Here is a 57,671-nt window from a genome sequence, read left to right as displayed (position 1 = left end):
GAATATCCTGCTGAATGTTTTGTCTGTATGGTGATTGTTTTGTATGATAAGGGCAGGAAACCAGACAATATTTCCCGGGAAATTTAATTATTCGACAGGAGGAAATGACATGAATCATGAAAAGTGGCTGAAGCATACAGTGGAAATGGCAACAGAAAATGTTTCAAATGGCGGTGGTCCGTTTGCAGCTGTCATCGTAAAAGATGGTGTGATTATCGGGTCTGGGACCAATCTGGTAGAATCCGCTTGTGATCCTTCTGCCCATGCGGAGCTGCTGGCAATTAAAGAAGCCTGTGCGAAATTACAGTCGCTGGATCTGTCTGACTGTGTATTGTACGCAAGCGGCGAACCTTGTCCCATGTGTCTCGGAGCTGCTTATTGGGCAACCGTGGGCAAAATATTGTATGCCTGCAGCAAGCAGGATGCTTATGAGGAAACAGGATTTACAAACCCTGTGCAGGCTTTCTTTCCCGACCAGGAACTACAGCCCGAAGAGCGCTTTATTCCATTCATTCAGCAGAAAACTGCGGATGCATTGCAACCGTTCCTGGCATGGCAGAAACGGTTGTCCAACTGAGCTTGGGTATTTCCTGAAAGCTCTGAATAGTGTAGGATGAAAGTAGATATTCAGGAGTGAAATATATCCTGCTGAGAAAATAAAGGCGGAGGGATCGTATGGTTATTGAATTATTGAAATCTCACTCTTCAGTTCGGCGCTACAAAGACGAACCGATCACACGGGAGACCGTAACAGAATTGATTCGGGCAGGACAGCATGCAGCAAGCTCACATTTCGTGCAGGCTTGTTCAGTGCTCTATGTAACAAATACAGAAAAACGAGGACAGCTGGCAGAGCTTTCGAAGAACCGCCGTCAATTTTATACAGGCGGTGCCGTGCTTGTTTTTTGCATGGATTATAACCGCCTGTCGCATGCCGCGCGTCTGCACGGCAGAGAAATTGATTATTCTGCAGCTGAAAATGTCCTGGTCGGTGCAATTGATGTCGGTCTGTTCGCTCAGAACGTCGCAATCGCCTCTGAATCAAAAGGCTACGGCATCTGCTATATCGGCGGTGTTCGAAATGCGATTGAAGAAATTGCAGAAGTGCTTGAACTGCCAAAAGGTGTCGTTCCTTTATTCGGCATGTCCATCGGTGTGCCGAATGAATCCAACGGTGTTAAACCGAGACTGCCGGTAGAAGCGGTCTTGCACGAAAACACGTATAATGAAGAAAAATATGATGATCTGCTGCCTGCTTACGATGAGATTATGAAGGAATATTATGCTGGCCGCGATTCCAACCAGCGCGAAGCCACGTGGACTGCAGAAATGGCGGATTTCCTGGAGAAACCGCACCGTCTTCACATTAAAGGCTTTTTGGAGAAGCAAGGCTTTCTCTTTAACTGAACGCAGACAGACAGGAGTGTCAGAACATGTCAGTAGATGAAGTACTCGAACTGCTGCAAAAACGCATGACAGACGGTACTTTCATTCGGGGTACGATCAGTCAGCCCCGCTTGAAATCGAATGAAACGAAACGCATCAAAATGAAGCCTCTTGAACTGAAAGGCGAATTTTATATCCAATTTGAATATCAGCATGAGCGGATTCTGAAGCATGAGAATGTGCCGCTCGATAGTATCGCTGGCCCTCTGCAGAAGGCTCTTGAAGAATACAAGCAGTTCCACATTGAGCTGACGGATGAAACCATTCAGATCTTGCTGTCGAAGAAAATGAAGGTTTCCATCAAAAGAATTTTTCTGGATACCGAGAAAACAGTGGATTACGCACATAACCGAAAAAAACATTACGCCCTGAACGAAGGAACACCCTATCCATTTCTTGTACGCCTGGGTGTTCAGACACCTGAAGGCAAAGTGAAGAATCAGAAACATGATAAATTCCGGCAGATCAACCGATTTGTCGAACTGATCGACGATACTCTGAGCCATCTTCCGAAAGACCGGCAGATACGCATTTTGGATTTTGGTTCCGGTAAATCCTACTTGACGTTTGCTCTTTATCATTATTTACGGATCGAAAAAGGACTGGACATCCGGGTTACCGGCTTAGATCTGAAGAAAGAAGTCATTGAAGAATGCCAGACGATTGCAGAAGATTTGCAGTATGACCAGCTGGAGTTCCTGGTCGGTGATATCAATGAATATGAAGGCGACACGGCAGTCGATATGGTTGTTACGCTGCATGCGTGCGATGTTGCGACGGACATGGCGCTTGCGAAAGCTGTTACATGGGGCGCTTCGGTAATTTTATCTGTTCCCTGCTGCCAGCATGAATTGTTTTCGCAACTGCAGTCCCCGGCATTCGATGTCATGCTGCAACATGGTCTAGTGAAGGAACGCTTCGCGGCGCTCGCTACCGATTCAATGCGCGCTGAACTGCTGTCGCTTGTCGGCTATGAAGCGCAGCTTGTCGAATTCATTGATATGGAGCATACGCCGAAAAACATTCTGATCCGTGCGTACCGCAACGGCCGCCAGCCCGATCAGGCACAGATCGCACGCTACGCGACTTTCCGCGATATGCTGAACGCCCGCCCGTTTTTAGAGAAAGAACTGCAGCAGCTTGGGTTTCTTTCGGCGGGCAGCGATGAAAATGACTAGGGTGATCGGCTTCTGAAATTATTGGATAACGTTAATGAGTCTATGAGCATGAGACTCGCAGGTATGATCACGGCGGCATGCAGTATGATCACGCAGCCGCTTACTATGATCATGAATCAAGGGGCGATGAGCGGCTGGCGCAAGCGTATGAGCTCTTGGCTGTTTACTATGATCATCCAGCTGTTCCAATGGCCATTACTAATTCGGCAGCTTAATGTCCACATCAAATTTAACGCGTAATACGGAAAAAGGCTGTCCTGATAAAAACTCAGGCAGCCTTTCTATAATTATCGCGGCAAATGTTCAATAATCGCGTCCACTGCCTGTTGAATATGCCGCGGCTCTGTCCCGAGGTTTAAACGGATGAAGCCCTTGGACTTTTCCCCGAACCATTCGCCGTAATCGATGGCCAGTTTGCATGTATCCTGCACGAATTCCTTAACCTGATCCGGCTGAATATACGCACGCAGATCAATCCACAGCAAATACGTACCTTCGAGCGGACTAACGATCAGTTTCGGTGCATGCTCCGCAAATTGTTCCACTGCATAGCGTTCATTCGACTTGATGACGGCGCGCAGCCCGTCCAGCCAGTCTGCACCATGGCGGAATGCGGCTTCAGAAGCAGTCATCCCGAGTAGATTGACTTCTGTCTGGTTGACCGAGTTGACGAAACGGTCGAACTGTTTTCGCAGCTCTTCATTTTCAATAATGATCTGCGACGTCAGCAAACCGGCCAGATTAAATGTTTTGGAAGCAGCCGTCACTGTGACTACTTGCTCAGAAAACTTGCCGTCCGCCACGATTGCAGACGGAATATGCGTGTGCTCGCCAAATGTCATATCATGGTGGATTTCATCCGATACAACGAGGACATCGTATTTTTCACAGATTGCCAGCAGTTTCTCCGCCTCCTGTGCCGTCCAGACGCGCCCCACTGGATTATGCGGTGTACAATGAATAAACAGCTTCACGTCATTGTCTGCAATTTTCTTTTCAAAGTCTTCAAAGTCAATTGTATACTTGCCGTCCGTATTAACCAGTTCACTGTTCACCAGCGTACGCCCGGTATCTTTCACCGCATTGCTGAATGGATAGTAGACAGGCGACAGAATAATGACTGCGTCTTCCGGTTTCGTAAAGGCATTAACGAACCAATAAAGCGCCGTTACGACGCCAGTTGAAAAGCGCATCCACTCTTGCTTCACTTCATAGCCGTGGCGTTTGCGCTCCCAGTTGATGAACGCTTCATAATAGGAATCGGGCACATATGTATAGCCGAACACCCCGTATTCCACTTTCTCTTTGATTGCTTCCACTACCTGCTCAGGCACTTTAAATTCCATATCCGCCACCCAGGCAGCCAATAAATCCGCGCTGCCGAAACGTTCCTCCAGCTTATCCCACTTCAGCGAGTTCGTTCCTTTTCGGTCAATCGCATATCGTTCCAAAAACTCTTCTTTATTCATAATTACATCCTCCTTCATCTTTCCTATTCAACCCTATCTGTCTACTCAGATTGTATCATATGTTCCTTTTTGATTCCCATTCATACTGAGAACAATTATTTTGGGGTATAGTCATACTAGTGGTTTGCTAACTTGTTGGAGGTAATATTAATGAATAAATGGATGGTTTCGCTGAGCTGGGCTGCACTGATTTGCTTTTGCTCTTTTCATTCCGCATATGCACAGACAGCGGCCGCGTCCTACACAGATCTGCCCGGCTCTTACTGGGCGAAAAATGAAATTCTGCAATTGAATGAACTGGATATATTGTCAGGTTCAATGGACATGCAATTCCGTCCGGACGCGCCATTGACAAAAGGGCAAGCTGCGATGGCTTTATCGAAAATCTCCCCGTCGAAACCAGCTGCAGAGTATGCTTGGCTGCAAACAGAACAAAATTCTGATGAGCCAATTACACATAAACAGCTACTGGATGAACTGGCGACTAAGTTTGAGACAGACTTTGCACATCTGATTTCGATCTGGCCTTCCCGCCTCGAACAGGCAGCTATTAACAATATTTCGATTTTCACTATCAACTCTGCAGAGGATATCCTGCGCAAGAGTTCGCCAACGGTTTCAAGGGCTGTTTTCGCTAACGTTCTACACAGACTGCTGCTGGATGCCGGTTATATTAAAGAAGCGAAATCGTATGCAGCATCCACTATAGAAACATCAAAAAATTATATACCGATGAAACATTCTGTTCATTTAGAAGAGGTCCCTTTTTCTTTGCATACTCTCTATTTACGTGCCGAAGAATCGATTCGGTTTAAATCGCAGACGGAAATTGATCATGGTTTTGCACGAGACTATATATATACATATACAGTAGGCAGAAGCGCTGCAGAAATGGAAGTGACTTTCCGAGTGCTGCCTAATCAGGATACCTTTGTATTTTCTAAACTAACGAATCCTTCAGGGTTCCCTCTAACTGTAGATATTCTGCAAGAAGAGAAAGATGTTGCCTATTTTGACCTGTATCGCTATGATCGATATCCACTGCAGCGGGAAAATACAGATTTAACCGATGCTGATATGACTTCCTATCCGACAGGCGTGCTTCGTTTCATTCGAAATGATGGCACAGTGGAAGAGCGAATGGTCGGCCAGTCTTATCTTTCGAAGCAGCTTTCCATGCGTTATGATAACGGCGAGCAAAGCTTTACCCGTGAACTGCTTGATGAACAGGAAGCCCTGTCCTATGCTTCGACGGGTGACTCCCTATTGTCCGTCTATACGCTGCGTTCTAGAGGAAAGGATATTGTGGATCAGTGGTATCTGAATTCCCATCATCAGCTATTTAATTCGAAGAAAAGCATCTATGCCTGGATGAGAGAGACGGGACAGAACCATAAGAAACGCAATAACTGGTATACTGCGGACGGTCCCTATAATAAACTGGCAGACTCCACCGAACCGATGCCGAAGTCCGGGCAAGGATACGGCCGTACGTTGCTAATGCTGAAAGAAGATCGCGCGCTGACGCTTTATCATGAGAAGGAAGAACGTTATTTTGAGGATCTGGTCTATAACGCGTTCGTAAATCTGAAAAGTTTCAAGAAAGACAAAGCGTACTGGGAGACGGAAGTAACGAGCACGTATTTAAAGGATTTATACGGCATACATGCTCCTTTCATCGATACGCGTTTCAATGAACAGATTGCACTGTTTTATTATGATATCGGTCGTGAATTCGAGATTCCAGAAGCTAATGAACCGCTGCGCGACTACGCAGACTTGCTTGTGTCGCAAGAAGACAAAGGCAACATCATTACTGTAAAAACATACGCTTATTATATCGCGGATTACTTCCCAATCAATCAGGAAGTGACGACGCATGCTTCTATGAATCACGCACTTGGCGGAATGAATATTTTGTTGATGGCATATCAGGAATTTCAAGACCCGCGCTATTTGCGGACCGCTCGCCGTATTCAGCAGGCGATCGCTTATCAGCAGGATAACTGGATTCGTGATAACGGCGATATCTGGTATCGTATCTCGCCTGATTTGACGTTTAAAGGGGACGATTACAAGCATCTGACACTCGAAGATCTGATTGATTCCTACCAGCTTTGGCAACAGTTCGATCCTGTATATCTTCCCTACCTGAAACAGCTGATCATTACCAAAGCCACGTTCTTATCGAATGAAAATTTAGGCTATACGCCAAAAATTAAAGATGGTCTGGAACAGATTGGTTTGTCGGAGTATCTTCCCAAAGGCGATGAAGTGACGGACGCATTGTAGACGCGAATATTACTGAAAACAATGGATTTCATTCACGGGCTGTTCATTTTCCTAATAGGCAAAAGAGTGTAAGAAAACAAAAGAGTGTTGCTTTTTATAGGAATTTATTATAGCATGAAAATAATTTAATGCACGTAAGCGACAGAATCATAAGTTATGCTCTTTTTAACTTGTGAGAAACTGGGTGGAACTACGGGTTAAAAAGCACTCGTCCCTTGCTTAGGGATGAGTGCGTTTTTTTGTTTTATATTTATTACTTTAAAGGAGTGTATATCATGAGTGAAATAGGACCACAGAAATTAACCAGATCTATTTAGTTCAGGAATGGGCGCTGTAATTAGCGAATTCACTTTTTAAAACATCGCGCGATTTAATGGGATAAGGAAGGAATAAAAAATTATATGAAGCGTAAAAAGAAAACAATGAAATACATTTTTTATACGGCAATTGTTATTTTAACATTACTCGCAATAGCACTTTTATTTCCCACATGGACATCAAATATAAAGGGTAATAATAGCATTAGCACATTGGAACAAGTAATGATAAATGGAACTGGTCATGAAATTATGATACGCGGAGCTAATAAGAATAATCCTATCGTAATTGTTGTACATGGAGGACCAGGAGCCCCGGAAACACCATATGCTGTTAAATATCAAAATTTATTGGAATCCAATTTTACGGTTGTTAATTACGATCAAAGAGCAAGTGGGAAGTCGTATCACTTTCATGAAGACTATTCCAATCTATCAACAAATTTATTGGTCGATGACCTATTGTTGTTGACAGATTATATATCAGAACGCCTTGGGAAAGAAAAAGTTATCCTTATGGCTCATTCATCAGGAACATACATTGCCATGCAAGCGGCCAATAAATCTCCTGAGAAGTATGAAGCGTATGTGGGGATTGGACAGATGAGCGATACATTAGAAAGTGAGAAAGAAAGTTTAATTTACTGCATTGACCAAGCTGAAAAGGCAGGCAATACTGATGATATAGAATACTTACAAGGGTTAACTGAACAAATTGGCAACGGTGAAATAGTTACCCCAAGGGAATACGTCATGAAATATGGCGGATCTACTAGAAGCATTGATAACCCCGATGGTGATATTATAGGAGCTCTCTTTAGCAGCGAGTATAATTTGTTAGATGTCATTCGCTATAACTATGGAATGGGATACTCTCAAGAGAAGCTGGTAAATCATATGTTAGAAAAATCATTACCAACTATTGTTTCAAAACTTGATATTCCTTTATATTTTGTAATGGGTACATACGATTACATGACTTCATCTAATGCAGCAAAAAAGTATTTCGATACGATTTCAGCCGAAGATAAGCATTTTATTACTTTCGAGAAGTCAGCTCATTATCCACAATTTGAAGAGAAAGAAAAATTTAATGAATGGATGTCAGATACATTTATTAATGAAAATAAATAAGATGCTTTATTCCGTTAACTGGCACAATTTCTAAAGAAACATCTACTTACTAGTCGTCTCAAAAATTTTGAGCAACATAGGAAGAAATCTAAGATACTGCTTGCAAGTGCACATATTCAACAGAGCTTTTATTGTCTGCTGTTACAGGATTTTGTGGATCTAAAAACCGACTGCCAGTAATTTATCACTGGCAGCCGGTTTTATTTGTTTGGCATGTGCAATTAAACAACAGCGATACTGTAGCCGATTATTCTTTCCAGATTCTCTCTGCCAAGCAATTCTACAGTTCTGGCGTTCTCTCTAAAGTCCTTATTCAAAGCTGCGGATGCGGTGTTGATCAACCCGGTGCACGTAGGCGTTTCTACATTCAGCATCCGACCCAGTGATTCTAATAAGACCAACCCCTCAGGTACATCTTCTGTGATGAATCTGGAATCGGCGACGAACGGCCCTTCCGGTGAACTGTTCTCCGCATACGTACGAAACGCCTCTATGGCATCGACAGTCAAATCCACAGAATTACGGAACCGGCACGCTTCTACATATGACAGTCTTTCTGCCCCGATCTTTTCAAGCACATTCATTTTTTCGTTATCAAGACTTTCAACCAAATTCCATACGTGAGGCGTAAATACCTCTTTGTACATCCAATAATCACCCTCGGTATGTTCAATCCGGGGTATGCTCATAATCCCGCCGATCGTATGAACAATCAAATTCGGATTATGAAGAGCCGCTTCTATTATGGACGTCAGATACACAAAATTATATTGAAGTGCGTTCAATTTTTCCTGTATGGTCTTTTCGTCTTTATCTGTAAAGACTGCTACAGGATTTCGCACGTTTTTAAATAATACTTTTACTTTTCCGGGTTCAATAATCCGGCAATCAATCGGCGAACTCTGCGCTTCTGCGATGGTGAAGCTTTTTTCTTTTTCATGCTTCAGAAAATAGGCCGTTGATAAATAACCCGGCTCCAGCAGCACAATTTGATCTTCATTCATGAATGGAATGATGCGCTTGATCACTTCTTCATGAAAATTAGTTTGAATATACATAATGATGATCTCAGCACCGGATATAGCGAGTTCCACATCGGTTGTGACAAGATCTAGGTTCACGCTTGTCTCTTCAGAACCGTCTAAGATTGTTACTTTCCCTTGATTTTTCACTATATATTCAAAGTGTTCATTATGCAGTCCCTTAGATGTTTTCAATAACGTTATTGCATGACCCTTCTTCTTCAAGTCTGCTGCAATTGTCGTACCTCCGTGCCCTGCTCCTACTACTGTGATATTCATAACGTTCCCTCCAATGATTTGATTTAGCACACTAATCAATTCCATGGTTACGGGCCCATTTTATACAAACCTCCGAGAGCGTTCACAAAAAGTCTTCGATCAGGTTTTTAGGGTAACTTTCCTCTCAATAAAATGATAACAAGCCACTGCCAAAGTAGACTACTATCTAAATTTAGTGACTATTATTCATCCTGCTGTATTACTATACCACTAATTACTTTAATTAGCATTTTTCACTACTCGTTATCATTTCCAAAAAATAAAACTGCTAATCCTAACAATCGGATCAGCAGTTTGTTTTATGCAACATACCTATTCTGTCTCTGCAATTCTGCGTTCTGCAAATATTCTCATCGCGTCCTTCATAAACGTTGCAAGTCCCTCGCCAAACTGATCGATATTTTGCGTAAAACGTTCATCCGCCGCATACATTTCACCGAGCCCTTTAAACGCCGCCAATGAATAACTGCCCATTCGGTTCAGCAGAATGAACCATTCTTCAATAACAACCTGCGCTTCATCGGAATCTGCCTTTCCATGCCGAAGTTCTGCCAGTTTGAAATAAATCCGGTTCATGTCATCCTGCATTTCCTTTCCAAACTTACGGTTAGTCTGATTCACTTTCTTCTCTCCCCATCTTGCCTTCGCTTCTTCCTCATATGGATTCTTTCGAAAATCAAATCCCCTGAACTTCTCTTCATTGGTCATCTTGTTTTCCCCTTTCTCTGTTTGAATGGTGCGGTCAATCGTCTGGAGCATAACCTCCAGCTGCATTTTTTTCTTCAACAGCATATCTCGCTGCATTTCCAATGCTTCCAGGCGCTCAAATTCCGGACTTTCCAGCAGTTCCTTTATTTTCTTCAATGAAAAGCCAAGTTCTCGAAAAAATAAGATCTGCTGCAGGCAGGCCAGATTTTCATTCGAATACAGACGATAGCCTGATTCAGTCACTTGGTCAGGTGCAAGCAGTCCAATATCGTCATAATGATGCAGAGTTCGTATACTGATGCCTGTCAGTTCTGACACTTCTTTCACTTTCATCTATCCGCCGCCTCCCTAATCTTCACTATAAGGTCTGACGTTACGTGAGAGTCAATCTTTATTTTAACAGCGAATGAGCCTTCAATTTTGAAGCTTTCCGACAATTGCGTTAGTATAATGCTAGAATCAAGAAATTAATAGGCGAAAGGAGATTTTATATGGCACAATCATTCAAAGCACTTACCGTTGACAAACAGGGGGATGACTTTTCAGTAGAGGTACGCAAACTCTTACTTGATGATCTGCCTGAAGGAGACACGGTCATTCGTGTGCACTATTCAGGCATCAACTATAAAGATAGTCTGGCATCTATACCTGACGGAAATATCGTACAGAACTACCCGATGGTTCCCGGCATTGATCTGGCGGGTGTGGTCGTTTCTTCAACGGATCAACGGTTTAAAGAAGGTGATGAGGTCATTGCGACGAGTTATGAAATCGGCGTCTCACACTTCGGAGGTTACAGCGAATACGCAAGAGTGAAAGCCGACTGGGTTGTGCCTCTTCCCTCAGGTCTTTCATTAAAAGAAGCGATGATTATCGGAACAGCGGGCTTTACAGCAGCACTGTCAGTTCAGCGTTTAGAAGATAATAATCTGTCGCCTGGTAAAGGGAAAGTTCTGGTGACAGGTGCAACCGGCGGAGTAGGAAGCTTTGCGGTTTCGTTTTTATCTAAACTTGGCTATGATGTCGAAGCGAGTACCGGAAAGCAGAATGAACATGCATATTTAGATTCTCTGGGAGCCAAGTCCATTGTATCTCGTGAAGAGGTCTATGACGGTAAAATCCGCGCTCTCGGCAAGCAAAAATGGGCAGCAGCAGTCGATCCGGTCGGCGGTGAGCCGCTTGCTTCGTTATTGAGCCAGATTGAATATGGCGGATCAGTTGCTGTAAGCGGATTGACTGCCGGCACTAAATTACCTACAGCCGTGTTCCCTTTCATTTTACGTGCTGTGAATCTGCTCGGCATTGATTCTGTATACTGCCCGATGGATACGCGTAAAAAGATATGGAATCGGTTAGCAACAGACCTGAAGCTTTCGGATCTGGAACAGCTTGTGCAGCATGAGATTTCATTGGAAGAATTGCCTGATGCATTACCTGCTTTACTGAAAGGCCAAGCACGCGGACGGACCATTGTACAATTAATTTGAGTATTTGAAAGAGCCATCCTTACATTGCAGGATGGCTCTTCTCATACGATTAACGTTCTTCTCCCAATAACTTAATCGTTTCATCATATTCACGTTCAATTTCAGCATTCTTTCTATACGTTGCCAAACTGACGATATACGTCACGATCAAACAAGTAATGAAGCCCGGCACAATTTCATACAATGAATTCGACAGGAATTTAAAACTCCCCCAAATTCCTACTGTAATCGCTCCGGCGACCATACCGCATAGTGCGCCCTGCGGAGTAATCTTCCTCCAATAGAGTGATAACAGAATGACAGGGCCAAATGCACCGCCGAAACCTGCCCAGGCGAATGAAACCAGTTTTAATACCGATTCTTTATTCGGCCACGCAAGAATCACTGCAACCACTGCAACGATCATAACTGCGGCACGTCCTAAAAAGACATATTGCCGGTCTGAAGCGTTCGACTTAAAGACAGCTTTATATAAATCTTCGATCAATGCAGATGACGTCACGATCAATTGAGAAGAAATCGTACTCATCACTGCAGCCAATACTGCCGCCAGCATGATTCCTGCAATCAATGGATGGAAAAACAGTTGGCCGAGAACTATAAATACCGTCTCCGGATCTGCAAGCTCTGCTGCATTTTGCTGGAAATATGCGATTCCCACCAATGCTGTAGCAATTGCACCGATCAAACTTAACAGCATCCAGCCGATTCCGATCCGTCTCGCACTTTTCGTTTCTTTTACCGATTTTATTGCCATGAAACGTACGATAATATGCGGCTGGCCAAAGTATCCCAGTCCCCATGCCAGCGAGGATATAATTCCCAGCAAACCGATGCCCGATGAAAAATTAAACAGCGCAGGGTCTACTTGACGTATACTGTCCGCTGTTGCTGCAAATCCGCCAGTCATGAAAATCCCGGCGGACGGCACTAAGATCAGCGCCAGAAACATGATCAATCCCTGAACGAAGTCTGTATAGCTTACTGCCAAAAAACCACCGAACAGTGTATAGGCAATGACAACTGCTGATACAATCAACAGTCCTGTATGATAGTCCAGCCCGAATGAACTTTGAAAAAATTTCCCTCCGGCGACCATTCCCGATGAAACATAGAAAGTGAAAAACACTAATATGATGATTCCTGAAGCCACACGCAGTAAACGCGATGTGTCCTTTAATCTATTCTCCAGGAAGCTTGGAATCGTTATGGAGTTATTCGATACTTGCGTATACATACGCAGACGCGGTGCCACAAGCAGCCAGTTTAAATAGGCCCCGATTGTTAATCCGATGGCAACCCATGCTTCGACCATGCCGTTCAGATATATTGCACCCGGAAGACCCATTAAAAGCCACCCTGACATGTCGGAAGCTCCGGCACTCAACGCCGTAACTGCAGGTCCCAGTGAACGTCCGCCCAGCATATAGTCTGTCAGATTGGATGTCCGTTTGAACGCGTACCATCCGATAAATAACATAGCTGCCATATACAAGATGATCGAAATGAGCTGATACGCTTGTTCCGTCATACAATCTCCCTCCTTTTTTAAAACAACAGTCCCATTTTACATGATTCGCAAACTTCTTTGAACCATAATCCTGAAGTGTGTATATTGAAACTATTGCTATCGACAATATTCCCCGGGAAATATGAATTTATGACATGATTCTTCCTGCCAATAAGTGCAGGTCAATCCCAGTGTTTTCTTCGGCTCTATAACATTTCTCATTATTTTTTCGAAGGTACTGGCAATGATGAAACCCCGCCGCCCTTTGATTCGTATAAAAGGAAACATAAGGAGGAGATCGAATGTTACACACGACAACGAACACACTGCAAGGCCGGACAATCGAAACATACCACGGAATTGTATCTGGAGAAACCATTATGGGCGCAAATATTGTCCGCGATATCTTTGCTTCCGTCACAGATATTGTAGGCGGAAGAAGTTCAGCATATGAGAGTAAGCTGACAGAAGCCCGTGAAACTGCAATTGAGGAAATGTCAGAAAAAGCGCGGCGCATGGGAGCTAATGCTGTAATCGGAGTAGATTTGGATTTTGAAATGGTGCGTGAAGGTATGATGATGTGCATCGCTACCGGTACGGCTGTGACGTATAGAGAGGGTTTGTAAATATATGAATAAAAGAGAGGATGCAACACCCTCTCTTTTTCTTATTGCTTTTCATTTGGATATAATTCTTCTAAAAATATAACGGATTGCCCGATTAATTCCTTCATCACGTCCACGTCGATATCCTCAACTTTGTTAATATACACACACGCTTTACCGCTCGTGTGCTTGCCGAATCTTTCCAACAACCGTTCACGCTCAGCATCACCCGTTGTGAAATATAAGCTGATCTTCGCCTTTCGCGGTGAGAATCCGACAAGCGGCGCGTCCCCTTCATGACCGGTCTTATATACATAATGATAAGAGCCGAAGCCTATTATACTGGGTCCCCACATCTTTGCTCCATATCCCGTAGTGTCTGTAAAGATATCAAGCAACCGATAGGCATCTTCCCGTTTTTTAGGATTCTCCACACTCTCAATAAATTCAATTACACTATCATCGGTTCGCTTCGTCTTCAATTCATACAACCGGATTCAGCTCCCTTCAACCCAATATCTCAGCCACCCGTCCGACTTGTCCATCTTCCAGCCGCACCTTAATGCCATGCGGATGAAAGCTCGAGTTCGTCAATAAATCTTTGACAATCCCTTCTGTCTTTACTCCGCTGCGCTGGTCTTTCTTTAAAATGACTGCTACACGCAGTCCTGGTTTAATATCTGCTCGATTCTGTCCGTTCATAGGATGATCGCTCCTCTTTTTTATTCAGTGTACCATAGATTATTACTATCCCTGCTGCTGAACCCGTGATTGGTGCGGTTGTAAGGCCGTTTGGCGCGTTTAACTAGCGTTTTGGCGCGGCAACCATAGACTTTTACGCGAATGCAGAAAACCAAGCAAAGTACATCTACTGAATGAAAAGAACAGGCATGATACAATGAAGTCTATCAAACTAGGAGGAGATTTGTATGCGTTTAACAGTATACTTAGCCGGGGAGATACATACGTCGTGGCGGGAGAAAGTCAAACAGCAGGCAGAAAAGCTGCAGCTGCCGGTCGACTTTGTCGGACCGATGGAAGACCACGATCGCTCGGATCATATCGGGGAAGAAATTTTAGGAAAACAACCGGACGCCATTTTTAAAGACGCAGCGGCTTCCAACTTCAATAACTTGCGCACCGAGATTCTTATGAAGAAATCAGACGTCGTCATTGCGCTGTTCGGAGAGCAGTACAAGCAATGGAATACTGCAATGGACGCAAGCGCTGCTGTAGCATACGGCAAGCCGTTAATTTTAATTCGCCAAGAAAATCACCATCATCCGTTGAAAGAATTGTCGCGCAAAGCTCATGTCACCGTAGAATCGGTCGACCAGGCCGTACGTGCGCTACAATATATTTTTGAATAAACACTTCAGGACACAGCCTGCTGTGTTCTTTTTTTCGCAAAATTTTACGAATGAAAACCTGGTTTCTTTTATTCCCAGACGTTAAAAAATAAGCCGTATATTCCGTCTGCCCTAATCCTGCTTCGGATGGTAGAATAGAAGTATAGAAACAGGAAGGGGTAACCGAATGTCGCGAAGAAGAGGTATTCGCCAGCAATATATTAATATCTTTATCGTATCATTGTTAGTGGCTGTAATCGGCATGGGCAGTATGTATATATATGTAAAGAGTTCTTGGGCCGAGCTAGAGGAAAATCAGCAGGAGACTTTTGAAAAGTCCGAATTAGTAGAGCAAATATCCAATTCTGTTCAAGATCTGTTCTTTAGAATCCGCGGATACTATGCTTTTCAAATAGAGGATGAATTGAACGGAGCCTATCAGGCAATTCAGGACATTCATACGTATTCAAGACAATATAAAGCACTTCCCCTCAATGAAGAGGAGCAAAAAATCGTAGAAGAGATTGATGATTTTCTAACCGACTACGAAAATGCGACGCTGCCCAGAGCCATTCAGTACGTGCAGGAAAACGATTATGAAGGGCTGCGCGAACTTGCGAATGGCGGAACGAATTCTTCAGTCAACCGCTTTATCAAATATGCCAATGAATATAATCTCAATGTAAAAGAAATGCTGCAAAAAGACTATCAACAAACAAAAAACCAGACCAACCAATTCTTTTTACTTATTACTTTGCTGGGACTTGCGTTTTTACTGATTCCAATTTTCATGGTATGGAATGTGATGAAACGGGTAATTCGACCTGTCGAGACCATCACACATGCAGCAGATCAATATGAAACGGATGGAAAGATTTTATTTCAGCTGAAAGACAGAGAAGATGAAATAGGTGCTTTATCGCAAGCTCTTCACAAAATGATGCAGCGAATTCAAACGAATGAACAGGAATTGCTGGTCCAGAATGAAGAGTTAATTTCTCAGCAGGATGAATTATTTAATCGCCAGACAAAAATGGAATACGCTTTATCGGAAGCCCGTTTTTCTAAAGTTCGTCTGGAGCGTCATAATGGACTTAGTCATTTATTGTCCTTTTCGCTGGACAAGCAAGAAGTCTGCGATCAAACATCCGAGTACCTGAATACCATCTATCATTCAGATCTCAGTTTATTATGGTTTCCTATAAGTGACACTTTTTCGTTAAAAGGTATGTCCAATGAATTTTTTGAAGAGATAAAACAAGAGCGGATGGATTATCTGAAACTTCGCTTGGAAACAGAACCTTATTTTATCATCAAGCGTGAGGCAGGCTATGAAAAGGGTGTCGCAGAAAATACCACTTTCGTTTACGATTTTGTCACAGGAATATACAATTCCGCAAACCACTTGAGCATCATTGCCGTTCTCTCCCGAATCGGCAAGCCGTTTACTGAGGATGACCAGACGGACTTATATGGTTTATTTAAACGGATTGCAATAGCCGTCGACCGGATCGAACAGCATGAACTGATCAGCCACGAGCGCCAATTGAATCAAAATATTTTAGACAATATCAATGAAGGCATCCGTTTTGTTTCCAATAACAACGAGGAGGATAAATACAATACGGCGCTATTTGAATTGCTGGGTATGGAGCCTAAAGCATGGCCGCGGGAAGAATGGACAGAACACTTCCTTCAGCAGATTAATGAGCCTGAGCAATACCGGGTGTTTTTAGAAGAAGCGCTGGACTCGGATAATCAGGAGATGAACCATAATTCATACATTGTCTCACTTCCTTCAGAACAGTCGCGAGTCATGAATGTTTATAGTGTGCCCATATTGATCAGCGGAGAAAAAGTAGGAACCATTTTCGTTCATCGCGATATTACGCGTGAACATGAAGTAGATCAGATGAAGACTGAATTAGTCTCTACGGTGAGTCACGAACTGCGAACGCCGCTGTCCAGTATTTTAGGTTTCTCTGAGCTATTGCTGAATAAAGAGATGGATGAAAAACGCAAGAAACGATATCTGGAAACAATTCAAAGCGAAGCCAATCGACTGACTTCTCTCATCAATGACTTTTTAGATATCCAGCGAATGGAATCAGGCCGTCAGACATACGCCGTTGAAGATGTATCGATAGCCGAACTGGCAGAACAGACAGTTACGTCCGTGCAGTCTTCTCTGCATTCCATTCAATTACAGGACGTCACCTGTTCTTCCACTGTAGTCGGCGACAGAGAACGGCTGCTTCAAGTATTCAAGAATATAGTAGGCAATGCCATCAAATTTTCTCCAGACGGCGGTAAGATAAGAGTCACGTTGAGAAATCAGAAAGATAGGGTTATCGTCTCCATTTCTGATAAAGGGATTGGAATTCCTCAAAATGATATCAGTCACTTATTCGAGAAATTTTATCGTTTTGATAATAGTTTCAGCAGAAAAATCGGCGGTACAGGTCTTGGTCTATCTATTTGTAAAGAAATCATCAACAATCATAATGGCCAAATTTGGATTGACTCGGAAGAAAACGTTGGTACAACTGTATTCTTCTCACTTCCGCTTAAACAACAACTGCCGAATGAGCCGGTTAATCTTGAATAACCTCTCGTGGTCATAGTGGAGGATGATGTAAGCATCGCTTTATTATCAGATGAAAAGCTGACAAGTAGCGGATTTTCTGTTGTACACCATGGAACTGTGGAGACGGCATTAAAATGTATCCAAAAAATGCAGCCCGCTGCAGTAGTAGTAGATTTAATTCTGCAGGACGGTGAAACAGGCTGGGAGTTAATCGGGCAGATGAAAAAGCTGAAAGATACAGAATCAATTCCCATCATCATCTCTTCCTCTGTGGAAAAGGATCCTCGATTGATGGAAAAATTTCATGTCGATCACTATTTGACGAAACCTTATCCGCTGCATGATTTTTCTGCAACAATCATACAAAATATACACCGTTCGGACGGCAGAATTTTATATCCACAAAGTGATCATCCCGACAAAAAATGAAAAAACGTTCTTTCCAATTTGGAGAGAACGTTTTTTTCTAGCTTCCTGTTAGAAAAATGATTTCAGCAATTCCATTAATTCATTCGGACTAAAAGGTTTTGACACAAAGTAGGCAGCACCTTTTTCCATCGCAGCCTCCTGATCGGCCAACTGTGCTTTTGCTGTGAGCATGACCACTGGGGTTTGAAGATTCATAGGCTGAATTTTCTCCAGCACTTCCAGTCCGGTCATATGCGGCATCATGTAATCAAGAAGGACTGCATCATAGTGATTCTCTTGAATTTTCTTAAGACCCTGCAAACCGTCCTCTGCTTCATCCACGATGAACCCTTCGAACTCTAATGTATCCGTCAGCAACATGCGAAGTATTTCCTCATCATCTACTACCAGCACTTTTTTTCCTGTATGTGACAATTTGGAGGCGCCCCCTTCCTCTTACTCTCTCTTATCAAATAAACGTGTGGCCAGCTTATCAATACGTCCGAGTACCTCAGCCGGCTGAAATGGTTTGATGATATAGTCATCAGCACCCAGCCATAAAGCTGCCTTAATATCATTGGCACTCTTTCTGGCCGTCATCATAGAAACTGTTACATTTGTTTTAGCATGATCACTCTTCAGACGGCTCAACACTTCCAGGCCATCCATTTTCGGCATGACACCATCCAGCAGTACAATGAAGTAGTCATCCGGCGAATACCAGTCATCTTCTAAAAATGCAGGACCGTCAGAATAAGTTTTCACCATAATTTCAATATCTGATGATTTTAATTCCAATAAGGTTTGCTGAAGAATCTGACGAATGAATGAGTCATCATCTACGATTATCACCATTAGCTTTCGTTTGACTGCCAGCTTGCATTGATCATAGACAACTGTTTTATTTCTGCCTTCACGTTTTGCCTGATATAAAGCTTGGTCTGCAGCAGAAACTAACTCCCCGGTATTCCCTTCATACGTTGCGCTTCCTGCTGAAAAGGTAACTTGAAAGGTCTCCTCTCCCGAAGCGAAAGACATAGCATTGAATCTCGAGCGGATGCGTTCCACCGCGTTGACAGTCTCTTCTGCCGGTATATTTGCAAATAACAGAGCAAACTCTTCCCCGCCATAGCGGAACACATAGTCGCCCTCTCTTTTTTCTTCTTTAATGATTTCACCAAATTTACGAAGCACTTCATCTCCTGCTGGATGGCCAAATAAGTCATTCACTTGTTTGAAATGATCCAAGTCCACCATCACTAAAGAGAAAGACCCGTCCAATTGATCAGCATTCTTTGACAGGTTATTGATCGTTTCATCAAAATACCGGCGATTGCCGACCCCTGTCAGACTGTCTGTAATCATGCTGCTGCTAATAGCACGCTGGCGTTGCTGCCGATTGAACAAATAAGGGAAAAAGACATCCATATCAAAGGGTTTTTCAATAAAATCCATCGCACCTCTGCGATAACTCTCAATCTTAAAATCTTTTGTCGCATGTTCACTGGAAATAGCCAATGTCGTATTTTTCTGTCTCGCAGTCTCTGCTATTTGATCCAGAACTTCAAAACCGGTCATGTCAGGGAGTTTGTGATCAATAATAACGATGCTCGGCCGCATAGAATAAAATTGCTCAATACCTCTTTTTCCATTTAGAGAAATGATGACTTGTGCACCGAATTTCTCAAGCAGCTCTTTTAAATACGAAACAAATTCCAAATCATCATCAATAATTAAAATAAATGTTTCTGAGTCCAGACGGTTCACGTACCGATCCGGTAATTGAAATTCTTCTTTCTTTACAGTAATTGAGTCATCAAAATACATGCGAATGCGATTTTTTAAGTTTTCCAATGAGGTAACCGGAATTTTCTGATCATTGGAAGAGGATAAGATCTCCAGCTGAGAGGCACAAAAAAGTGATAACTGATGCAATCCGATAGTTCCAGATGTGCCTTTGAGTTTATGCAGAAAGTAATATAGCTCACGCTCAGTTAAGCTGCCTCTTGTTTCCCACCCATCAAAGATATCCTCTGTTCGCTGTGCTAGCATATCCTGATATTTTTTTTGGCTCATTCTATCTGTTTCCCCCCGTTCATCGGAAGCATCTCCCCAACGATCTCTACTTCAAGTACCACTTTATACAATCATTTATGAAAGAAAGCCGGAAACATGGGTAACCCCTGTGTCCAGCTGCGAAACTATTCGTTTACTCCAAGCCCATTTCCTCAGTCACTATTTGCGAAATACGTTCTGAATAGTCTTCGCACAGTTCCTTTGTTGTCGCTTCTACCATGACTCTGACAAGCGGTTCTGTTCCTGAAGGGCGGACTAAGACACGTCCTTGCCCCGCCATTTCCTTTTCCACTTCATTGATCATGCTGGCAATGCGCAAATTATCCATTACGGCATGTTTGTCAGCCACTCGGATATTTACGAGTTTCTGTGGATATATAGTCATTTCATTGGCTAAGTCAGATAGTTTTTTGCCTGTTTGCTGCATGATGTTCACTAATTGCAAGGCAGTAAGCAAGCCGTCCCCTGTCGTATTATAATCCATGAAAATGATATGGCCGGATTGTTCGCCGCCTAGATTATACTGGCCATTTCGCATTTCTTCCACTACATACCGGTCACCGACAGCCGTCTGTACACTTTTCATTCCAAACTTTTCAAGCGCCTTATAAAAGCCTAAATTACTCATTACAGTTGACACAATAGTATCTGCTTTTAAACGTCCTTTACTATGTAAGTAACGTCCTACAATAAACATGATCTGATCGCCGTCTACTATATTTCCCTTTTCATCTATCGCAATGAGACGATCTCCGTCGCCATCAAAAGCCAGGCCGATAGCTGCATTTTTCTCTACGACCAGTGCAGCCAGCGTTTCAGGATGTGTAGAACCGACTCCATCATTAATATTTAATCCGTTTGGTGAAGCTCCCATTGTCGTTAAGTCTGCATCCAAATCAGCAAATACATGCGTAGCCAATACAGAAGTAGCACCATGTGCACAATCAAGCGCTACATGGATTCCATCAAAGTCTTCATCCACTATTTGTTTCAGATATTGGATATATTTTTGGCCGCCTTCAAAATACTCTGTAATCGTTCCTACCCGTCCGCCAGTCGGCCGCGGCAGCTGATCTTCTTCTTCGTTCAGAAGTTTTTCAAATTCTGCTTCCTGATCATCTGTCAACTTGAATCCATCCGCGCCAAAAAACTTGATTCCATTATCTTCTACCGGATTGTGGGAGGCAGAAATCATGACGCCCGCCTGTGCGTTCATTACTCTTGTGAGGTAGGCAACGCCCGGTGTGCTGATTACGCCCAGTCTCATAACTTCTGCCCCTACCGAAAGGAGTCCTGCGATTAATGCATTTTCTAGCATTTCACCGGAAATACGTGTATCTTTACCGACAAGAACTTCTGCTTTTCCTTCAATATCTCTCGTGAATAAATAGCCGCCAATTCGTCCTAGTTTAAATGCTAATTCAGGCGTCAGCTCGGTATTTGCAACTCCGCGGACTCCATCTGTACCAAAATACTGTGTCATTTTAACTTCTTCCTTTCGATCATATCCTCATTGGATCAAATCTGTTGTTGTCAGGCTTTTGTTTCTACGGATTTTATATCCAGCACGGCATTACGCACTGCCAGCTTCCATGTGATGCCTCTAGGCGCTTCCACCAGTAATGCAGCTGCTTGCCGGCCTTCCGTTTTTACATCTGACGCATCTATATAGATTAAGATATCTGTACGTTTCATTTGTTCAAGTTCTTCTTTTGTGCCTGTCACTTGCAGGGAAACATTGCCGTTAGCCGGCTCCGCAATCGATGCTGTATAGGCAGCGTCAAGATTCCGGATGGAGATGGGCACTTCACTAATTTGCTGGGTGATTTGACTGGGAACTGTTACATTCTCAGGATTACTGTCTTCCGGCGGAGGAGCTGTTTCCTCATCCACCGGCTTGGCAGCAGATTCCTCTGATTTATCCGGCTCATCAGAATCTGCCGGTTCGCCGGCTATTACTACTTGGACTTTTACTTTATTCGGTGTCACTTTGCTGACATCATCCGGCTTTTTAATGGTCACTTCCACTTTACCGGATTTACTGACCTTCGAAAGATCGACTTCTGCAGGTATCTCTTTCACTGCATCCACCGCACTTTTCGGACCGTAGACACGGACAGACTGCTCTTCTAATGTCACACTCTCTACAGTCAGGTCACCGGCCGGCTTCCCTTTACGAATAAGCTTCAACGGTACATCGCGGCTGTATTCCTTCACATCTACCTTCACCGTCACTTCTTCCGGTTCCAATGAAACAGATAATTTATTCAGATCACGGTCAAGCACACGAACACGCGCTTTTTGCTCAAATGATTTATTTATTTTATCATCTCCAGTTACAGAGACTTTGACAAAGCTGATGGCTTCCACAATACTTTTAGCCCCTGTGACATTGATCGAGCCCGGCTGTACATCCATACTTTTCACTTCATAACCTTCCGCCAGCAGCCTGGTGTTCATTTCAGGATCTATGCGGAATGACTGTGTGACTTTTTCTTCGATATTGACATGAACATTTGGCGGTTCAATCCTCACATCCAATTTATCGGAAAGATTCTCTGCCTGTATCCGAACTGTATGTTCACCCAATGTCAGATCCTGCAAGTCTAATTTCAATGTGAAATCTTTCAGCACCTTTGTTGTCTGCACAATATTGGCAGGCCCCTCTATTGTCATGTTGACCATTTCCGGAACACCTGTCACAACCAGGTTTTCCGTATCGTAGTACACCTCTACCGGCACATCCTGAATCAGGGCGAAGACATCATTTGCAGTGTTGCGGTTCGATTGATCTTCCGCCTGCACTGAGAAAAATAGAATAACCGCCAAGAACAGGGCAATCAGACGCAGAAACCAGGGGCTGTCTATGAATTTATCCATTATTTTTCTTCCCCCACTTCCATAGAGAAGTATCCGCTTGACCAGTTTCGCTGCCGAACCATGAAATTCTCAATAACTTTTCGAATTCCTCCATATCTAAATGACGGTTGATATCCCCGTCCGCCGTTAAGCTGACTGCACCCGTTTCCTCAGATACAATAATCGTTACGGCATCTGTCACTTCACTGATGCCGAGTGCTGCACGGTGGCGTGTACCCAGTTCTTTAGAGATGAATGGGCTTTCAGACAACGGCAGGTAGCATGCTGCAGCGGCAATGCGGTTTTTAGTTACAATAACTGCCCCGTCATGCAGCGGCGTGTTAGGAATGAAAATATTGATCAGCAATTCGGATGAAATATGCGAATTCATTGGGATTCCTGTTTCAATATATTCGCTTAAACCTGTTTCTTTCTCAATTGTAATTAAAGCACCGATCCGACGCTTCGCCATATAACTGACCGATTTGCTGAAAGCACTCACTAAGCGATCGCGCTCTTCTTCTTCCTGCATGGCAGTGCGCGCAAACAGCCGGCCTCTTCCCAATTGCTCAAGGGCCCGGCGCAGTTCCGGCTGGAATATAATGATTGCAGCTAAGAAACCCCATCTGAGAACTTCTTCCATTATCCACTGAAGCGTATTTAAACCCAGCCATTCCGTCACATAACGACCGATCAGGATAACAAATATCCCTTTCAGTAACTGAACTGCTTTTGTGCCTTTAATAATAGTAATTAATTTATATAATACGAACCAAACCAGAAGCACATCCACTATATTTTTCAAAATTTCCATTGGTGCTAATGTTGTTACCTGCTCCAAAACCGGCATGTGCTTCCCCTACCTTTTACAAAAGTTCTTATTCATACAGTATAGCATAATTTCCAGCTTACATGCCTACCTTAAGGGTATGCTTCTATTTTTTGGACATTAAAAAAATGATGCCGGAAACCCTGTTCCTGCATCACTTGATAAATGTTTACAACCTCTTATTCAGTTTGCTCTTTATCCCCTTTGGAAGAAGGGATCACATCTCTTGCAACAGACTTTATTTTGTACCAGAGCCAGTCGAATACTTCGTTGATTTCTTCACTGGAACCAGTTATGACAGCGGTGGAAGCCATAAACTTTGAACCGCGTATCACTGTTACATTGCCATCGACTTCTCCCTCAATGCGCAAATCACCGTTCTTCACGACAAGATCGCCTTTGACGGTTTCACCGGCAGGCACCACCACAGTTTCACCTTCCACCACTACGTTCGGCTGTTTGGTAAATGAAAATTGCTGTTCATTTTCAAAACTGGAGAAGAATGATGCACTCATCAGAATCAGGAACAGTGCAGCCGCTGCCATCATAGGATGCTGCCGCAGCCATTTCTTCGGCCCCTTTTTCACATTTTGCTGAGGCAATCTTGCTGTTACTCCGCTTACAAAGCCTGAAGGCGCCTGAACAGTTTCGACACTGCTGAATAAGTTCACTGTCTGTTCCAGCTCTTCCATCATATTTCGGCATTCATCACATGTGCTAATGTGCTCTGTTAAGATTTTTTCTTCTTCATTTGTAATTTCACCATCTAACAACGCATGCATATAATGGACAACATGTTTAGGACATTTTTCCATGAATCCAACCTCCTACATACTCCCCATTTGTTGCCGAAGCGCTTCTCGCCCTCGGTGTACTCTTGTCTTGACAGTCCCTAAAGGCATTTCTAAGATATCAGCGATTTCCTGCAACTGTAGGTCTTCCATATATCGCAAAATAATAATTGTTCGGTATTTATCGGGCAGCCTGTTCACTTCATACTGGATACGTTCCTTCATTTGCATCTTTTCCACTTCTTCTTCCGGAAGTTGCTGATCAGCTGCGATTTGCGAATACATATCTAACCCTTGTGTACCCGGCACTTCTGCGTCTAAATAATAATCCGGTTTCTTCTTGCGGATGCGGTCAATGCACAGATTGGTCGCAATCCGGTATAGCCAAGTGGAAAACTTCCGCTTTTGATCGTACGTTTCCAAATTCACATACGCACGCACAAATGCTTCCTGCGCAATATCTTCTGCCTCTGCCGAGTTATTCAGCATGCGGTAACATACTTGATACAGCCGATGCTGAAAATGAATGACAATTTCTTCAAAGGCTTCCTGATTGCCACCCAGCACTTCTTTTACACGCTTTGTAATCAATTCATCCAATAGGCTTCACCCTCCGCTCTATGCGGCTGTCCCTTTATATACGTTACAGGCTTCATTTGGTTTCACTTTTTCTTTTCTTTTTATGTCCACTACTACAATATCATTTTTCGGTCGGTTGGTGATAGGAAAATCTCCACAAAAAAAATGACCGAAACCAATAAGCTTCAGCCACTCCTGTAATCATAATAATTTTTCACCGAATAATGAACCCATCAATCCCACTGCCACATCTGCTGTTTTATTATATTTGTCGAGGATTGGATTTACTTCAACAAATTCAGCAGAAGTAATTACACCCGCGTCTTCGAGCAGCTCCATCGCCAAGTGACTTTCCCGATAGGTGATACCGCCCGGCACCGGTGTACCAACTCCAGGAGCATAAAGAGGATCGAGCCCGTCTAAATCTAATGAAAGGTGGACACCGTCTACCTGTCGTGATGCCAAGTAGTCCAGCGTTTGCTGTATCACCGCGGTCATGCCATATCGATCAATCTCATGCATTGTGAAAACTTTTACGCCTTTTTCTTTGATCAGCTTTCGTTCGCCCGGATCTAAAGCCCGTGCTCCGATAATAACAATGTTCCGAGGATCAACCTTTGCACCCTCGTGATGTACATTGACTAAATTTTCATGGCCAAGTCCTATACTGACAGCCAACGGCATCCCGTGGATATTGCCGGAAGGGGATGTTTCACTTGTGTTCAGATCTGCATGCGCATCATACCAAATAACTCCTAAATTCTGATAGTGTGCAGCTAAACCGGCAAGCGTCCCAATCGCTATACTGTGATCTCCGCCCAGAACCAGAGGGAACCTTTTTTCTTTTACAATGCGCGAAACAGCTGCGGCCAGTTCTTCCGTCGCTGACGTGACTTCCTGTAAATTCTTCAGACCGGAATCAAAACAATGATTTTCCTGAACTGCGGAAATCGCGATATTTCCTTCATCTGTCACCCGGCATCCTAGATCTTTCAGGCGCTCGGCGGCACCCGCATATCGAATAGCACTCGGACCCATATCTACTCCCCGGCGGCTCTGACCAAAATCCAACGGTACACCGATCATCGAAATATTCAGTTCACGCATCAGCAACTCCTCCTTCAGCTGTCTCTCATCCGGCTCTCCCGTGTCTCTTTCGCTTCCAATAACATAGTCGGTCGTCCAAAATAATACCCCTGTCCTTCTCTGCATCCCAGACGGTACAGCATATCTGACTGTTCCTGCAATTCGATGCCTTCTGCTACTACATTTAACCCCGCTGTATCGGCAAGGGTGACAATCGCCTTTACGATTGCCTGACTGTTTTCATTTTCTAAAATATCCCGCACAAACGCCATATCGATTTTCAATGTATCGGCAGGCAGCTCTTTAATATAACTGAACGTGCTGTACCCTGTCCCAAAATCATCGATTGCAATTGTAATACCGGCACTCCGAAGCTTTTGTATGGAATCTTTCATTCCTTCCATATCCATAAAAGAACTTTCCGTCAACTCCAGCTCTAGCATTTCAGCAGGTACACCGAATTCCTCCATGATCTGAAACACCGAATCTACAAAGCCGTCTTCCTTCATTTGAACAGTCGAAACGTTAACCGCAAACTTGCAAAAAGAATTTTCAGCAAGCTCTTCTGCCGCACGTCTGCAAACTTCTCGTAAAATCCATTCGCCAAGCGGAACAATGATTTTAGTTTCTTCTGCAAGAGGAATAAACTTCATTGGCGGTATAATTCCTAGATCCGGATGTTTCCATCGGACCAGAGCTTCTACTCCCGCGAGTTCACCTGTGCTTAAAATTACTTTAGGCTGATATTCCAAATAAAAATGCTGCTGCTGAACACTTTTCCGCAATTCATTTTCCAATAATATTCGCTCTAACGACATTTTAGAAGTGCCATGCTGATACATCTCACTGTCTCCGCCGCCCCGCATTTTCACTTTACCAAGGGCCAATGTGGCTTTGGTGACCATTTCAGAAGGCTGATTCGCATGCTCGGGATACATGGAAATACCGCAGCTGATCGACAGCGTGTAAGATTGCCGGCCGACTTGAATCGGTTTTTCCAAATATAAACGGATATCTTCTGCATAATTGTAAATATCAGTTTCTTCCGTTAATCCTGTAACGATGAATGCAAACTCATCTCCCGCAATTCGAGCCAGCAAACTTTCCGGACCCGTTTTTTTCTTCAGGCGCTCGCCAACCATCGCCAGCAAGTAGTCCCCCGCTTCATGCCCCAACAAATCATTGGCATAGCGCAACCTGTCAATATTGATGTGAACGAGCGCAAAGACTTGGTTTCGGGTACGCGCCCGCTCAAATGCCAGCGCCAATTGCTCGCGGAAAGAGTTGCGATTCATCAGAGAAGTCAGCTGATCATTGTAAACCAAATAACGAATCTTTTCTTCTGACTTCACCCGTTCTGTTACATCCCGCATAACAATCAGCAACTGATCCTCGTAATCTACCGAACCATGCACTTCGTTCAGCTTAGCCTCCATTATATGGATGCCGCCCTTCACGTCGAGCAATGAAAATTCTAAACTGATCGTATCGCCATTATACTCGCGAAACTGAGACACTTTTTTCTTGGCTTTCTGACGGTCTTTCTTATAAATAAGAGAAAATAATGAACCTTCATACAGACTGTCCAGAGAATATCCCAGCAACTTTCCAAATGAAGGAGATACGTATTTGAATTTCCCATCGCGATCAATAACCGAAATGAAGTCGGAGGCGTTTGTCGTAATGATTTCATAGAGTTCTGCACTTTTACGTATTTCTTCTTCCATTAACTTTCTAGCTGTAATATCGTATCGGATAGATATATACTGATAGGGTTTTCCTTTATTATTTAAAAACGGAACTATAGTTGTATCTACCCAATAAAATGAGCCGTCTTTTTTCCGGTTTCGTATGTCACCGCGCCAAGTCTTTCCGCTTCCAATTGTGGACCACATATCTTTAAAGAAAGAAGAGTCATGATAGCCTGAATTGACAATACGCTGATTAGCGCCAATCAAATCATCCAAAGAATACTGGGAAAGCTTTTCAAAATGTTCATTTGCATATCGGATTGTACCTTGGGAATCAGTAATAGAAACAATCGCTGCCTGCTCTAAAGTATAAGCAATATCCCCAAGGGTTTTTTGTATACCTAATTCACTATCTGGGTCGGCGAACTTTTCCATTCCTTTTAAAAAACGCTGCATATCTATATCACAATCCCTATATTTGTATATTTTCTTTTCCATCTGCAAGAGAAAATACCTATGCGTAATATTATTTATTATACACCATTATCCATTCTCTTCTAGATGTTAAACAAAATTAAATCACAAAAAAACCCTTCATTATTGTGAAATAATAAGGATTCGTCATATTTCTTTTTAATTGTAATATAAGCACTATATCGAAAGGTAAAATGGCTGGGGTAGCTGGATTCGAACCAACGAGTGACGGAGTCAAAGTCCGTTGCCTTACCGCTTGGCTATACCCCAACGTGTTGCTTGGTTATGGTTAAAAAGGTAACAAGTAAAACAAACATGGTGGTGGGGGACGGATTCGAACCGCCGAACCCGGAGGGAGCGGATTTACAGTCCGCCGCGTTTAGCCACTTCGCTACCCCACCGTGTTAAAATTTCGATAAGCTTCGCATTACTGCGTCAGCTGCACTCGCTCAGTCAGTCACGTACTTTTAGGTACGCTCCTTCTTTCTCTCGATTGCTTCCTTGTTCTGCTCGCTTCTCCCAATTTTAACGGGATTGCGATAAGCTTCGCATTACTGCGTCGCTTGCACAGGAAGTGCTGACTTCGATGTTGCCACAGGACGTGGCGTTCTTAATCGAAGATCCTTTAAGTCAGTCACGTACTTTAGGTACGCTCCTTCTTTCTCTCGATTGCTTCCTTGTTCTGCTCGCTCGGGCCTACAGGATGTAGGTCATGCATCCGTTACCGCACGATGCGGTGATTTTAGGATGCCTTCCTTACGATAAGCTTCGCTTTAGAATAAGTTGGTGACCCCTACGGGATTCGAACCCGTGATACCGCCGTGAAAGGGCGGTGTCTTAACCGCTTGACCAAGGGGCCAGAATAAGAATGTTCTCATGGAGCTTCCAGCCGGGCTCGAACCGGCGACCTCTTCCTTACCATGGAAGCACTCTACCTGCTGAGCTATGGAAGCATAAAAATGGCTCCGCAGGTAAGATTCGAACTTACGACCGATCGGTTAACAGCCGATTGCTCTACCACTGAGCTACTGCGGAATAGTTAAATTGTTAGTTATTATCTTTGACGACAAAAATCATTTTATCACGCTTACTAAGTATGTGCAACCTTTTTTATATAATACCTCGAACTTTTTTTATTATATAGCTTACTCATCATATGCGTCAAGACTTTTTCATATAATATTTTATCGGAATCCATGTACAGCCTCCGGCGTTTGTAAACATTTTGGAGGAAGTTAATCATGCCTGCACGATTAACTTCCAGACGCAATCACACCGGGGGGTGATTGATACTTTACTGTCATAAGGAGATCAGTATGCTGAAGAAAATCATCCTAATTTCTATGCTTAGTCTATTATTCATTTTGTACCTGCCCAAAATTACCGCACAGCCTTCTTCTTTAACAGCAGTTTTTCGCCTAGCAGAGCATCCGGCAGTTATCGTAAAAGGTGTTCAAGGCTCAGCCGCCACAATTGATATTTCATTTGGTGAGCAGGAAATTGAAGAGCTTGTGGACCAGCTGTCACAGCCATATCCTCTCCTTTTTATAGATAGTGACTGGGCACTGCGTTTCCCTCATATCGTCGAGAAAATCAAGAAACGTTCTATTCCTGTTGCTTTACTGGGGCAGGAAGGCAGCAAATATGAGGAGAATACTTCATTGTTCATACAGCAGCTCGAGCAGTTTGAAGAGGCTTTCAAAGCCCAGCCGCTATGGTTCCGCACAACCGATGAAGTGTTTCCGCAGTCGCTGCTGCAGGCCGTCAATGAAGCAGAAATCAATGCATTGGGCTCAACTGTGCATTGGAGCGGAGGCGACTTGCCTAAAAAGACTGAAGGTGAGATTATTGCTGTGCCTCATCATCGTGAAGAGCGGGTCCGTCTTAAAGATATTGAGCGTTTATTGGCGAGCAGACCATTTCAATCAGTAGAAGATTTACTGTTCCAGCCTTCTGTTAAAACTAAAAAGCTGCCAAAATAAAACCGATGGGAGATGTGAACTCCCATCGGTTTTATTTGGCTTTAGCCGATTTTTGCAGCTTTACTTTCTTTCGTTCAATGCGTCGCTTGTCCAGCTCTGCTTTGTCAATATCCGACTGCCTGTTATATTTCGGCAAAATGAGCAATTGATAAGCATTTACTGCAAGCAGCGGGAATAAAAGGATCGTGACCCATTCATCTCTGTTGCCAGATTGGACCATCAAAGCCGGCAGCCATTCGAGCGTCGTGATGACGATCATAAAGAACAGCGCGGAAATGAGTGCATGTTTCTTTGTCCACTGTGCTTTGAAATAAGCGGTCACTGCGGATACCGCAACCAATGTGAGAAGCAGGAAGATATACAAGAATGTCTGTCCTGTACTTGCCTGTGATAATTTAAATCGGAATACTACCAGGTCAAACAGCACAACCACGATGATCAACATCTGTACCCAGTTCCATAACGTTAAGGTACGGAACATATTCACACCGAATTGGTGAACTGTCAAATACGCAAAAAAGCCCATTTGTGCCACGACACTCATGGTGAAACCTAAAAAAATCATCCATAGGAACGCGCCGAGAAACTGCCATATTTCGCCTGCCTGTATATATCCAAAAAAGAAGTTCCAACGTACGATTAAGCCGACAATGGCTGTAATCCCACCGCCGATTGCCATAGCTCGCAAGAAAAATTTAACCCAATTTCGTATTGTCACAACACTGTTCCCCTTTTTTTCATGTCCTTAACAGTGTATCAACGATTCTCCAAAAAATCTATTTCATTGAACGAATCATGCATATTCCTTCTGATATTGTGAACAATAAATGAAAATACAAGTGGAAGGTTGATTGGAATGAAAAAAATTGCAGGTCTTCTCCTATTCCTTGTATTCCTGACGGGTTGCAGCGGCGGACAGCAGGCAGGTCCAAGCTATGACGAAATGAAAAAAATGATGACAGACGCGATCCAGACGGAAGACGGAAAAAAAGCGCTGCGTAAGTTAATGACAGATCCGGAGTTCCGTGAGTTGCTAGTGCTAGAACAGCCTGAAGTAAAACAAAGTATCGAAAACGTACTGCTTTCCAAAGAAGGAGAGAATTTTTGGAAAACTGCGTTTGAAGATCCTAAATTTACGGAATCTGTAGCGAAAAGTATGAAAAAGCAGCAGGCCGATATTATGAAAGATTTAATGGGGGATGCATCATTTCAAAAAGAGATGGAGAAGTTTTTCGGTCAGCCCGACATGATGAAGCAAATGGAGAAAGTTATTAACTCGAGCACATTAAAAAAAGAAATGGAGAAAGCAGTGGAAGATACGATTAATAGTCCGCTTATGCAGGCAAAATGGCAGCAGCTCATTATGAAAGCCGGAAAAGGAAGCGAAGCGGAAGGGGAAGATAAAGGCGGCAAGGAAGAGTCCGGCGAAGAAGAGGAAAAAGCAGGCGGTGGGAAATAACTTTCCACTCGCCTGCTATATTATTTACCGCGTTTTTCAATTACTGTATCAGCTACTTGTAAGTAAATTTTTCCGATCGGATGATCTTCTGCATAGACTGACGGCGCAAATTCTGTTTCATTCCAGTCGGGCTGGCCTAATGGAATCTGTCCCAGCAGCTCTGTGCGAAGTTCTTCAGACAAACGTGTACCGCCGCCTTGCCCAAAAACGTACTCTTTCTCACCCGATGATTTTGATTCAAACCATGACATATTCTCTATAACGCCAAGCAGTTCATGATCCGTCTGCAAGGCCATCGCTCCTGCACGCGCCGCGACGAATGCTGCAGTCGGGTGCGGTGTTGTCACGACGATTTCTTTGGAAGCAGGAATCATTTGGTGAATATCAAGTGCAACGTCCCCCGTTCCCGGCGGCAAATCCAGCAATAGATAATCCAGCTCGCCCCATTCAACGTCACGGAAGAATTGATCCAGTACTTTACCCAGCATAGGCCCTCGCCATACAACCGGTGCGTTGTCTTCGACGAAGAAGCCCATGGAAATTACTTTGACACCAAATCTCTCAACCGGCATAATGCGGTCTTCTCTAACTTCCGGCATAGCGGTAATCCCCATCATATCAGGAACACTGAAACCGTAAATATCCGCATCAATCAAACCGACTTTTTTACCGCGTCTTGCCAATGCCACTGCCAAGTTTACAGATACAGTCGATTTACCGACGCCGCCTTTTCCGGATGCAATCGAAATAAATTCGATATTGGACAAAGGAGACAGAATATCCTGCGGCTCTGCTTCTGTTACCGTACCGCGAAATTGCTCAAGCACTTCTTTCGGCAGTTCTTCAAAACGAATTCCGACAGAGTCTGCTCCTGCCTCTTTCAAAACGTCCACTACTTTCGATTGAAGCGCTAATTGCTCACCGGTATTCACTTTCGCAATTGCTACTTTGACACTGACATGCTGCTTTTCAGGTTTAATGGTCACGCCGACAATACCATTAGTTTCTGCCAGTGTTTTATGTAAAAACGGATCTTCCAATGCGCCAATCAATTCACGGACCTGTTGTTCATTAATCACATTCGACACTCCTAACTAAATTCATTCACTCCCCTTTATCATACCATATTCCCAATAGTCTCAACTGTCATTTGCTCACTGTTCATCTGCATGCTCATATTTCACGATGCCGTCGACAATGGCAGCCGCCACTTTTTTCTGATAGGCTCGATCTGCCAGTAACTTTCTTTCTTCGGGATTCGATAAAAATCCGGTTTCCACTAAAACAGCAGGTGACGGCACCTTTTTCAGCAAATAAACGCCCGTTATCTTCATGGCTTCCCTGTCCGTATTTTTCAACTGGTCACGCAACTCGCCTTGAATCGAACTTGCCAGCATTTTTCCGGCCGGATTGCCTCCAGGATGATAGAATACCTGAGAACCGCGCCAGCGTTCTTCCGGAATCGCATTTACATGCACACTGATGAACATATCGGGTTCTAACTCCACTGCCATGCTTTCCCGTAATTTAAGATCTGCAAATTTCCGGCTTCTTGTCGAATTAAACGATTCAGACGGTGCATGTTCAGCAATTGCGTCTCCTTCCTTTTCGCGGGTCATTTTGACAGTTGCCCCTTTTCTTTCAAGTAATTTCTTTACTTCGTGAGAAATACTCAGTGTGATGTCTTTTTCTATAATATCTTCCGCCGAAGCTCCTCCGTCTTCCCCGCCATGACCCGGATCAATCAGAATACTTACACCACCCAGTTCTGCAGGTGTGAAAAAACCCCGGTCAGACGCCTTTACGCCATACCATACCCCGCCCAATGAAAAAAACAACAGCAACCCTGCCACAAGCCACTTTTTCATCTATACACCGCCTTTTTCTTTCACTATACGCTTGGACAGCCGGTGTTATGTATCGGGTCAATTAAATAAAGCCGCAGGAGCACCATTCTGCTCTTGCGGCTTTACATATTTCACGGGCATGTTCGCATTTTTTATTCTGTCTTACCTTCCCAAGTCAGCATGCCGCCCGCCATATTCGTTACATCAAAGCCTTCATCAGCCATGATTTCCTGTGCTCTTCCGCTTCTGCCGCCTGAACGGCATACGAGGATATAAGGTATTTCTTGATCAAGATCATGCATTTCGATGGGAAGATTGCCAAGTGCGATATGCGTTGCCCCCGGGATCTTGCCTTCTGCTACTTCATCATCTTCGCGCACATCAATAATATTTAATTCCTTGCCGCTTTCTAATTGTTCTTGCACTTCTTTTGCTGTCAATTGTTTCAAAGCCATGAGCTGTACCCTCCAAAATATCTAATATACCCTCATTCTATCCCGCCTATTGAACGGTTGTCTATAGATATGAACTGTTCTTACCTACATCAATTCACTCGGCGTATGTCCTCTGTTTTCCCACAGTCTTGTAGTGTTGGCGATTTCGATGACTGCCGGAATATAACGTTCCGCTTTTTCAATCGGCAGCCCGAGACGGCCCAGGAAGTCAGATAGTTCTTTAGTGAATTCTCCCCCGCTCATCTGCAGATCGAGCACGAGCTGCTCCACTTCTTCCTCGATATTGACCGAAGCATCGAAGTCTTCGCGCATCATCTCTTTCAGACGTTCTTGCTGGGGCGTCTGCTGAAAATAAAACTGATCCATATAGGACAATAATTCATTTTTTTCCGGCACATAAAACGGTTTTCCGGCAGCCGCTTGTTCCAGTGCCTTTTTTTCATTGAAAATATGAAGAACTTCCGCTACAAACGTGTCCCGATAGACATGAACAAATCGTTCTTCCAGCTTTTCCTTTACAGGTGGCTCATTGACTAAGGCAACCAGCGCCTCCAATGAAATCCTATTCTCCGTATATGTATGATAGATTTCCAGCACTTTTTCGAACGGCGTCACACCATAAAGGTTCGTACAGGCCGCTATATAATCCAGCAGCAAATTTTCGTCTATATCTTTCATTCAGATCACCCCTTTCAAGTAGTAAATCTTCTTTATCTGTCAATTGTAACAAAATCACCTGCGGAATACAGACAAACCCGCATCTATTTTCAGATGCGGGTTCATTAATTTATTCGCCTGCATGCAACTCTTGGAATTCTACGCTGATCAGCTTGTCTGTTCCCACCGCATATGTCACGTTTACAAGCACGCCGAATTCACGGCTTCCCTCTTTCAGCCACAGTCTGAATTTCTCAACGGCGGCTCCTTTCTCCGATTCACTTCCTATATGCAAGTAGTCCACAACATTCGCCTGAGGATACTTCACCTGCGTCTCCTTAATTGCGAGCCGGGACCATTTTGCATACGTGGGGGCCTCGGATTGTGCAGCAGCTTGGAACGGTACTGAAGCGACAGTAGAAGCACCTGCCAAGATAAGCCCAAAAGCCAAGCATAGATTTCGAATGATGACATACACCTCCTCCCGCTATAGGATGCGTCATTTCTTTTGATTCATTCTAGGTGTCTTCTAGGTGCCTGTGCGCAAAACAATCATGAAAGTTCAAACAATCATGTTTGTTCAAACAATCATGATTGTTTGCTGCACAGGCACCTTTTCTAAAAAAGTTGAAACGAAACGTTCCGCTCTGAAGTCTAATGTATGTCCGGACGAAAGGAGTTCTTATATGTTTCACTCAGACTTATTGAAAAAAGCACAAAAAGGGAATGACCAGGCGTTTCTTGAGCTGATTAATCCTGAAAAAGATAAATTGTACCGAATTGCTTTTACTTATGTGAAAAATGAAAGTGACGCACTTGATGTAGTTCAGGAATCCATTTATAAAGCTTATACTTCTATCAAAAATGTTAAAGAGACTGCCTATTTTTCCACATGGCTGACCAGAATTCTGATTAATACCGCTTTAGATTTCATTAAGAAGAAAAGTAAGGTGGTTCCCATTGAACAGGATTCCCTGGAAAGAGTGGAATCACCACAAAAACCATTTTCCGAAGATAAATTAGATTTATTGGAAGCCATCGAAGAACTAGAGGAGAAATACAAGACTGTGATTGTCTTGCGGTTTTATAAAGATTTAACGGTAAAACAAATAGCCGAGCTTTTGGAGTGTCCAGAAGGTACGGTGAAAACAAATTTGCATCGAGCCATTAATCGATTAAAAATACGTTTTAAGGAGTCGTGTATCAATGAATAATGAAAAGCATGATGTGAAAAAAGCCATCGATCAAATTGACGTGCCGCATGATAAATTAGACCAATCGATAGCAAATGCAATCAAAAAGGGAAAAGTAAACAACATAAAGCAGCGCCGGAGAGTATGGCCTTCCATTACAGCAGCTTCATTCGCGGCCTTTATCTTGCTTAGTTCCGCTTACGTATCACCGACGATGGCAAGAGTGTTATCTTCCGTTCCAGTGCTGGATTCTGTTTTCGAATTTGCAGGCGACAGAGGATTAGTCATCGCCAGCCAAAGAGGATTATCAAATGAGATTGAACAAACTGTCACAGACGAGGGTGTTAGTTTGACCATTAAAGATGTGTATTATGACGGAACACGCCTGTCGATAAGTTATATACAGGAATCTGCTCATCCGAAAGATCATCTAGGTGAATTTCAGCTGAAAGCAGACGGTCAGGTAATCAACTTCTCAGATAGTCGCACAGGCAAACTTTTATCCGAAACACAATTTGCAGGTGTTATGAATATAGCGCCTGTTGAAGAACTTCCTGATTCATTTGAGCTGAGTATGTCATTGAAGGAAGTAGGAAATGTCGCAGGCACATGGGATTTTGAAGTTCCAGTTGTGCTGTCCGACGAAGACGTAAAGACGATTCCAGTCAACAAGAAACTAGTCTATCAGGACACGGAAATGACAGTGAAAGAAGTGAAAATCGGAGCAGCAGGCATTAAACTTTCTGTGTCCGTTACCTCCCCTGATGAAATCGATCCAAACATGGTAGGTGATCATCTGCTGAATCTTAATTTGCTGAGTGATCAAGGAATAGCTCTGACTCAACTGGATGTCTACGGCGCAGGAAACATGGTAAACGGCCAAAACGTGATAAATATGGAATATCGATATGAACCGCTTGAATACGCTTCTGAATCACTCACAGTCAGCCCGTATTTAGTTCCGGTGAATACAGGCCAACCTGTGCGAATTGAACATTCGTTACAATCTGATCAATTGCCACTAACTATCGATCAAGGAGAAATGGGCAAAATTATTGTTCAAGATTTACAATACGAAGATGAAAAAATGCTTCTGTACTTCGAAGTAGACAGTGACTTTACTTACGATGGACATTTCCAGTTCAATACGCTTTGGCTTGAAGATGAAAAAGGCAATAACCTGACGATTACAGGCTATCCAGAGCGTGTGGAAGGCAACACATACGTACAGGAATTCAAAAAGACTTCTAAGGTTGAGCAATTGACCCTGGTATCTTTTGAAATGCCTTATCTGGAAATGCTTAATGAGTTAGAATTGGAGATACCTCTGAAGTAGATTTTTGTAAACCGCCTGAGCGTCATTCAGCTCAGGCTTTTTTCTATCCCTTCATTTATTACCGTTTACAGCAATAACAGAAGGGAAATGGAATACTAAGGAGGGAACACGGATGCCTATGTTTGTTGACAATAAAAAAAACTATGAGGTCAAGATAGGAAAGTATGCGATCTTCTTCAATAAAAATTACCGGTATATTTTCATTATTAATGAATTAATACTCGGTATTATATTTATTGTTGGAAGCATTTTTTTCTTGTTTGAATCGTTAAAAACAGCGGGAATCATACTTTTTATTGTGGGAAGTGTCCAGCTTTTCATACGTCCTGCACTGAAGATTCTCCATGCCACTACACTTCGCAATATAGACAGTATCAAGAGAAATCACGAGGGAATGGATTCATGAGATTAAGCATTCAAAAAACTCCCGGCTGATATGCTGAGAGTTTAACATTCAGGTGCCTGTGTGCAAAACAATCATGAAAGTTCAAACAATCATGTTTGTTCAAACAAACATGATTGTTTGCTGCACAGGCACCTTTTCTAGAAGAGTTAATGTTGATGTTCGTGCACATACCCAGTTTCTTCCACGTAGTTACGGAAATTCTCTAGATCCTGCATGCCAGTTGAAGTACCGTCTAACGCTTGATTCATACGTTCTAACAACACTGTCTGCAGCTTTGGATGATAGCCAAAATACTCAGCGATTTCAATTGTCGCATGTGGATAATCTAATTTGAATTGTTCCGCCATTTTATTCATTCGCTTCATTAAAATTCCCGTGAATAAAAAGTACGGCAGCATAATCACTTTTTTTGCACCTAATTCTATACAACGCTCCATTCCATCCTGCACTGTAGGCGTCGTAACCCCTATAAAAGCACATTCAAGGATCGGCACATGTAAGTTTTCTTTTAACAATCTGCTGATTTTATAAAAATCTTCCTTCGCATCTACATCACTGCTTCCTCGTCCTATAAAGAGTATGGCTGTATCCTCATGTTTCTGATTTACATCGAAGCCCACTTCAGTAAGTCTTGTCAGTAAGATCTCAATAATCTCCTCATGAATACCAATCGTTTGACCATACGTAAATCGAATATCCGGAAATTGTTCTCTTGCTTGTTCAATTTCAGCGGGAATATGGAGTTTCGAGTGGCCTGCATGTAATAAAATGATTGGGATCACATGGACTTCTCCTGCACCTTTTTCAATGCACAATTGAATTCCATCTTCAATATTTGGCGATGCAAATTCTAAAAAACACGTTTCTACAAGCAAGGACGAATCGATTTGTCCTCTCATTCGTTCAATAAATTGGCGGACTTCTTCATTTCCTGCCTCCAACCTGCTGCCATGTCCGACAAACAATACTGCTTTTTTCACCGGTCCTCTCGCTCTTCTGTATTTATTAATCCCTTTGAAGCGAGTTTCACCACGTTTTCGTTCGCCGTGCTCCATTGAATAAATGATCGACTCTTCCTTCACTGTTTCCTGAACAATTGCCCGTGACGTTTCTTCTTCTTGCACGGAATACCATGTTCCTTTTGGGTAATCAATGACAACGCATTTATCCTTGCAGCGTCCATTACAGCGAGTGCGTGATGTGTGAATATGCTCGTCCAGACGATTGGTACGGATTTCATCACGAATTTGTTGCGTTACCTCTTCAGCCCCGGCCCCCATACAAGTATCGCCATTGCATATAAGTAAGTGACGCTGCATCTGCGTTAAATTCCATGTTGTCATAAAATAGATCCTCCCATTCTCTTAGAGTTAATAGGCTTCCGGATAGAAACCTTTTGCTAAAATTTCGACTGCTTCTGCTACACGAACACCTTCAGAAGCTGCCGACAATGGCAAAGTAACAAATCTCTCATTTTGTACAGCAGGCGTTTGACTAAGTGCTGGGTCTGACTTAAGGAAATCAATTTTCTGCTCTACTGTAGTTGAACCGTAATCAATTACAACGATCATTTCCGGCTGACGGTCAACTGCATCTTCTTTTGAGACGGTAGCCCAGTTTCCTTCCACATCACCAAAAATGTTGTTCCCGCCCGCCATCGTCACAAGTGTATTCATAAAGTTCTGTGTTGCTGTAAACACGTCTGTTTCTCCACTATCGAATACTAAAACATCCACGGGCTCTTTCACTTCTGGTAATTTAGCGGTGATCTCTTCAATCTCTTGATTCATTTGGCTAATTAGTTCTTCACCGCGTTCTTCTACTCTGAAAATCTTTGCGATATTACGAATATCTGCATAGATATCTTCTAATGTAGGTCCAACGTTAGTAGATGACATTTGTAAATAGCTATCAATGTCTAACTCTTTTAATTCTTCTCGCGTCGCAATTCCTTTTTCATTAAAAGCGCTTGACCAGCCGCCATATAGAAAGTCTGCTTCTGCTTCGATCACTTGCTCTTTCGATGGGTATTGTTCAGCTAATACCGGCACTTTCTCATATGCTTCCTGTAACGGTTCGTAAATTTTATCATCTAAGTAAGCGGTACCGACCATTGAATCTTCCAAACCAAGCGCTAGCATGATTTCCGTTACGTGCTGATTTAATGAAATCGCACGTTTGGGTGCTGCATCGTATTCAATTACAAACCCGTCATTATCGATGACAACTTTTTCAGCCTGCTCTGTTTTCCCATTTTTCGAATCGTCTTTTTCTTCTTTGTCCGCATCTTTACCTGAGCATGCCGCTAATAAAAGCACTGCCGTTAAAAACATGAATGCCCAGATTACCCTTTTTTTCATGTGTCCCCACTTCTCCCTATGTTTTCTGTATAAAAAAATAAATGTAATTTTTGTGTAAACGGATTCTTTGAAATACCAGCTTGTACATGAAATACTTGCTCTATGATCTCCATCGTCAGGACCTGCTCAGGAGTTCCTTTCTTATGAAGAGCTCCCTCTTTCATCACAAGCAATTCATCACAATAGCTGGCCGCTAAATTCAAATCATGCAGCGCTGCTATAATCGTAATCGGCAGTTCCTTCACTAAATCCATCAGCTGGAGCTGGTGCTCGATATCCAAATGATTGGTTGGTTCATCTAAAATCAGGATATTGGCCTGCTGTGCGAGTGCACGGGCGAGCATAACCCGCTTCTTTTCACCGCCGGATAATTGACCGAGTGTCCGATCTTTTAAAAACAGTACGTTGGCAAGCTTCATGCTCTCTTCGGCGATTGCAAAATCTTCTTTGTTGTCTTTCGCCAGCCATTGTTTATACGGTGTCCGTCCCATCATCACTAAATCTTTTACGGTAAAGTCAAAGAGTACAGGAGTTTCTTGACTCACCACGGCCATTTCCTGAGCGATCTTTTTTTGCGTCATATAGTCCATGTCTTTCTCATATAACGTCACGACTCCGCTTGTTTGTTTCAAATAGCGATAGATAATTTTTAACATCGTCGATTTCCCGCTGCCATTCGGGCCAATTATTCCAATAAACTTGCCTCGATCCAATGAGAATGAAATATCATGCAATATCTGCTTTTCCGGCACTGAGAATGAAATATCTTTTACTTGTATCATCTTTATTCACCATCCCCAAATGAGTATCGACGGCGTCTAAGCATCCAAATAAAGAAGGGACCTCCGCAAACAGCAGTGATGATCCCGATCGGCATTTCTTCAGGTGCTATTGCAATACGTGCGATCATATCCGCCCAGATTAAAAAAACCGCACCCATTAATGCACTAATTGGTAGCAGCAGCTTGTAGTTTGAACCTACGATCATTCGCACAAGATGCGGGATAATTAACCCGACAAAACCAATGCTTCCGCTGCTTGCAACCACAACACCCGTTAGTAACGAGACAACCAGAATAATAAAAATTCGAAAACGATCTAAGTTGATACCAAGTGTAGTAGCCAGTTCTTCGCCAAGTAGCAGCGCATTAAGCTGACGATAATTCAATAAAAGCAATATTAAAACCAGAAGGAATATAAAAAAAGGTATTCCGATAGTTGACCACTTCGCACCGGCTAAACTGCCAAGCATCCAATGCATAACAGCTTGAATACCGCCTTGCTGTTTTGATGTCATAAGCATGAAATTTGTCATCGCCGAAAACACCATAGATATCGCGATTCCTGCCAAAAGCAGACGAATAACAGATGTCCGTCCATTGACCCGCGCTAATAGGAACACAATCACGACAGCGAAAATGGCCCCTAAAAAGGCTGCAAAGGATAAAGCATAGCTTCCTAAGAAACTAAACGCACCAAGTAATATGACCATTGTTGCGCCAACTGATGCCCCGGAAGATACCCCTAAAATATAGGGATCTGCAATGGGATTCCTTACTAATGCTTGAATCGCTGCACCACTAATCGCCAAACCTGCACCTACAATTGCTGCGAGTATGACCCTAGGCAAACGGATTTCCCATATAATAACGCTTTGTGCTTTTGAAGCCGTAGCCTCTACTGATAGACCGATTTTTGAAAAGAGTACTTCCCAAATAACGCTCGGCGTTATCCCGACAGAGCCTACCATCACCGCAAATGTCATTGAAACAATCAACGCGGCCAGTAACACCCCTACTAATAATGTGAAACGTAACCTAGTCATGTGAATTCGAAGGCTCCCAACTAATTATTGCAGCGTAGAACGGATGACGGTATACATATTGGCCTTCCTCTAGTGTAATAAAAGGTTCAAGTGAAGCTTTTACATGATCGATTTCAAACTGTAGTGATAAGATTTTTTTACTTTGAGCTTCATATAGTTGCTCTAGTGTATCGTAACGATATATACGTTCTAGCTTGATCATTTCACAATCCGCATAAATGTTTAACTGATACAGTATATTGAGAATGGCGATGTAATCACGACGCGGGTATTTAATTTCATAACCGAACTGCTCATCTAAGATTACATAGTGCGGCTGGATTGGACCTGTTGTTAAGCCAATGATCGCACGTTTTTGTGCAAGTTCATCCATCTTTTTCAATGCTGCTTTCATTTCATACATGCGATAAAAACAGTTCACCCCGACAACGACATCATGCGGCTCAATTTGCGCTTCTTCCCATTTACTATAAACAAACTGAACAGCTGCATCGTGCTCATAATATTGTTTCAAATAAGCAAGCACGCTTTCGGAACCATCAACAAGTGTTAAACGATTTACATCTTCACTTATTTGAAATGTATAGTTGCCCCACCCTGGACCGATTTCAATGCAACTTGCGTCTTTAGGAATATGCTGCTTCATTTTTTTATAGATTTTTTTTGCATAATCATCTGTTTGTTTATATGTTTTCTTCTTCATTGACTGCGCCCAAAAAGCTTCTTCCAGCTCATCATCAACCATGCGTTCCGGCATTTCGCCATGCCAGTCCAACATGCCTTCTTTCCAGAACTTTTCGAAGTCGATTTGTAAAGGGGATCCCTTTATCATTGAATCTTCTCCTTAATGCTTTCTGTAATCGTATTGCTGCATGGGTCCATCTATCAATTCATAAATCTTTTCCATATTCAGATGTTTGCGGACATGATGATCCAGCATTTCATATGCTTGCTCACGTCGTTCATAATCTGAGAGTATCTCATCTGAAACCTCTTCCAGGCCTTTTTCTACACGAATCTTATTGAAATAACCACGTGTAAATATTCGATTCTGAAAAACTCCATGTACATATGTACCAATTGTTTGCTCTGTATAGACACCGTCTTGTCTGCCGTCGTGTAGTTGGATAAAGCATTGAACAGGTTGAGTCGGTGTACTGTGCCCCAGACGAATCTCAAAGCCCTTCATTTCTTGACCTGCATAATTTATCCCTTCGACTTGTACGGTTTGCTGTTCATCAATGAAGACCGTTTCTATCGGCAACAAGCCAATCATGGTATACTTCGCGCCATTGTCTCCAACTGCCTGTTTGTCTATAATCGTTTCACCCAGCATTTGATAACCGCCGCAAATTCCGACAATCTTTTTTCCTTTTCGTGATAGCTGTGCAATTTCATGCGCCAAACCTGTTTCTTGCAACCATATATAATCGTTAATCGTATTCTTCGTTCCAGGCAGAATAATGACATCCGGCTGCTTCAAATCTTTTAAGGAAGAAACAAATCGCACACCTACGTCAGGCTCTTCAAATAAAGGGTCAAGATCTGTAAAATTAGAAATCAAAGGAAAACGAATGACCGCCACGTCAATATCAAACTCCTGATGTTGAGGTTTCTTTAAACGCAGGCTTGATAGAGCCATGGAATCCTCTGCTTCAATTTGCACATCAAAATAAGGAATGACGCCAAGTACTTGAATGCCCGTATACTCCTCGAGCCAATCGATACCGCTAACGAGCAATTCCTTCATGCCTCGAAATTTATTAATAATGATCCCTTTGACACGCGCACGCTCTTCATCATCCAGTAGCATTAAGGTGCCGACAAGTGATGCAAAAACTCCTCCACGTTCAATATCTGCAACTAAAATAACGGCTGCATCTGTTTCATGAGCCATGCGCATATTGGCGATATCCCGGCTTTTTAAATTAATTTCAGCCGGGCTTCCTGCCCCTTCCAGTACGAGCACATCATATTGCGCTTCTAAACGTCGCAGCGACTTTCGCACTTCGGGCATTACTTGCTCAACGAAGTTTTCGCGGTACGACACCGCATCCATGTCAGCAAATGGTTTGCCGTGTAAAATCACTTCTGAAACCATATTCCCTGTTGGTTTCAGTAAAATGGGATTCATGTCAGTCGTAGCATCTATTTTTGCAGCTTCTGCTTGAACGCCTTGCGCTCGACCGATTTCTCCGCCCTCTTTCGTGATGTAGGAATTGAGTGCCATATTTTGCGATTTAAATGGTGCAATACTGTATCCGTCGTTCGCTAAGATTCGACAGAGCGCTGTGCATAAGACACTTTTTCCTACATCAGATGCGGTCCCTTGAATCATGATGGCTTTCATTAAAATTCAAGCCCCTTCATCGCCTGGACATCTTGCTCTGTATAATAATGTTTTGTTGCTTCAATTGTGGATACTAAATCGGCTAAAGAGAGGAGGGACGGATGGGCAGAGCGTCCTGTGATGACTAAGTGCATCGTTTTTGGACGGTTCTCAATTGCCTCCAGCACTTCTGCTAAAGGTAATACATCATCGACAGGAAAACGTGTGATGGCTAATGCATTATTCAACTCATCCAAAACTAATACATCTGTCGTTTCATCTTGCAATTCTTCTTTTACAGTTTGCCAAGCCTTTGCAAGTGCTTCCCGATGTTCTTCGGGTGTTTTCGTCCAAGTGAAACCGATACCTAATTGCACGGTTTCAACTCCAAGTTTCCGCAACGCAATTTGCTCACCATATGTACGTTCAGGTGATTTAATAAATTGAAAATATTTCACCTTCATGCCGCGACCGATTGCACGCAAAGTCACACCAAGTGAGGCAGTTGTTTTTCCTTTGCCTTCCCCCGTATACACTAACAACATTCCTTGTCGTGCCATATGCAATTCCCCCTTATAGCCAAGTTGTTTTTTCAGTAAACGATGTACGTTTTTTCATAGAAGCCTTTTCTTCTGCCGGGTACCCGATACACAGCGTGCCAACTAATTGCTCTTTATCTGATGCGCCAATAAATGTATGTAAGGCTGTTTCATGAACTAAACCAACCCCTCGCGTACGCCATACCATGCCTAAATCGAGCTGTTCTGTCATCAGCCACATCGACATGATTGCGCTGCTGACCGCAAAGGTATTATCTTTTGTCGCACCTTCGTCACCATCTACAATCGCTGATGTCACTACAATAACAAGCGGCGTTTTCGTGATTGCTTCCATTGAGCTTTCTACTAAATGTGGCTTTGTCGGGAAGCGTTTCTCTAAATAGTCAAGTGCTACCTGTTCATAACGTTTCAGGCTGTCGCCTTGCAATACATAAAAATGCCACGGCTCGCGCATGCGGTCATTGGGTGCATACGTTGCTGCTTCCAATAACGACTCAATTTTTTCTCGTTCCACTTCACGCGTTTCAAATTGGCGAATCGCGCGACGATTTTTTAAGGCTTCTAACATTTTTTACACTCCTTTTCTTCAAACCAGGAAATTTGCTCTCGTACACTCACCACATCCCCCACTATAATCATGGATGGATTCGAGATATGATGCTGTTTAATTTCCATTGCAATCGTTGCGAGAGTGCCTGTGATCGTACGTTGGTTTTCAGTTGTGCCCCATTCAATAACCGCAACAGGCGTTGTTTCACTTTTTCCATTTTGAATTAAGCTTTTCGTAATATGTTCAATATTGCCGACGCTCATATAAAATGACACGGTATCAATTTGGGCTAATGCTGCCCAATTTAAAAAGTCTTTTCCTTTTTCTGCACGGCCATGACCTGGAACGATTGCAAAGCTTGCAGCATGGTCGCGATGTGTGACCGGGATCCCTGCATAAGCCGGAGCAGCAATACCTGCCGAAATACCGGGAACGATTTCAAATGGGATGCCTGCTTGCCGTAAAACAGCCGCTTCTTCAGCACCGCGTCCGAAGACAAACGGGTCGCCGCCTTTTAAACGAAGCACCTGCTTGCCAAGACTTGCCTGTTCCACTAACACACGATGAATTTCGTCTTGAATCATTCCATGCTTCCCCGGCTCTTTACCGCAGTAGACCAGTTCTGCATGCGCTTTTGCATGTGTTAATAATTCAACATTTACTAGACGGTCATATAAAATCACGTCTGCTTGCTGAATACACTCTAATCCTCTAATCGTCAATAACTTCGGGTCACCAGGACCAGCACCTACAATATATACAAATCCACTCACTGCAGTTCTCCTATCCGTTGTTGCAGCCACTCTTCACACTTCTCAGGTTCACCTTGCTCCATCCACTGCAATAGTTTTGGGTCCAGAAGCTCAGCCAGTACTTGTTTTTTCGTTTCTCCGTTACACACTTGCAAGATTTGCTGACGGGCTTCTTTCAAAAAAGTCACATATGACGCATAATAGTCTCCAAATTGCTCCGACAAATCCGTCTTTACTTTACGTGTTAAACCTGGACTTGCTCCAGATGTTGATACAGTTAAAACAAATTCTCCACGGCGAACGACGGCTGGATTGATGAAATCCACACGTCCTTTTGCATCCGCACGACTGAGTAATTGCCAATGCTGTGTGGCTTCTTCTACTGCATTGTTTACCTCTTCGTCATTTGTCACCGCAAAAACCAATATTGCATCATCCAGGTCGGCTGATTCAAACACTTTATTTTTCCATGATACAAGTCCTTCATTGATATAATTCTGTAATGTCTCCGTCACAGATGGGCTAACTACTGTGACAGACGCTGCAGTTGGAAGTAACGCCTCTACCTTTTGGCGCGCCACATGCCCGCCTCCAACAATAACCACCTTTTTATATTCAATATTCACCATAAGTGGGAAGTAATTCATTGTTCTGCCTCCAAACATGCTCTCAACCAATTTTCCACAAGCCGCGGGTTTGAAGCAAAGTGAAATTGTGTAAAGCCCGCTACAAGATTTTGATGTAAATATCCTTCTTGCTGTGCGCGAAAACGACCTTTACTAAAATAAGCAGGAGTAGTGTGCTCTCCCTCATATTTTGAATAATGAAATTCATGCCCTTTTGCCTGCGTCTCTTCGTCGATCAAGAAATTGCCCGCAACGCCTGTAATTTCCCTATATCCAAGAGCCGCCCGCTTATCTTGCATACGCACACGTCCTGGAATCACTCCAAGCATTGGAAATGATTGCGCCTGACGATCTATTATTTCTTCTGTTAAGTACATATAACCGCCACATTCGGCCACTGTCGGAAGCCCTCGGCTGATCGCGTTTCTAATAGAATCCTTCGTTTTCTCATTTGCCGCTAATTGCTCTGCGAATTCTTCCGGGAAGCCGCCGCCGATATACAGTCCCTGCGCTTCAGCGGGAACTTCTTCATTTTGCAATGGTGAGAAGAAATGTAACGTTGCGCCATGAGCACGCAATAATTCCAAATTCTCTTCATAATAAAAGTTAAAGGCTGCATCCTTGGCTACTGCGATATGAACCTCTTCTTGTTCAGGTTTCCTGTCAAAAATCGATGAAGATACTTCTATTGGTTCTGCTTTAGTGATTTCCATCAGTTGATCAATATCTACAGTTTCTTCAATAGCTGTTGCCAGACTATCAAAATAGGAATCCAAATCACCGCGTTCAATGGCTGGCACTAAACCTAAATGACGGCTTGGCATTGAAGGTATAGCATCTTTCAATAAATAGCCGATCACTGGAATTCCACATTCATTTTCAATGGCTGTTTTGACAATTTCAAAATGGTTTTTACTTCCCAGCTGATTTGCTATGACGCCAACAATAGTGGAGTTTTCGTCCAATAGTTGAAAGCCCTTGACGATCGCTGCCACGCTTCTCGCCATGCTGGCTGCATTGACAATTAAAATGACAGGACTTTTTGTAATCTCACTAATATCGGCAGCCGATCCTTCATTTGATAAAGGGGATTTACCATCGTAAAAACCCATCACACCTTCAATGATCGCTACGTCTGTATCTTGACTGGCTCTTGCAACAATGGCACGAATGACATTACGCTCCATCATGAAACTATCAATGTTACGGGAAGGGCGTTTGGTGACAGCTGTATGGTACGTCGGGTCAATATAATCAGGACCGCATTTAAAACCTTGTACAGTTAAACCGCGCTTCATCAGTGCACGCATGATCCCAATCGTAAACGTCGTTTTTCCGACTCCGCTTCCTGTACCCGCTAGCACAAATCGATTCATTGACCTCGCTCCTCAAAATTAACGCGCGCAATGGAGACCGTCACATTGCCACTTTTCTTTTTCTCCAATACCCATTCTTCCGCATCTGCATAGCGTAATGCTGCCGGTTCACTCACACCATACGCACCTGTATACTTAAATACTGTTTCTGATGGGTTACGCAGCGGCATTTCATTGAGCTGTTCAGGTGTGTACGTAATAAATGGCCAATTATGTTTGGCAGTCAATGCAAGCAGCCCTTCCTCATCTTTCTTTAGATCAATGGTCGCTACTGCCTTCACGCTTTTCTTACTCAATCGCAGCTCCGCTAAGGTTTCGTCTATGACTTGCTCGATTTCTTCGAGTGTTGTCCCGCGATTGCAGCCAATGCCGAGCACGATGGATTTAGGACGATAGATGACTCCATTTTCAAGCAGCACTTCTTCATCCGAATCGATTAAACGATCTGTGATCAGCAAAGTTGCATGTGGTTCAGCCTGAATTGCTTCTGTTATCGATGGGTAGATTTTCAAGTTTTCCGGCATGGGACGATCGTGCATCCACCAATTTTTCTCTCCTGTTTCCTGCACGATGGCGACATGCTCTTCATTGACGACCGATGCGCTGACCGGAAGCAGTTTATCTGCGTTATCCCATATCCAGCCAAATTTAGCTCCAAATAAATCTACAGGAATTGTTTTTTGCACATCAGAAGCTGTTGTCACTACAGGTGTTGCGCCAATTGCTTCCGCAAATTCGTATGTTAATTCATTGGCCCCGCCGATATGGCCGGACAGCACACTGATAACATATTCACCTTTATCATCCACAACCAGTACCGCGGGATCTGTCATTTTATCCACCATGATCGGAGCAATCATCCGAACAACCGCGCCGAGCGAAATGACACAAATGACTCCTTTATATTGTTGAAACAAAGCAGGCAATAGTAAGCGTACCGTGCCGTCAAATAATTGAATTTGACGGGCTTCTTCATCTCCTCTGGCGAATTTCTTCATATAATACAGATCGGCATACGGGAATTTCTCCATATAGCCTCTTGCATTAGCAACGCCGTGTTTCGTAATGGCAACGAGAGCATAAGGCTTACGTTTATCAACGACAGGAATTTCACCTTCGCGTAAATTAATCATCCGCCTTCACGCCTTTTCGGAAACCATGAGTAAATGTTTTGTCATACAGCTTGGAGCGATACTCTTTTTCATGGATAGTCGGATCCAATGCCCAGCCTGCCAAAATCATCGCATGCTTACGGATCCCATTGACACGCATTGCTTCATCCAATTCAATCAATGTGGTCTGGACAATTTTTTCATCCGGCCATGTAGCACGCTGTACGACCGCCACTGGCGTATCATCTGCCCACCCTGCCGCTTGCAATTCTTTTACTATTTTCTTTGTTAAAGTTGCACTTAAAAACATAGCAATCGTGCAGTGGTGACTTGCGAGCGCCTGCAGCTTTTCGCGCTCTGGCACAGGCGTGCGTCCTTCAGCTCTAGTTAAAATAAGTGTTTGTGTTAAATCAGGGACCGTCAGCTCTGCACCGACTGCTGCTGCAGCTGCAAAAACGGAACTGACACCAGGCACGACTTCATAACCAATATCATGTTGCTTCAGTAACGCCACTTGTTCCATTGTTGCTCCATACATTGCTGGATCCCCTGTATGTAATCGTACAACCGTTTTTCCCGCATTGACCCGTTCCACGATACAATCTACCATTTCCTGCAGATGCATACCTGCCGTACGAATCACTTCTGCCGATTCCTTCGCTTCCTCCACTAACGTTTCGCTCACGAGTGAATCTGTATACATGACGACATCAGCTTGTTGTAATAGCTTCAAACCCTTTACCGTAATTAAATCGGGATCTCCTGGACCTGCACCGATAATCCAAATTTTCTTCATCATTTGCGCACCACCATACATGACAAGTAATTTAAATCTGCGCCCCGAAGTTCATCCGTCTTCCAAATCACTTCTTCGTCAGATGTAACTTTTGTAACCACATGTGTTTTCTCCAGCAAATTCATTTCTTCCAATAAATCGAGCATCTCATCTAGAACTTTGGATACTTTGATAAAGACGATCGCATCGTGACTGTCAATCACTTTGCGCATTTCCTCCATATCCTCTGTAGCAGGAATCATCGCGACATGGTCGTCTCCTTCGGCCAATGGAATCCCTAAACGATTTGCAGACCCATTGAACGACGAAATGCCAGCAACCGTTTCAATCGGGACCTCTGGGTGCTTCGATTTCATTAATCCCATTAAGTGAATAAATGTGCTGAAGAGCATCGGATCTCCTTCGGTCACAAATGCAACATCTTTTCCTTGTGCTAAATAGCCGTAGATCTCTTCTGCTGACTTTTCCCATGCAGCACGCAATACTTCTTCATCTTTGGTCATTGGAAACACCAATCCGAGCATTTCTTTTTCAGCTGGGTTAATATACACATCCACGATACGATGGGCATACGATTTGCTGCCTCTTAATTTTTTCGGATACGCAATGACCGGGCATTCTTGTAATTTACGAAATGCCTTTACAGTAATTAATTCCGGATCCCCTGGTCCAACGCCTAATCCATATAATTTTCCTATTGTCATCATTCTTGTCCTTTCTGTGCTGTCACTATGTAGATAGGATTTAACGGTTCAAAACGCGTTAAATGTAAAATTGGTTTACTCTTTGAGAGCTGTGCCTGCAATATGGATACTTCACAGCCTAACGTTTTTAAATGGCTCATCGCTTCTGCCAGATTCTCTATCGTGGCGATATTCATGACTAGCCGGCCATTTGGCTGTAAGCGAGAAATACAGGTTTGCAGTAAACGCTCCATATTCCCTCCGTTACCGCCAATAAAAATAGCATGTGGGTCCGGGAATTCCTCAAGACGGTCAGGGGCTTTCCCCAACACTGCGACAAAGTCTGTCCGATGTTTCAATTGATTTTCCAAGCAGTTTTCAAGATCGCCTTCGTTCTTCTCGATGGCATACACTGCCCCTTCACGCGCGATCTTGGCTGCTTCAATCGCAACCGAGCCCGTGCAAGTTCCAATGTCCCACACAATGCTGTTTTCTTTAAGCTTTAGCTCTTGCAAGCAAAGAGTCCGAATTTCTCTTTTTGTAATGAGCCCTTTATCTGGTTTTCGCTGAAGAAAAGCATCATCCGGAATACCAAGAGAGGCACGTTCAATCGCGATGCGTTGCTTTAAAATCACCACATTCAAAGTTGAGAATGAGGTTTGTTCCATTTCGTCTAACGACAGAAAGCGGCAGCGTTCATTTTCGCCTTCCAAATTTTCAGCGACAAAGGCATCGTATTCTGTCATATTGAAGCTTTTTAAATACGCTGCGATGGCTTGCGGTGAGTTCGTTTCATCTGTTAATACAGCTATTTTTTTACGCCCATCTATTTTCTGTGCAAAACCTTTTATAGAACGCCCGTGTAGGCTGACAATATATGCATCTTGCCAACTTTCCTGCATCTTTGAAAAGGCCAGCTGAATTGAACTGGTGTATGGATAGATCTCCAGCGGCAGCTTTTTCGCAAGCACACCTCCGAGTCCATAAAACAACGGATCGCCAGACACTAAAATTACGACATTGCGTGTTTCCTCTTGTAATTCCGCTGTTAATGCAGACAATCCACCCTTAATTACTTTCTTCTCTTTTTCAAATGAAGGTAAGAATTGCAGATGGCGCTCCCCGCCTACAAGAACATCACATTCATTGATCCACTCTATATATTGAGGAAGCAATCCTGCCGCGCCATTATCCCCTATACCAATCATTTTCATCCAATTTGTCAATATTCTCAGCCTTTCCTAAACAGTCTCCATTCATGGCATACAATGATGTCGACACTTCGATTTCGGCTTTCATGTGATTCAGTGCATAGTAGCAGCAATTTTTACTGAGCGCTTCAAAGTATGCATCATTTCCTTGAAGTATCTCACCGACTTGTGAAGCTGTGTTCGCTTGTAAAATCTCTTGTTGCACCGCTTCGTCAACGCCTACTCTATCTGCCATTTCCGCTAAAAACTCAAAACTGATCGGCGCGCTTTTTGAATGAACCATCATGACGCCGCGTGCCAGCTTCGAAAACTTCCCCATCATTCCTACCATAGAGACCTTTGGGATTTGCTTGCGTGCAATGTGTTTAAGAGTAAATCCGATAAAATCGCCCATTTCTATAAATGCCTCTTCCGGCAAGTGCGGATATTGCTTTAAAGCAAACTTCTCACTGCGCCCGCCCGTTGTGATAACTAAATGATCACATCCCGCTTCTTTTGCTACACTGATCGCTTGCTCAATACTTGCCATATATGCAGAGCTTGAGAAGGGCACTACAGTTCCGCGAGTACCTAAGATTGAAATGCCTCCAATGATGCCAAGTCGGCCATTCAACGTTTTCTTGGCAATTTCTTCTCCATCGGGCACGGAAATAATTACGTCAATTCCGCGAGTTAATTGATACTGTTCAAGTCCTTCTTGTGCCACACCCATGATCATTTTATAAGGCACCGGGTTAATGGCTGCCCGACCAACAGGAACAGGCAGCCCCGCTTTTGTTACCCGGCCTACTCCAACCCCGCCATCCAAATGAATGCCTTCTTCATTCGAATAGTAAACGGTACTTTGAATCCGCGCTTTGTGTGTAGCATCGGGGTCATCTCCGGCATCTTTGATCGTTTCACACATGACTCCGCCATCCACTAGTTCGAATGACGTTACTTTAAAGGTAGCGTACTTGCCGACCGGCAAATAAATGGTGACTTCTTCCGGCACTGTTCCCGTCACCAGTCCTTGCAATGCCGCCTTTGTCATAGCTGTGGCGCAAGAGCCTGTTGTATAGCCATGACGCATTTGTGAGGGATCTTTTTTAGTTCGTTTGCTTGGCTCGCTCATCTGCCATAATCGAGATGGCATTCAGCGCAGCTACGGTTACTGTACTGCCACCCTTTCTCCCTACATTAGTAATAAACGGAATTCCTTCAAGAATTGCTAGTTCTTCTTTAGATTCTGCTGCCGAAACAAAACCAACCGGCATTCCGATAATCAAGTCTGGTTTGGCGACGCCATCTTTAATTAAACGAATTAACTCCAGCAACGCAGTCGGTGCATTACCGATAGCATAAATCCCGCCTTCATGTAAACGTGTTGCTTTTTGCATCGAAATAATTGCGCGTGTCGTCCCTTGAGCTTTCGCTTCTTTTGCGACATCCTCATCTGCGATATAACAATGTAAGTCGCTGTTATGCTTTTGAAAACGTTTACGACCCGATCCACTCTCAATCATTTGCACATCCACCACAACATGACGGCCTGCCAAAATCGACTCTATTCCGGCTTCCAGTGCATCAGGCGTGAAAATCATACTGCGTCCCAACTCAAAATCCGCTGACGCATGGATTACGCGGCGAACAACCATCCATTGCTCATCTGTAAATGGATGCTCCCCCATCTCTTCTTTAATGATGCCGAAACTGTGATCGTAAATTTTATCTGGATCTACAGTAAGCGGTGTGAATTTTGTATTAAAGTTCATGTTTGGATTTTTCAAGAATAAAACCTCCTAATAGTTGAGTAACTTTTTCAAACGAAGTACAAAAGTTTACATATCGAAGCTTTGGCCGCTTAATTAAAATAACGGGAATTTCCAAGTCCAGAGCAGCTGTGATCTTTTCATCCACAGACCCTACTTTGCCGCTTTCCTTGGTAATCATTAATGTCACGTCATACTGCTCACATAAAGATTTATTCAGCGACTCAGAAAACGGACCTTGTATGGCAATAATGTCTTTTTGTTTAATCCCTAACTTATCGCATTTTTCCATATTCCCTATATTCGGCAGCATTCTGCAAATCAGCCGGATTTCGTCTCGTAATAAGTATTCAGCAAATACTTCCAGCGTCTTGCTGCCTGTTGTCAACATGATTGTTCCTTTATGCGACTGGGCTAGTTTGGCAGCGTCTTCATACGTCTCCACCTCTGTGATCAGCGGTGATACAAACTCTTCCTTTGGCCGCTCATAGCGAATATATGGGATACCGCATGCTTTCGCCGCTTCCATTGCAGTTTTCGATGCCTCTTCTGCATAAGGATGACTTGCATCGACTACACAAGTCATCTCATGTTTCTGGATGACCGCTATCATGTCATCAAGTGATAATCTGCCCACCAGATACGGGATATCATTTGCTTTTAGACTCTCGGCTGCAGATTCAGTGACTACTGTAGCTATTAAAGAATAGTCCAGATCCTGCAAATGAATGGCCAAAGCTCTAGCATCGCTAGTGCCTGCTAAAAATAAAATCATAGTTTCCTCCTAATCCCCACAAGGTGCCGGCTCTACTTCAATTTTGCAGCTCATGTCATGATAATCGTAATTCAGCACTTTTTTGACACGCTTGAAATATTTGAAGAAACGCTCGTTGGGATGTGCATTCTGTTCATATTCTTCAATAATCTTCGTCACCAGCGGGATTAAGTCATCCGGTTCAATTCCTTCCACTATCGGCTGAGCAGCATGAGCCGTACGGCCAACGGGCTTCGCGCCGATGAACAGATCGAATTTTTTCTTCCGGTAGACGATTCCAATATCATCAAAAACAGGACGATAGCATGCCATTCCACAACCATTGAAACCAACATGCAGCTGCTTCGGAAGCTTCATTCCTGCAAATTTCGCTGCGATTTCTTCCGCATATGGAATAGAGTCTGCCTTTTCCCCGTAACAGAAATCACAGGCTTTCACTTTTAAGACTTCTCCTGCTGGCAAGACCGTCAAATGAATCTGCTCCAGCTGCTCAACAATCGCTCCCGGATTATCTGTCGTAACCTTTACTAGAAATTGATGGTCAGGAGTATATTCTAATGTGCCTTTTTCACCAACGACTTCTGCCAATACACGCATTTGCTCCGCTGTGATCATTTTATTGGCAACGCCAGGTGAAACAGCAAATTCAAATATATCTTCGATCGGCTGACGTACCAGGAAAGGATTTTCCACTTCCTCTTTCGTTACCATAGACAAAGCCTTTAAAGCCATATCCAATGACTGGACTTTTTGTTCTTGCTCTTTCTCCTGCTGTGGCACATATGCCTGCTTTGGCGCGGGTGCCTGCTCTGGTGCTTTACTTACGATTTGCTCATGCCCTGACTGAGCCTCTCCCGTTTCCTGATCAAGCGCCCACGGTTCCGCTTCTTTCTTCAAACGCTGATGCGGTTTTAAACTTTGCTTTCCTTCACCCAGCGTATATTTTCGTTGATAGCCCCGCGGGGTAATGATTTTATTATCATAGAAGAATGTAGAGGAATTCCCGATCACGACGGTCGTCAGCATTCCGATATCATATTCCAGCATCTCCGCCAATGTGGTCAGGACAATATTTTGATTTTCGCGATACGCACTTTTCACTAGTCCAACCGGTGTATTGGGAGAGCGATATTTCAATAAAATCCTCTGTGCTTCAACAATTTGACGTGTCCGGCGTCCACTTTTCGGATTATATAGAGCGACTACAAAATCCGCCATACCCGCTGCCTCGATACGCTTTTCAATAACAGTCCATGGCGTCAGATGGTCACTTAAACTGATCGTACAGGCGTCATGCATGACAGGGGCACCCAGTAAACTCGCACATGAGTTAATTGCTGAAATACCCGGGACGATCTCTACCGAAATTCCTTCTTCTTCCGTCCAACCTTGTTCAATCAGCACTTCATATACTAATCCGGCCATACCATAGGCACCTGAATCTCCACTTGAGATGACTGAGACAATACCGCCTGCCTCCGCTTTCTTCACAGCATCTTGCGCACGTGACACTTCTTCCGTCATGCCTGTACTGACAATGGATTTTGCTGTAACCAAATGTTTAATTAACTCTACGTAAGTTTTGTAGCCAATAATATAAGTACTTTCCTGCAATGCCTCTAATGCTCGTCCTGTAATATGTTCAGTTGCTCCAGGGCCGAACCCAACAACGAAAATTTTTCCCTTTTTCATGGTTTACCTCCAAATCAATTATGTCTCGGTGAAATTCCTTCTTGTCTTTGAACTGAGAAAAATCAATTCATTCCTTTTACCATCAGTTACATCTACCGGAGACATTATCTTTGTTCAGCGGGCTTTTGAATACACGCTGAGCAGGATATAAAATTGCATTTACCTTACCACCTAAAAGTGGGAGTTTTCTTCTACTGAATAAAAATGAAAAAATGCCTACACTCCTTTTCAAAGGAATGTAGGCATGTGAAAGTATAATGTGAAAAATCATACTGAAACATAGAACAATTAATGTTATTGTCCCGCCTATACTTCTCCCTCCGAAAAGTAAGTGTCGTTTAAATAAGCAGGTTTCCTGACTTAAGCTTCATTTTACTCTTACACCTTCCCGATTTCTCAGTGGTATTGTAATTTCATCAGCTTTTACAGTAGCGGGGGCTGTACCAGACTTTCACTAGTTTCCCTTTCAACTCACAAATGTGAGCACTCATTTAAATAATTTATTTAATTTTCATAAATATAACATACAATCTACTAGTCTACAACCAACCATCTTGTCTCATGTGGAGTTTCTTTCATTAAATAGGATTGCAATGCTTAGGATACTTATGATTAATGATAAGTGCAAACATGCCAGCAGAGCAGAGATACACACAGTTTCCTTTTTCACTTATTGGAATATAGGTAACAAGTCAAGCATATTTATACAATTCGCAAACTGTTCACTTATATACTTTACAAGGTTGTGAACTCTCCATATAGGCATTAAGCTATGGGTTAAAATATTCAGGGGGAGGTCATTAATTATGAAGGAAAACAAAGCAATTGTAATACAAGAAAACCCTATTTCACAGTTTTTATTCAACGATTCTCGCTCTGGACTTATTTGGTTGGTTATTCGGGTGTATGTAGGGTTTTCCTGGCTGAAAGCGGGTTGGGGGAAAGCCACAAGCGATGCCTGGACTGGAGAAAATGCCGGTGCCGCTGTTAGTGGATTCGTCAGCGGGGCTCTTGAAAAGTCGACAGAAGGCGGAGATGTCACCGGCTGGTATGCGTCTTTCCTGGAAAACATCGTCTTGCCGAATGCCAAGGTATTTGGCTTCTTAGTCGCGTATGGAGAAATCCTCGTTGCTCTCGGTTTAATCTTTGGACTATTAACAGGGATTGCCGCTTTCTTTGGCGCGTTCATGAATGTCAGTTTTCTTTTTGCAGGCACGCTGAGCATAAATCCCGTGTTGTTCATTCTCTCCACTTGGCTTGTGCTGGCATGGAAAGTCGCAGGCTGGTACGGTCTTGATCGCTGGGCATTGCCTATGCTTGGTACGCCTTGGATGAAGAAAGATCATACTTGAAGGAAGGTCTGGCAACCGCACTATGGCGATTGCCAGATCTTTTTGATCCAGTGAATACACCTTTTAGATCGCTCTACCTTTCGAATAAGGAATTTAAGAATCTAAATAACCCCTTCCCGAAAAAACGGGAAGAGGCCATAAAACTTAATATGTTATAGATATTAACTTTTTGAGAAATATGCTTATAAATTTTAAGTATATCTAATCCATTGAAGACCATTTATATCAATAACTCATTCGGAAATAAATGGATAAAACTATATGAAAAAGTATTGAAAATGATTATAGTTGAACCAATTTGAACAAATAGATGTAGTTGAATACAATACTAACCCCTGATTATTCACGAACCAATATAAAATCCCACTCAAAAGCATCCATATCGGCTTTTGAGTGGGATTCTTTTGTTC

General features: G+C 43.2%; 57 protein-coding genes, 5 tRNA genes and 1 riboswitch. Of the genes, 17 read left to right on the top strand and 45 right to left on the bottom strand.

What is annotated here, in order from left to right:
• Nucleotides 1–109: 109 nt before the first annotated feature.
• The 4 genes from GDZ68_RS14935 to GDZ68_RS14920 all read left to right on the top strand — a co-directional run bounded on the left by GDZ68_RS14935 (nucleotide 110) and on the right by GDZ68_RS14920 (nucleotide 2,864).
• Nucleotides 110–577, top strand: a complete 468-nt coding sequence (locus tag GDZ68_RS14935; protein ID WP_153723104.1) for a nucleoside deaminase — start codon at nucleotides 110–112, stop codon at nucleotides 575–577.
• A gap of 98 nt (nucleotides 578–675) precedes the next feature.
• The gene (gene nfsA, locus GDZ68_RS14930; RefSeq protein ID WP_153723103.1) at nucleotides 676–1,407 is read left to right on the top strand and encodes an oxygen-insensitive NADPH nitroreductase; all 732 of its coding nucleotides are present in this window, start codon (nucleotides 676–678) and stop codon (nucleotides 1,405–1,407) included.
• A 26-nt stretch (nucleotides 1,408–1,433) separates the two neighbouring features.
• Nucleotides 1,434–2,624: a class I SAM-dependent methyltransferase gene (locus tag GDZ68_RS14925; protein ID WP_153723102.1), complete on the top strand. Its 1,191-nt coding sequence runs from the start codon at nucleotides 1,434–1,436 to the stop codon at nucleotides 2,622–2,624.
• A gap of 48 nt (nucleotides 2,625–2,672) precedes the next feature.
• Nucleotides 2,673–2,864 carry a hypothetical protein gene (locus GDZ68_RS14920; protein WP_153723101.1) on the top strand — a complete coding sequence of 64 codons (192 nt, stop codon included), beginning with the start codon at nucleotides 2,673–2,675 and terminating at the stop codon, nucleotides 2,862–2,864.
• A gap of 47 nt (nucleotides 2,865–2,911) precedes the next feature.
• On the opposite strand, the gene GDZ68_RS14915 is transcribed toward GDZ68_RS14920, so the two are convergent.
• Entirely contained in the window at nucleotides 2,912–4,093 is a 1,182-nt protein-coding gene (locus GDZ68_RS14915; protein ID WP_153723100.1) for a MalY/PatB family protein, read from the bottom strand.
• A gap of 150 nt (nucleotides 4,094–4,243) precedes the next feature.
• Here GDZ68_RS14915 and GDZ68_RS14910 point away from each other — a divergent pair, with 150 nt between their 5' ends.
• Together GDZ68_RS14910 and GDZ68_RS14905 are read left to right on the top strand one after the other, a co-directional pair.
• A complete protein-coding gene (locus GDZ68_RS14910) occupies nucleotides 4,244–6,385 on the top strand; it encodes an S-layer homology domain-containing protein (RefSeq protein WP_153723099.1) in 2,142 nt (713 codons plus the stop codon).
• A 401-nt stretch (nucleotides 6,386–6,786) separates the two neighbouring features.
• On the top strand, nucleotides 6,787–7,836 hold the full coding sequence (locus tag GDZ68_RS14905; protein ID WP_153723098.1) for an alpha/beta fold hydrolase: 1,050 nt from the start codon (nucleotides 6,787–6,789) through the stop codon (nucleotides 7,834–7,836).
• Between the two features lie 221 nt (nucleotides 7,837–8,057).
• On the opposite strand, the gene GDZ68_RS14900 is transcribed toward GDZ68_RS14905, so the two are convergent.
• Nucleotides 8,058–9,137, bottom strand: coding sequence for an NAD/NADP-dependent octopine/nopaline dehydrogenase family protein (locus tag GDZ68_RS14900; RefSeq protein WP_153723097.1), 1,080 nt, complete (start codon nucleotides 9,135–9,137; stop codon nucleotides 8,058–8,060).
• A gap of 312 nt (nucleotides 9,138–9,449) precedes the next feature.
• Nucleotides 9,450–10,178: a MerR family transcriptional regulator gene (locus GDZ68_RS14895; RefSeq protein ID WP_153723096.1), complete on the bottom strand. Its 729-nt coding sequence runs from the start codon at nucleotides 10,176–10,178 to the stop codon at nucleotides 9,450–9,452.
• Nucleotides 10,179–10,336: 158 nt separating this feature from the next.
• Here GDZ68_RS14895 and GDZ68_RS14890 point away from each other — a divergent pair, with 158 nt between their 5' ends.
• Nucleotides 10,337–11,332, top strand: a complete 996-nt coding sequence (locus tag GDZ68_RS14890; RefSeq protein WP_153723095.1) for an NADPH:quinone oxidoreductase family protein — start codon at nucleotides 10,337–10,339, stop codon at nucleotides 11,330–11,332.
• Between the two features lie 49 nt (nucleotides 11,333–11,381).
• Here GDZ68_RS14890 and putP read toward each other — a convergent pair whose 3' ends face one another.
• Nucleotides 11,382–12,863, bottom strand: coding sequence for a sodium/proline symporter PutP (gene putP, locus GDZ68_RS14885; RefSeq protein WP_153723094.1), 1,482 nt, complete (start codon nucleotides 12,861–12,863; stop codon nucleotides 11,382–11,384).
• Nucleotides 12,864–13,144: 281 nt separating this feature from the next.
• Here putP and GDZ68_RS14880 point away from each other — a divergent pair, with 281 nt between their 5' ends.
• Entirely contained in the window at nucleotides 13,145–13,468 is a 324-nt protein-coding gene (locus GDZ68_RS14880; RefSeq protein ID WP_153723093.1) for a YbjQ family protein, read from the top strand.
• Between the two features lie 41 nt (nucleotides 13,469–13,509).
• Here GDZ68_RS14880 and GDZ68_RS14875 read toward each other — a convergent pair whose 3' ends face one another.
• Together GDZ68_RS14875 and GDZ68_RS14870 are read right to left on the bottom strand one after the other, a co-directional pair.
• Nucleotides 13,510–13,938, bottom strand: a complete 429-nt coding sequence (locus tag GDZ68_RS14875; protein ID WP_153723092.1) for a DUF1801 domain-containing protein — start codon at nucleotides 13,936–13,938, stop codon at nucleotides 13,510–13,512.
• A 16-nt stretch (nucleotides 13,939–13,954) separates the two neighbouring features.
• The gene (locus GDZ68_RS14870) at nucleotides 13,955–14,149 is read right to left on the bottom strand and encodes a YwbE family protein (RefSeq protein ID WP_153723091.1); all 195 of its coding nucleotides are present in this window, start codon (nucleotides 14,147–14,149) and stop codon (nucleotides 13,955–13,957) included.
• Between the two features lie 227 nt (nucleotides 14,150–14,376).
• Here GDZ68_RS14870 and GDZ68_RS14865 point away from each other — a divergent pair, with 227 nt between their 5' ends.
• From GDZ68_RS14865 to GDZ68_RS14855, 3 genes are all read left to right on the top strand, one after another.
• Nucleotides 14,377–14,817 carry a YtoQ family protein gene (locus GDZ68_RS14865; protein ID WP_153723090.1) on the top strand — a complete coding sequence of 147 codons (441 nt, stop codon included), beginning with the start codon at nucleotides 14,377–14,379 and terminating at the stop codon, nucleotides 14,815–14,817.
• A gap of 166 nt (nucleotides 14,818–14,983) precedes the next feature.
• The gene (locus tag GDZ68_RS14860; protein WP_153723089.1) at nucleotides 14,984–17,404 is read left to right on the top strand and encodes a HAMP domain-containing sensor histidine kinase; all 2,421 of its coding nucleotides are present in this window, start codon (nucleotides 14,984–14,986) and stop codon (nucleotides 17,402–17,404) included.
• 15 nt (nucleotides 17,405–17,419) lie between these two features.
• The gene (locus GDZ68_RS14855; RefSeq protein WP_194841190.1) at nucleotides 17,420–17,812 is read left to right on the top strand and encodes a response regulator; all 393 of its coding nucleotides are present in this window, start codon (nucleotides 17,420–17,422) and stop codon (nucleotides 17,810–17,812) included.
• 48 nt (nucleotides 17,813–17,860) lie between these two features.
• Here the strand turns inward: GDZ68_RS14855 and GDZ68_RS14850 are convergent, their stop codons facing one another.
• The 14 genes from GDZ68_RS14850 to GDZ68_RS14785 all read right to left on the bottom strand — a co-directional run bounded on the left by GDZ68_RS14850 (nucleotide 17,861) and on the right by GDZ68_RS14785 (nucleotide 29,211).
• Nucleotides 17,861–18,226, bottom strand: a complete 366-nt coding sequence (locus GDZ68_RS14850) for a response regulator transcription factor (RefSeq protein WP_153723087.1) — start codon at nucleotides 18,224–18,226, stop codon at nucleotides 17,861–17,863.
• 21 nt (nucleotides 18,227–18,247) lie between these two features.
• On the bottom strand, nucleotides 18,248–19,867 hold the full coding sequence (locus GDZ68_RS14845) for a diguanylate cyclase (protein ID WP_153723086.1): 1,620 nt from the start codon (nucleotides 19,865–19,867) through the stop codon (nucleotides 18,248–18,250).
• Nucleotides 19,868–20,000: 133 nt separating this feature from the next.
• Complete coding sequence (gene glmM / locus GDZ68_RS14840) at nucleotides 20,001–21,350, bottom strand: phosphoglucosamine mutase (protein ID WP_153723085.1); 1,350 nt, start codon at nucleotides 21,348–21,350, stop codon at nucleotides 20,001–20,003.
• Between the two features lie 50 nt (nucleotides 21,351–21,400).
• Nucleotides 21,401–22,747 carry a CdaR family protein gene (locus GDZ68_RS14835; RefSeq protein WP_153723084.1) on the bottom strand — a complete coding sequence of 449 codons (1,347 nt, stop codon included), beginning with the start codon at nucleotides 22,745–22,747 and terminating at the stop codon, nucleotides 21,401–21,403.
• Nucleotides 22,740–23,576: a diadenylate cyclase CdaA gene (gene cdaA / locus GDZ68_RS14830; RefSeq protein ID WP_153723083.1), complete on the bottom strand. Its 837-nt coding sequence runs from the start codon at nucleotides 23,574–23,576 to the stop codon at nucleotides 22,740–22,742. The genes GDZ68_RS14835 and cdaA overlap by 8 nt, the downstream gene beginning before the upstream one ends.
• A 158-nt stretch (nucleotides 23,577–23,734) precedes the next feature.
• Entirely contained in the window at nucleotides 23,735–24,370 is a 636-nt protein-coding gene (locus tag GDZ68_RS14825; RefSeq protein WP_153723082.1) for a zf-HC2 domain-containing protein, read from the bottom strand.
• A 12-nt stretch (nucleotides 24,371–24,382) separates the two neighbouring features.
• Nucleotides 24,383–24,946 carry an RNA polymerase sigma factor SigW gene (gene sigW, locus GDZ68_RS14820; RefSeq protein WP_153723081.1) on the bottom strand — a complete coding sequence of 188 codons (564 nt, stop codon included), beginning with the start codon at nucleotides 24,944–24,946 and terminating at the stop codon, nucleotides 24,383–24,385.
• Between the two features lie 180 nt (nucleotides 24,947–25,126).
• Nucleotides 25,127–26,032: an arginase gene (rocF, locus tag GDZ68_RS14815; RefSeq protein WP_153723080.1), complete on the bottom strand. Its 906-nt coding sequence runs from the start codon at nucleotides 26,030–26,032 to the stop codon at nucleotides 25,127–25,129.
• Nucleotides 26,033–26,046: 14 nt separating this feature from the next.
• Nucleotides 26,047–28,158 carry an EAL domain-containing protein gene (locus tag GDZ68_RS14810; protein ID WP_194841189.1) on the bottom strand — a complete coding sequence of 704 codons (2,112 nt, stop codon included), beginning with the start codon at nucleotides 28,156–28,158 and terminating at the stop codon, nucleotides 26,047–26,049.
• Between the two features lie 213 nt (nucleotides 28,159–28,371).
• Nucleotides 28,372–28,446 (bottom strand) — tRNA-Gln (locus GDZ68_RS14805).
• A 46-nt stretch (nucleotides 28,447–28,492) separates the two neighbouring features.
• Nucleotides 28,493–28,577 (bottom strand) — tRNA-Tyr (locus GDZ68_RS14800).
• Nucleotides 28,578–28,960: 383 nt separating this feature from the next.
• Nucleotides 28,961–29,035 (bottom strand) — tRNA-Glu (locus GDZ68_RS14795).
• An 18-nt stretch (nucleotides 29,036–29,053) separates the two neighbouring features.
• Nucleotides 29,054–29,129 (bottom strand) — tRNA-Thr (locus GDZ68_RS14790).
• Between the two features lie 7 nt (nucleotides 29,130–29,136).
• Nucleotides 29,137–29,211, bottom strand: a tRNA-Asn gene (locus tag GDZ68_RS14785).
• Nucleotides 29,212–29,492: 281 nt separating this feature from the next.
• On the opposite strand from GDZ68_RS14785, the gene GDZ68_RS14780 reads away from it, so the two are divergent.
• Complete coding sequence (locus tag GDZ68_RS14780) at nucleotides 29,493–30,158, top strand: polysaccharide deacetylase family protein (protein WP_153723078.1); 666 nt, start codon at nucleotides 29,493–29,495, stop codon at nucleotides 30,156–30,158.
• A 31-nt stretch (nucleotides 30,159–30,189) separates the two neighbouring features.
• Here GDZ68_RS14780 and GDZ68_RS14775 read toward each other — a convergent pair whose 3' ends face one another.
• The gene (locus GDZ68_RS14775) at nucleotides 30,190–30,876 is read right to left on the bottom strand and encodes a KinB-signaling pathway activation protein (RefSeq protein WP_194841188.1); all 687 of its coding nucleotides are present in this window, start codon (nucleotides 30,874–30,876) and stop codon (nucleotides 30,190–30,192) included.
• A 138-nt stretch (nucleotides 30,877–31,014) separates the two neighbouring features.
• Here GDZ68_RS14775 and gerD point away from each other — a divergent pair, with 138 nt between their 5' ends.
• The gene (gene gerD / locus GDZ68_RS14770; RefSeq protein ID WP_153723077.1) at nucleotides 31,015–31,617 is read left to right on the top strand and encodes a spore germination lipoprotein GerD; all 603 of its coding nucleotides are present in this window, start codon (nucleotides 31,015–31,017) and stop codon (nucleotides 31,615–31,617) included.
• Between the two features lie 20 nt (nucleotides 31,618–31,637).
• Here the strand turns inward: gerD and GDZ68_RS14765 are convergent, their stop codons facing one another.
• From GDZ68_RS14765 to GDZ68_RS14745, 5 genes are all read right to left on the bottom strand, one after another.
• Nucleotides 31,638–32,696 carry an Mrp/NBP35 family ATP-binding protein gene (locus GDZ68_RS14765; RefSeq protein WP_153723076.1) on the bottom strand — a complete coding sequence of 353 codons (1,059 nt, stop codon included), beginning with the start codon at nucleotides 32,694–32,696 and terminating at the stop codon, nucleotides 31,638–31,640.
• Between the two features lie 75 nt (nucleotides 32,697–32,771).
• A complete protein-coding gene (locus GDZ68_RS14760) occupies nucleotides 32,772–33,485 on the bottom strand; it encodes an N-acetylmuramoyl-L-alanine amidase (protein ID WP_153723075.1) in 714 nt (237 codons plus the stop codon).
• Nucleotides 33,486–33,616: 131 nt separating this feature from the next.
• Entirely contained in the window at nucleotides 33,617–33,913 is a 297-nt protein-coding gene (locus GDZ68_RS14755; RefSeq protein ID WP_153723116.1) for a rhodanese-like domain-containing protein, read from the bottom strand.
• 90 nt (nucleotides 33,914–34,003) lie between these two features.
• Entirely contained in the window at nucleotides 34,004–34,597 is a 594-nt protein-coding gene (locus tag GDZ68_RS14750; RefSeq protein WP_153723074.1) for a hypothetical protein, read from the bottom strand.
• Nucleotides 34,598–34,706: 109 nt separating this feature from the next.
• Nucleotides 34,707–35,054 carry a DUF3889 domain-containing protein gene (locus GDZ68_RS14745; protein ID WP_228551127.1) on the bottom strand — a complete coding sequence of 116 codons (348 nt, stop codon included), beginning with the start codon at nucleotides 35,052–35,054 and terminating at the stop codon, nucleotides 34,707–34,709.
• A gap of 208 nt (nucleotides 35,055–35,262) precedes the next feature.
• Between GDZ68_RS14745 and GDZ68_RS14740 the strand changes: the two genes are divergently transcribed.
• The 3 genes from GDZ68_RS14740 (at nucleotide 35,263) to GDZ68_RS14730 (ending at nucleotide 37,511) form a co-directional block, all read left to right on the top strand.
• Nucleotides 35,263–35,790, top strand: coding sequence for a sigma-70 family RNA polymerase sigma factor (locus GDZ68_RS14740; RefSeq protein WP_153723073.1), 528 nt, complete (start codon nucleotides 35,263–35,265; stop codon nucleotides 35,788–35,790).
• The gene (locus GDZ68_RS14735; RefSeq protein WP_153723072.1) at nucleotides 35,783–37,105 is read left to right on the top strand and encodes a DUF4179 domain-containing protein; all 1,323 of its coding nucleotides are present in this window, start codon (nucleotides 35,783–35,785) and stop codon (nucleotides 37,103–37,105) included. Before GDZ68_RS14740 ends, GDZ68_RS14735 begins: the two co-directional genes overlap by 8 nt.
• Nucleotides 37,106–37,217: 112 nt before the next feature.
• Nucleotides 37,218–37,511, top strand: a complete 294-nt coding sequence (locus GDZ68_RS14730; protein ID WP_228551126.1) for a YrhK family protein — start codon at nucleotides 37,218–37,220, stop codon at nucleotides 37,509–37,511.
• Between the two features lie 146 nt (nucleotides 37,512–37,657).
• On the opposite strand, the gene GDZ68_RS14725 is transcribed toward GDZ68_RS14730, so the two are convergent.
• Genes GDZ68_RS14725 through cobJ form a run of 19 tightly spaced genes read right to left on the bottom strand, consistent with a single transcriptional unit; the run spans nucleotide 37,658 to nucleotide 55,909 of the window.
• A complete protein-coding gene (locus tag GDZ68_RS14725) occupies nucleotides 37,658–38,854 on the bottom strand; it encodes a CbiX/SirB N-terminal domain-containing protein (RefSeq protein WP_153723071.1) in 1,197 nt (398 codons plus the stop codon).
• 27 nt (nucleotides 38,855–38,881) lie between these two features.
• Nucleotides 38,882–39,871 carry an ABC transporter substrate-binding protein gene (locus tag GDZ68_RS14720; RefSeq protein WP_153723070.1) on the bottom strand — a complete coding sequence of 330 codons (990 nt, stop codon included), beginning with the start codon at nucleotides 39,869–39,871 and terminating at the stop codon, nucleotides 38,882–38,884.
• On the bottom strand, nucleotides 39,868–40,653 hold the full coding sequence (locus tag GDZ68_RS14715) for an ABC transporter ATP-binding protein (RefSeq protein WP_153723069.1): 786 nt from the start codon (nucleotides 40,651–40,653) through the stop codon (nucleotides 39,868–39,870). Before GDZ68_RS14715 ends, GDZ68_RS14720 begins: the two co-directional genes overlap by 4 nt.
• Before the next feature lie 2 nt (nucleotides 40,654–40,655).
• Nucleotides 40,656–41,696, bottom strand: coding sequence for a FecCD family ABC transporter permease (locus GDZ68_RS14710; RefSeq protein WP_153723068.1), 1,041 nt, complete (start codon nucleotides 41,694–41,696; stop codon nucleotides 40,656–40,658).
• Nucleotides 41,689–42,528 carry a methyltransferase domain-containing protein gene (locus GDZ68_RS14705; protein ID WP_153723067.1) on the bottom strand — a complete coding sequence of 280 codons (840 nt, stop codon included), beginning with the start codon at nucleotides 42,526–42,528 and terminating at the stop codon, nucleotides 41,689–41,691. The genes GDZ68_RS14710 and GDZ68_RS14705 overlap by 8 nt, the downstream gene beginning before the upstream one ends.
• A 12-nt stretch (nucleotides 42,529–42,540) precedes the next feature.
• The gene (locus GDZ68_RS14700; protein WP_153723066.1) at nucleotides 42,541–44,046 is read right to left on the bottom strand and encodes a cobyric acid synthase; all 1,506 of its coding nucleotides are present in this window, start codon (nucleotides 44,044–44,046) and stop codon (nucleotides 42,541–42,543) included.
• Nucleotides 44,046–44,585, bottom strand: a complete 540-nt coding sequence (locus GDZ68_RS14695; protein WP_153723065.1) for a cob(I)yrinic acid a,c-diamide adenosyltransferase — start codon at nucleotides 44,583–44,585, stop codon at nucleotides 44,046–44,048. The genes GDZ68_RS14700 and GDZ68_RS14695 overlap by 1 nt, the downstream gene beginning before the upstream one ends.
• A 13-nt stretch (nucleotides 44,586–44,598) precedes the next feature.
• Nucleotides 44,599–45,153, bottom strand: a complete 555-nt coding sequence (locus tag GDZ68_RS14690) for a nitroreductase family protein (RefSeq protein WP_153723064.1) — start codon at nucleotides 45,151–45,153, stop codon at nucleotides 44,599–44,601.
• On the bottom strand, nucleotides 45,147–45,908 hold the full coding sequence (cobA, locus tag GDZ68_RS14685; protein WP_153723063.1) for a uroporphyrinogen-III C-methyltransferase: 762 nt from the start codon (nucleotides 45,906–45,908) through the stop codon (nucleotides 45,147–45,149). The genes GDZ68_RS14690 and cobA overlap by 7 nt, the downstream gene beginning before the upstream one ends.
• Nucleotides 45,905–46,534 (bottom strand): precorrin-2 dehydrogenase/sirohydrochlorin ferrochelatase family protein, encoded by a 630-nt coding sequence (locus GDZ68_RS14680; RefSeq protein ID WP_153723062.1) that lies wholly within the window; start codon nucleotides 46,532–46,534, stop codon nucleotides 45,905–45,907. Before GDZ68_RS14680 ends, cobA begins: the two co-directional genes overlap by 4 nt.
• Complete coding sequence (locus GDZ68_RS14675; RefSeq protein ID WP_153723061.1) at nucleotides 46,531–47,889, bottom strand: cobyrinate a,c-diamide synthase; 1,359 nt, start codon at nucleotides 47,887–47,889, stop codon at nucleotides 46,531–46,533. The genes GDZ68_RS14680 and GDZ68_RS14675 overlap by 4 nt, the downstream gene beginning before the upstream one ends.
• Nucleotides 47,886–49,022, bottom strand: coding sequence for a cobalt-precorrin 5A hydrolase (locus GDZ68_RS14670; protein WP_153723060.1), 1,137 nt, complete (start codon nucleotides 49,020–49,022; stop codon nucleotides 47,886–47,888). Before GDZ68_RS14670 ends, GDZ68_RS14675 begins: the two co-directional genes overlap by 4 nt.
• Entirely contained in the window at nucleotides 49,015–49,797 is a 783-nt protein-coding gene (gene cobM / locus GDZ68_RS14665) for a precorrin-4 C(11)-methyltransferase (protein ID WP_153723113.1), read from the bottom strand. The genes GDZ68_RS14670 and cobM overlap by 8 nt, the downstream gene beginning before the upstream one ends.
• On the bottom strand, nucleotides 49,797–50,501 hold the full coding sequence (cobI, locus tag GDZ68_RS14660) for a precorrin-2 C(20)-methyltransferase (protein ID WP_153723112.1): 705 nt from the start codon (nucleotides 50,499–50,501) through the stop codon (nucleotides 49,797–49,799). Before cobI ends, cobM begins: the two co-directional genes overlap by 1 nt.
• Nucleotides 50,501–51,694, bottom strand: a complete 1,194-nt coding sequence (gene cbiE / locus GDZ68_RS14655) for a precorrin-6y C5,15-methyltransferase (decarboxylating) subunit CbiE (protein ID WP_153723110.1) — start codon at nucleotides 51,692–51,694, stop codon at nucleotides 50,501–50,503. Before cbiE ends, cobI begins: the two co-directional genes overlap by 1 nt.
• Nucleotides 51,669–52,763: a cobalt-precorrin-5B (C(1))-methyltransferase gene (locus GDZ68_RS14650; protein ID WP_408020123.1), complete on the bottom strand. Its 1,095-nt coding sequence runs from the start codon at nucleotides 52,761–52,763 to the stop codon at nucleotides 51,669–51,671. Before GDZ68_RS14650 ends, cbiE begins: the two co-directional genes overlap by 26 nt.
• A gap of 16 nt (nucleotides 52,764–52,779) precedes the next feature.
• Nucleotides 52,780–53,445: a precorrin-8X methylmutase gene (locus tag GDZ68_RS14645; RefSeq protein WP_153723111.1), complete on the bottom strand. Its 666-nt coding sequence runs from the start codon at nucleotides 53,443–53,445 to the stop codon at nucleotides 52,780–52,782.
• Nucleotides 53,435–54,217 carry a precorrin-6A reductase gene (gene cobK / locus GDZ68_RS14640; protein WP_153723059.1) on the bottom strand — a complete coding sequence of 261 codons (783 nt, stop codon included), beginning with the start codon at nucleotides 54,215–54,217 and terminating at the stop codon, nucleotides 53,435–53,437. Before cobK ends, GDZ68_RS14645 begins: the two co-directional genes overlap by 11 nt.
• A gap of 9 nt (nucleotides 54,218–54,226) precedes the next feature.
• A complete protein-coding gene (gene cobJ / locus GDZ68_RS14635) occupies nucleotides 54,227–55,909 on the bottom strand; it encodes a precorrin-3B C(17)-methyltransferase (protein ID WP_153723058.1) in 1,683 nt (560 codons plus the stop codon).
• Between the two features lie 328 nt (nucleotides 55,910–56,237).
• Nucleotides 56,238–56,415, bottom strand: a riboswitch (cobalamin riboswitch).
• A gap of 300 nt (nucleotides 56,416–56,715) precedes the next feature.
• Here cobJ and GDZ68_RS14630 point away from each other — a divergent pair.
• Nucleotides 56,716–57,261, top strand: coding sequence for a DoxX family protein (locus tag GDZ68_RS14630; RefSeq protein ID WP_153723057.1), 546 nt, complete (start codon nucleotides 56,716–56,718; stop codon nucleotides 57,259–57,261).
• Nucleotides 57,262–57,671 lie beyond the last annotated feature (410 nt).

The sequence above is a fragment of the Sporosarcina cascadiensis genome, assembly GCF_009650995.1.
Taxonomy (GTDB): Bacteria; Bacillota; Bacilli; order Bacillales_A; family Planococcaceae; genus Sporosarcina; species Sporosarcina cascadiensis.
This window is presented reverse-complemented; position numbering and strand designations above follow the sequence as displayed.

Coding starts and splice junctions, on each gene's coding strand:
- glmM (WP_153723085.1), bottom strand. CDS start 21,350: ATGACACAGTATTTTGGTACAGATGGAGTCCGCGGAGTTGCAAATACC.
- cdaA (WP_153723083.1), bottom strand. CDS start 23,576: ATGCCGGTTTTGGAGCAGGTAACAACATTAGCACCAATGGAAATTTTG.
- GDZ68_RS14750 (WP_153723074.1), bottom strand. CDS start 34,597: ATGAAAGATATAGACGAAAATTTGCTGCTGGATTATATAGCGGCCTGT.
- GDZ68_RS14835 (WP_153723084.1), bottom strand. CDS start 22,747: ATGGATAAATTCATAGACAGCCCCTGGTTTCTGCGTCTGATTGCCCTG.
- cobK (WP_153723059.1), bottom strand. CDS start 54,217: ATGATTTTATTTTTAGCAGGCACTAGCGATGCTAGAGCTTTGGCCATT.
- cobM (WP_153723113.1), bottom strand. CDS start 49,797: ATGAAGAAAATTTGGATTATCGGTGCAGGTCCAGGAGATCCCGATTTA.
- GDZ68_RS14905 (WP_153723098.1), top strand. CDS start 6,787: ATGAAGCGTAAAAAGAAAACAATGAAATACATTTTTTATACGGCAATT.
- GDZ68_RS14920 (WP_153723101.1), top strand. CDS start 2,673: ATGAGACTCGCAGGTATGATCACGGCGGCATGCAGTATGATCACGCAG.
- gerD (WP_153723077.1), top strand. CDS start 31,015: ATGAAAAAAATTGCAGGTCTTCTCCTATTCCTTGTATTCCTGACGGGT.
- GDZ68_RS14780 (WP_153723078.1), top strand. CDS start 29,493: ATGCTGAAGAAAATCATCCTAATTTCTATGCTTAGTCTATTATTCATT.
- GDZ68_RS14710 (WP_153723068.1), bottom strand. CDS start 41,696: ATGACTAGGTTACGTTTCACATTATTAGTAGGGGTGTTACTGGCCGCG.
- GDZ68_RS14910 (WP_153723099.1), top strand. CDS start 4,244: ATGAATAAATGGATGGTTTCGCTGAGCTGGGCTGCACTGATTTGCTTT.
- GDZ68_RS14890 (WP_153723095.1), top strand. CDS start 10,337: ATGGCACAATCATTCAAAGCACTTACCGTTGACAAACAGGGGGATGAC.
- GDZ68_RS14700 (WP_153723066.1), bottom strand. CDS start 44,046: ATGAAAGCCATCATGATTCAAGGGACCGCATCTGATGTAGGAAAAAGT.
- GDZ68_RS14825 (WP_153723082.1), bottom strand. CDS start 24,370: ATGGAAAAATGTCCTAAACATGTTGTCCATTATATGCATGCGTTGTTA.
- GDZ68_RS14715 (WP_153723069.1), bottom strand. CDS start 40,653: ATGATACAAGTAAAAGATATTTCATTCTCAGTGCCGGAAAAGCAGATA.
- GDZ68_RS14695 (WP_153723065.1), bottom strand. CDS start 44,585: ATGGCACGACAAGGAATGTTGTTAGTGTATACGGGGGAAGGCAAAGGA.
- GDZ68_RS14915 (WP_153723100.1), bottom strand. CDS start 4,093: ATGAATAAAGAAGAGTTTTTGGAACGATATGCGATTGACCGAAAAGGA.
- GDZ68_RS14865 (WP_153723090.1), top strand. CDS start 14,377: ATGCGTTTAACAGTATACTTAGCCGGGGAGATACATACGTCGTGGCGG.
- GDZ68_RS14705 (WP_153723067.1), bottom strand. CDS start 42,528: ATGATAAAGGGATCCCCTTTACAAATCGACTTCGAAAAGTTCTGGAAA.
- GDZ68_RS14725 (WP_153723071.1), bottom strand. CDS start 38,854: ATGACAACATGGAATTTAACGCAGATGCAGCGTCACTTACTTATATGC.
- GDZ68_RS14720 (WP_153723070.1), bottom strand. CDS start 39,871: ATGAAAAAAAGGGTAATCTGGGCATTCATGTTTTTAACGGCAGTGCTT.
- putP (WP_153723094.1), bottom strand. CDS start 12,863: ATGACGGAACAAGCGTATCAGCTCATTTCGATCATCTTGTATATGGCA.
- GDZ68_RS14735 (WP_153723072.1), top strand. CDS start 35,783: ATGAATAATGAAAAGCATGATGTGAAAAAAGCCATCGATCAAATTGAC.
- GDZ68_RS14680 (WP_153723062.1), bottom strand. CDS start 46,534: ATGAATTACTTCCCACTTATGGTGAATATTGAATATAAAAAGGTGGTT.
- GDZ68_RS14935 (WP_153723104.1), top strand. CDS start 110: ATGAATCATGAAAAGTGGCTGAAGCATACAGTGGAAATGGCAACAGAA.
- cbiE (WP_153723110.1), bottom strand. CDS start 51,694: ATGAAAATGATTGGTATAGGGGATAATGGCGCGGCAGGATTGCTTCCT.
- cobI (WP_153723112.1), bottom strand. CDS start 50,501: ATGACAATAGGAAAATTATATGGATTAGGCGTTGGACCAGGGGATCCG.
- nfsA (WP_153723103.1), top strand. CDS start 676: ATGGTTATTGAATTATTGAAATCTCACTCTTCAGTTCGGCGCTACAAA.
- GDZ68_RS14760 (WP_153723075.1), bottom strand. CDS start 33,485: ATGAAAAAGTGGCTTGTGGCAGGGTTGCTGTTGTTTTTTTCATTGGGC.
- GDZ68_RS14740 (WP_153723073.1), top strand. CDS start 35,263: ATGTTTCACTCAGACTTATTGAAAAAAGCACAAAAAGGGAATGACCAG.
- GDZ68_RS14630 (WP_153723057.1), top strand. CDS start 56,716: ATGAAGGAAAACAAAGCAATTGTAATACAAGAAAACCCTATTTCACAG.
- GDZ68_RS14925 (WP_153723102.1), top strand. CDS start 1,434: ATGTCAGTAGATGAAGTACTCGAACTGCTGCAAAAACGCATGACAGAC.
- GDZ68_RS14880 (WP_153723093.1), top strand. CDS start 13,145: ATGTTACACACGACAACGAACACACTGCAAGGCCGGACAATCGAAACA.
- GDZ68_RS14810 (WP_194841189.1), bottom strand. CDS start 28,158: ATGCAGCGTTTTTTAAAAGGAATGGAAAAGTTCGCCGACCCAGATAGT.
- GDZ68_RS14645 (WP_153723111.1), bottom strand. CDS start 53,445: ATGAACTTTAATACAAAATTCACACCGCTTACTGTAGATCCAGATAAA.
- GDZ68_RS14690 (WP_153723064.1), bottom strand. CDS start 45,153: ATGTTAGAAGCCTTAAAAAATCGTCGCGCGATTCGCCAATTTGAAACG.
- GDZ68_RS14675 (WP_153723061.1), bottom strand. CDS start 47,889: ATGAATCGATTTGTGCTAGCGGGTACAGGAAGCGGAGTCGGAAAAACG.
- GDZ68_RS14730 (WP_228551126.1), top strand. CDS start 37,218: ATGCCTATGTTTGTTGACAATAAAAAAAACTATGAGGTCAAGATAGGA.
- GDZ68_RS14650 (WP_408020123.1), bottom strand. CDS start 52,763: ATGCGTCATGGCTATACAACAGGCTCTTGCGCCACAGCTATGACAAAG.
- GDZ68_RS14845 (WP_153723086.1), bottom strand. CDS start 19,867: ATGAGCCAAAAAAAATATCAGGATATGCTAGCACAGCGAACAGAGGAT.
- GDZ68_RS14900 (WP_153723097.1), bottom strand. CDS start 9,137: ATGAATATCACAGTAGTAGGAGCAGGGCACGGAGGTACGACAATTGCA.
- GDZ68_RS14895 (WP_153723096.1), bottom strand. CDS start 10,178: ATGAAAGTGAAAGAAGTGTCAGAACTGACAGGCATCAGTATACGAACT.
- GDZ68_RS14670 (WP_153723060.1), bottom strand. CDS start 49,022: ATGATTAATTTACGCGAAGGTGAAATTCCTGTCGTTGATAAACGTAAG.
- GDZ68_RS14870 (WP_153723091.1), bottom strand. CDS start 14,149: ATGAACGGACAGAATCGAGCAGATATTAAACCAGGACTGCGTGTAGCA.
- cobJ (WP_153723058.1), bottom strand. CDS start 55,909: ATGAAAAAGGGAAAAATTTTCGTTGTTGGGTTCGGCCCTGGAGCAACT.
- GDZ68_RS14860 (WP_153723089.1), top strand. CDS start 14,984: ATGTCGCGAAGAAGAGGTATTCGCCAGCAATATATTAATATCTTTATC.
- rocF (WP_153723080.1), bottom strand. CDS start 26,032: ATGCGTGAACTGAATATTTCGATGATCGGTGTACCGTTGGATTTTGGT.